Consider the following 57671-nt stretch of genomic DNA (forward strand, 5'->3'; position numbering starts at 1 on the left):
CTGGTTTTTACTGTTTCTATAAACAGCAGCAAAGCGAGAAGGAAGTAGCGGTTAAGGCCGCTACGGATAAAATTGATCATGTCTCGATTAGGTTATTGGTGGACGACCGTTATAAACTTATCAAACCACTGGCATTTGTAGATTTTATAAAAGAAGATTCGTTATTGCTCGCCATCAAATCATCTATTGGATCATTGATTGAGGAGCAAAAAAACGAAGGGTCTATCAGTTCGGCTTCTGTTTATCTTAGAAATTTAAATCGCCATCAGGAAGTAGGTATCAACCCTTTGGAAATCTACTTCCCGGGGAGTTTGATGAAGATTCCAATTCTAATTGCCTACTTAAGACAGGTAGAAAAAGATCCCGGCATTTTTGACAAGCAACTTGCCTTTATTAATGTTTACGGCAACCTACCGACACAGAATATAAAGACGAAATCAATAAAACAGGGTAACTCCTATTCTGTGAGAGAGTTGTTAGTATATATGATCGAATATTCTGACAACAATGCAACAGCCGTTCTGAGTGAAAACATTGAATTTAAGGAAATTCAAAAAATTTTTTCCGACTTACAGTTGCCCATCCCAGATGCCAATCAGCCGGAATATGGTATATCCCTCAAAGAATACTCTCGGCTTTTTAGAGTATTATATAACTCAACCTATCTCGGTCGCCCAATGTCCGAATTTGCTCTTGATCTACTTTCAAAGTGTGACTTTAAGGATGGCCTGATGAAATATTTAGATACTGATCTTGTAGTAGCCCATAAATTTGGTGAAAGAAACTCTGATGGAGTACAACAACTACATGAAATCGGTATCGTCTATCTTAAAAATAAGGCATACTTATTGGGGGTAATGACCAAGGGAAACAATATTTCTAAACAGAAAGAAACCATTAGCCAGATTTCTAAGTTGGTTTACGACTCCATGAATTCTCACCCAGAAGATTAGACCTCGAGGTTTAGAACGCGCCATCTGGCTGGTCCTCTTATAAACAGTTCTTGTTTTATGACCTCCAATGGATTTAATAGCTACAGACCCTATCTCCGCGTAACAATTCATAAGTACAGAGCGCATAGCAGTTATTATTCTCTATATTTCTGAAAATTATCTTCTTTTAGCCCCTGTTTTAAAACATACTACACAAATCAAATGATTTCAATCGGCGATCAAGACTTACAACTTCAGGATATTTTCAGAATACTTTATCAAAACGAGCAGGTAAAGGTATCCGAAAAAACCCTCAAACAGGCTAACGATAACTTCTATTTCCTTCGTGACTTTGCGGCGGACAAAGTAATATATGGAATCAATACAGGCTTTGGCCCTATGGCTCAGTTTAAAATTCCTTATGCTGATAGGTTGATGTTGCAATACAATCTGATTCGTAGCCATGCTTCCGGTTCAGGCGAAGTTATGGAGATCATTAGTTCCAAAGCAATGCTGGTAGATCGTTTAAATACTCTGGCGAAATGCAAAAGTGGCGTACATCCAGATCTACTCGTCCTTATTTCTGAACTTATCAATCGCAACTTAATACCTGTGATTTACAAACACGGCGGCGTAGGAGCCAGTGGAGATTTAGTGCAGCTAGCCCACATGGGTTTGGCAATAATTGGAGAAGGAGAACTCCATGACAATGGAGAAATACTTTCAGCACACGATGTTTTTATTAAACACAAGCTTACTCCGTTTGCTATTCGCTTACGCGAAGGTCTAGCCCTGATGAACGGCACCTCCTGTATGACGGGGATTGGCCTGGTCAACTTGATTGAAGCAAAAAAACTTTTGAATTGGGCAATCCTTATTTCAGCAACCATTAACGAAATATTTGAAGCATTTAACGACCATATCTCAGCGCCGCTTAATGAAGCAAAACTTCATATTGGTCAGAGGAAGGTAGCGGAAGCCTTCCGTGGTATTTTATCGAAAACTACTTTGATGAAAAATAGGCATGAACACCTTTATGTTTCAAACGATGAAATCCACTTCAAAGAGAAAGTTCAGGAATATTATTCCCTGCGTTGCACTCCACAAATTCTGGGGCCGGTATATGATACCATTGCCTATTCTGAAAAAATAGTAGTGGATGAGCTAAACTCTGTCAGTGATAACCCGGTAGTAGATGCTGCGGCCAATGAAATTTTCCACGGGAGGAAATTTCCATGGCGACTATGTAGCCCTTGAAATGGATAAACTCAAGATGGCTATCACCAAACTGTCTATGCTCGCCGAGCGCCAATTAAATTACTTGCTCAATGATAAATTGAACGGCAAACTTCCTCCCTTTATCAACACCGCGACCGTCGGCTTGAATTTTGGTATGCAGGGCATTCAATACACCGCCACCTCTACCGTGGCTGAAAATCAGGTCTTGTCAAACTCGGTCTATGTTCATAGCATTCCCAGCAATAACGACAATCAGGACATCGTCAGCATGGGGAGCAATGCAGCATTGATGGCGGCACGGGTGATTGAGAATACCTTTGAAGTGCTATCGGTACACGTGCTTGCAGTTGTCGAAGCGGTGGACGCACTGAACATGAGCGGACGCATTTCTGAAATACCCCAACAATTTTACCGCGACATCAGAAAGCTGAGCGCACCGATTGGACAGGCACATGATGATCCTCGATTTAAGCAACTGAAAAAAATCAAGGACTATTTGAAGTCTAACAACCCGGAAGTCATCTCTTAATCCGTGTCATCAATTTAAAAAATGAAATACGCTTTAGTCACCGGAGGCTCCCGAGGAATCGGCAGAGCAGTCAGCCTGAAATTAGCCACACAGGGCTATACCATTTTGGTCAACTACCAGAGCAATGAAGCCGCAGCCAATGAAACCGTTTCTCTCATCGAGCAAGCTGGCGGAAAGGCGGAACTCCTGCGATTCAACGTAGCCGACAAAAACGAGATAGAAAGAATCCTGGGCGGATGGATTGATACGAACAAAGACAAAGTCATCGAAGTACTCGTCAACAATGCCGGCATCCGCAAAGACAACCTGATGATGATGATGCCTGCGGAAGATTGGCACTCGGTTCTTCAAATCAACCTCGACTCTTTTTACTACATCACGAAACTAATTCTATCCGGAATGATGTATCAACGATATGGACGCATTGTCAATATCGTTTCACTTTCCGGCATCAAAGGATTGCCGGGCCAAGTCAATTATGCCGCTTCTAAAGCCGGTGTCATTGCCGCTTCAAAATCATTAGCACAAGAAGTTGGACGAAAGGGGATTACCGTCAACTGTGTGGCTCCCGGCTTTATCAAAACCGAAATGACCGAAGGCATTGAAGAAAAGCAATTCCGCACCATCATCCCGGTTCAACGATTTGGCGAAGCAGAAGAAGTAGCCGACACAGTTCTCTTTCTCGCTTCCAAAGGCGCTTCCTACATCACTGGCGAAGTCATCAACGTGAATGGCGGCCTTTATACCTAAAGACTTTCCAAGTTTCTAAAACTTGGAAAGTCAACACCTCGGTGCCGACATCGCTGCCCCCGCCACCACACGCGCTACACCGCCAAAAGGAGAAACGCATTGAACAATTTCAAAGGCAAGGATTCCTATTGTTTATTGTTAGTTGAATCAGGTGATTCGCTTTTACTTATGTCACTAACAATTTGATCTTTCAAATAGTCATAAAAGGAATGTCTGCTTACTAACGTCGCGATTAAGTTGGAGAATAACGCGGTGAGCATGATGTGAAAAATCACGTTATGACTGTTGGTCATTTCCAAAACAAGAATAGACGATGTGAAGGGGCTGCGTGTCACACTGGTCAAAAAACCTGTCATGCTACATAAAATAATAAGGTTGGTTTCCGTATCCGACAAATAGAACCAACCAGAAAAAACAGCCCCGATACTTGCACCTGCACTTAATGAGGGTGCGAAAATACCTCCTGCCGCTCCGGTTGAAAAAGATAGAATTGAACCGACTATTCTTAAAATGGGTATATACCATTCTAGATGTTTTTGCTCCGTGAATAATGTAGTAACCATTTATGCCTTTGCCAGAGCCCAATGCTCTGACATCAATAAAATAGGCAAGAGAGGCAATAAGTAATCCGCAAAATGCTACATAGATTATACTCTGAAAATTATTTTTGAAAGCCTGCTTCTTTCTGAAAATATAAAGAATTGCTTGCGACATCATACTTCCGGAAATGCCTGTGATAGCTGATAAAGGGATCACCAACAAAATTGTCCAGGTAGAAATATCCGTTAGCGTTGGATAGCCTAAATATAAATATGGTCCTAAAAAATTCAATGCCGTAAGTCCTGAGATGATGACACCGGTGAGCAATGCTGATCTGAAAAAGCTGAAATGTGTTTTTGTCAATTCTTCAATGGCAAAGACAATTCCACCCAAAGGTGTGTTGAAGGCCGCTGCAAGACCGGCTGCCGCCCCGGTAACAATCATGTTCTGTTTAGAGATTTTAGGATACCAGGCAGGTAGCAGATCATTGATTTTTTTGAAGATAGCAGCAGAAATTTGAATGGTGGGGCCTTCTCTTCCAATTACACCACCACCAAAAACCATGATAAGGCTTGAAAATATTTTTACGATAATCACCCTAAAACTGAGCAACATATTTACATGATGAGTATGTCTTGGATTTGATAGTTCAATCGCCGCAGTTACTTGTGGAATGCCGCTTCCTTTTGCATAGGGTGCATATTTTGAAACAACCCACCACGCCAAAACAAAACAGACCGGAGTAATGATGAAAAATGCCCAGTCTGTATTTTTAAAAATTAATTGTGTGCCTAATTCTGCCCAAGAAAATAATTTTGCATATAGCACTGCAAATCCACCCGAGATAAAAGCCCCTGTCCAAAATGGTAAGGCATCGAGCAAGTTCTTTTTGAGCTTTTCATTTCCTATTAATTCAAACGTTGTTTCTAATAGATTTCTTAGCCTATTTAAAAATTTCACGTGCAAATAGAAGGGTTACAATGAGGTCCGAAATGATTTTTGTGGATTGCAGCTTGCTGCGGTTAGGTCTCCACGCCAAACTTCTGATTTCGACTCACCAACATCAGAAAAATCAACAAAACCTAAGGATCTAGCCAACCCTAAAATAAAGATTTAACCAGATAAGACTTTAATCCCTGGCATCTTGACACTTGCGCCGACATTTACGTCATAAAGACATTGGGCCCGGATATAAGGATGCTTATGGCCAGTATAAGTGTCTTTAATTAGACCTCTTTCCAAAATCAAATAGGTATTGTTAGTAGGTCAACGCGGCGATTTGTGACTTGAACCTCCCTCTTTGGTCATATTTCAGTATTCTGAATATTTTAAGGTTTCGGATGATATTCTCAATAACAACCCTGCTGGAAGATATCCGTTGGTTTCGTTGTTTATCTGTTTTGGTGAGCGGGTTTTTCTTGCTTTTCTTTGGCATTTCGGTATTGGGATGTACCTTGTAACCCTTGATATCCGCATCTACTGCGGCAATGGTGGGATGGGTGTTTGGCTTTGTGTATACAACTTTCATGCTTGCGTCCATTTCAGTGCAGACAATCTGCCGGGTATTTTGGTCTGCTACTATCTGTGAGGTGTGTCAGTTTTTTTTACCTGAGTAATACCGCGCCGTTTTTTTGGCCGCCAAGGGTCCGTCATCTATCCAGACTAGCTCAAACTATTTCGGACGGGAGCCTTTTCGTTAATGGGCGTTGAGGAGCTTATGCCCGTATCCATAATTATTTTACAAAACCGCCGATTCACTAATGTCATAGGTATGCAAATATGGAATACTGTTCTTTTCGTGTTACATCAGGAGATCAAAATGTTTCCTCTAAACTAATTTGAAGCCTCACGGGCGGGGTGCTTGCTTGCATGGGCCCCCGGGCCCGAACCATCAGATGAAACCTCGGGTGACTCTACGTTTAAACTGTGCTTTGGCTGTTTTTGTAATTGTCCATCGCAGAAGCAAAGAAAATCAAACTCTGCACACAATGAACAGGAACAATCTATGTACTTATTTTTAGAATAAACCATTTAGGAAAGAAGTCATTGAAGTAAGGAGCTTATCCTGAGACGCTTATTTTGAAAATACGAGCCCTAAACCAAAAAAATGTATGGACCCATTCTTTGAATAAATGACTTTTGGCCATTTCAAATACAACCCAACCTGGAAAAAGCACGATAGATACTGCGGCAAATCTTATAAAAAGACCCTGTCTCGCTTAAATAGAGACAGGGTCTTGGCAGATAGAGGAAGAAAAATTTATTCGGCAGCAATCATCTTGCCTTTGCCAATCACCTGATTTTGTTTCACTACTTCATATAAATAAACACCTGAAACCAGCGTACCTCTTCTTATAGTAAAGATGTTCTGTTCCGCGATTTGACGATTGACCAAGTTGCCAAGAAGGTCATACACTTTGATTTCGTAAGGAGCATCAGCGCCTTCAATCTTGATCGTAGTGAACTCGCGGAAGGGATTGGGCATGAGCGTGATGTTCACGTTGTTTGCAGCCAGTTCTTCTACGGAAGTTTTGTAGTCAATCGTGTTGAGCGTTGATTCGGTTATCACCGATTCATTATAGTCGAAGTATATGTCTGCATGATTGAAAATCTCTGTTCCTTCAGGCAAAGCAGCTTTAGCCTTCATCGAAAACATAACAAAACCGTGACTGGCCGTTTGGTTGGTGCCGCTATCGGGCAACATGATGCCGCTGAATTTCCAAACTCCTTCATTGCCTTCCATCTGGAAAGTGAAAGGATGGCTGGAAGCCAACATTTCCATCGAAGAAATATCTAGCTCATTCGTAAAGAGGTCGCGTAGAATCACGTTTACCGTCGGGGTATTACCGGTGTTTTGGAAATTGATGGTATAGGTTAATGTTTCTCCATTATTAATCAAACCTTGAGGCCCTTTGCCAATAGGATTGACCAGTTTGTTGTTTGGATCCCAACTGGTGCGAACGAGCTGCTGCACGGTATCAATGTTGTTCACAAAATTGATGTCGGAACAGTTTGGATTTACATCGGCAAGCGTGAAAACGAACTGTCCGATTTGAAGCGGAGTAATGGCCTTGAAGGTAGCCCACAAGTTTGTAAATTGTCCGGGATTGATATTGGGTAGATTCCAAGTAATGGTTCGAGTAGATGAATTATGCGATGCCGCAACCGGTGCGGTATAATCTAAACTTACTGCCGGATCATAGAAGAGGTGCACCTGTCCGCCAGCAGGTTGGGTACCGGTGTTGCTCACCTGAACACTATAGTAGGTCGGGAATCCGGGCGAAATACAAGAGTGAGCAATCAATTCAACCTTTAGGTCACAAACGCCCGGAGTTCTGTAAACCGCGAAATCATTATATCCATAATTCTGTCCCGCAACGGTAGCATCAAGATTGATAGATGCCGGAGTGATGGTCGTATTTGGGTCAGGAGAAATAATTTTGATGGAATAGTTATCAGCCGGTAGGGTGATGCAATACTCTCCGTTCTGATTGGTGAACGTGAACCACTCTCTGCCGTTGCTGTTTTTAAGTGTCACCCGGATGTGTGCCATACCGGCTTCGCCTGCATCTTTTACTCCGTTATTATTTGCGTCAAAAAATACGATGCCGCAGATATGAACGATGTTACAATTGATTCCAAAGTTATAGCCGCAATAAGTGCCACCGGTACCGTTTACATGGTAGCCATAGTAGTTGGCAGTAGAGCCTCCATTATTAGTAGCCAATGGCATGGTGGAAATGCAACCGGTGGGGGTAACTGCTTTAATATTATGAGGTCCGGGAGGTAGAATGACATGATAACGACCGGAAGAATCTGTGGTCAAGGCTGCATTGTCCACATAAACTGAAACGCCCATCAAACCATGTTCTCCGTTATCCAAAACCCCGTTGTTGTTCAAATCTTCGAACACCACTCCGCAGATAGTGTCATTGTTAGCACAAGTGGGCGGCGTGATAGTCATATAAATACTCTGCTGGCAGTAAGGTCCTGATATTTCAAGTAGCACTGTATAGACTCCAGAATTGGTGAAAGTGTGAACCGGATTAAGCGTCGTATCTGTAGTTCCGTCACCAAAAGTCCACTTGACCTGATTGAAAGTACCGGTAGATGTATTCTTGAACCGGACGTTGAGACAATTAAGCGATTCCCATAAAAATGAAGCGTGGCAATTGTTTGTATTCGGGACACCCACTTTCACAGAGTCACACTTTGTATTAGTGCATCCATGAAGTGTTTTGATGGTGTGACAAACATAATAAGTGGTATTAGTAGCGGGGAATTGATGTCCGGCGTTTTGTTGATTAATCACCGGGCTTCCATCGCCGAAATTCCAACTCCATGAAACAATAGAGTCGTTGCTCGCGGATGCATCTATGAAATAGATTGAAGCGCTTCCGCTGCCGGCGCTTTGATAGGTATAATCGGCATGGCAGGTTGAGTTACCGTTTGCTTGGATGGAACGACATACGGTATCTGCACAATTGGCTCCCGGTATAGAAACTATGTGGCAAACATTAAACAAACCACTGGCGGCATAACAATGAACCGGGTCAAAGTTTGTGGAACTGGTACCGTCACCAAAAGTCCAGAGATGTTTAAGATTAGTCGCGGTAGTAATTGGTTTGAAACTAAGGCATCCGGTACTGGTGTAAGTTTGAGTCCATGCAGCATCTAAGTTTCCACAGGGGTTTGGGTTGATTGTGATGTTAATACATACACTTGCAGAACAATTGTTTGCGCTGCTCACCGTGACGCAATATTGGCCGCCGGCTTGAACATGTATAGATTGAGTGGAGGCGTTATCAGACCAAATATATGTGACCCCGGTGGCATTCGGCCCGGTGACATTCGCCTTTAAGTAGTGGCCGGTACTTCCGTTGTTATCCGGTATATCCTGAATCGTAACACCAAAGCCGATGCAAGGCGTTGGCGCATTGACTTGAATCATAGCACAAGAAGAGTCTTTGCAATTTGTTCCAGGTAAATAAACATAATGGCAGACACGATATAAGCCCGCAGCCGCATAGCCATGAACGGGAGCAAGGTCTCCAGAGGTTGTTCCATCTCCAAAATTCCAGCCATGAACCGCAGCAACCGGATTAACAACCGGTGAAAATTTGACCGAATTATTTGGCTGGATAACAAAAGTCCAACCGGCAGACAGATTCGCACAAGGATTTGTGTTGGTTACATTTACATATTGACATAGAGAATCACAGAGGTTAAAATTGCCGGAGCCAGTATAGGTATATATAAAGAGGCAAACTTTGTGATAGCCGGGTGCTAATCCTGAATACAGATTATGGTTGTTGGCGGTGGATATATTTGTTCTAACGCTATCCAATTTCCATTGAAAGGCTGTTCCCGTGGGATAGTTGGGGCCAGCGTTCACTTCCAAATTATTGCCATTGAGCGTTTGTGTAAAGTTAGCTTGTGCTCCATTGCAAGGAGTAGTATGTTGTCCAATATATTCTTGGCGGCAAGTAGAATCGCAGAAGGTAGGATTGCCGTTGGTGTTTCCACCTACATAAATATAAAGGCAAAAGTTGTGATTCCCCGAGCGACGTTCGTAATTGTGAAGCTCGTATTTGGATTAGGATTTGTTAAGGTCTGTCCGTCCATCCACCATTGGTATAGGGTGCCCGCTGGAACTCCCGGTGTAGTACTCTGAAGAACAACTGCTCCATTTAAACCGGTTGAAGAAATGGTAAAAGTTGCATTAACATTTCCGCAGGAAGCGAAGGGGATAATTATATTATGGCAGACAGAGAAATAGCAAAAGCTACTATCGCGAGCATACACGCAAACGTTGTATGTACCGGGGTTGGCATAGACATGGGTCGGGTTGGGGCCACTAGAAGTTGCTGAACCATCTCCAAAATTCCAAAAGCACGCCATCGGTGGATAGTTAGAAGAAAAATTTTGCTGAAAAGCGACGGAAGGTCCGTTGATTATCCAAGTATAATTGCCGGATACTGAATTGCAATTAGTTGTGATGGATTTACAAATTGTGTCAGAGCAATGCGCATTAGGTATAGAGGGGTTTTCACCACTTATAATGAGGCAAACATTATAGGTTCCTGAAGTTGAATAAGCATGGATAGGATTTTGAAGCGTGGAAGATGTTCCATCACCAAATGTCCATTGATAGTGATTAATCAACCAGCCCGGAGCCACTTTGGATGAATCAATAAACTGAACCGACAAGTTGCTAGATGCAACAGATTGTTTCCCAAAATATGCATCTAATCCACAAGGCACCGAATTGGGTATAGTCACCGAAATTTGCTGGCATCTTTCCGCCCTGCAACCATTGGCATCTTCTACAGCTAAGCAAACATTATAGGTTCCACTGTGAATATAGGTATGAACCGGGTTGGGGTCCTGTGAACTTGTTCCATCTCCAAAATTCCAATTGTAACTTACCGGAGCAACTGCGTTAGTGCTGACAAAAGACGTAAAGGTCACCACGCCGCCCTGAATCAAGTTTTGAAATCCGATATAAAGTGTGTTACATGGTGTGACCGTCACCGTTCTACAGAATGTGTCCGAACAAGTTATGTTAGTGCCGGCTACAGTGGATTTGCCCGCGACAATCAGGCAAACATTATAGTTGCCGGGAGTGGAATAAAAGATACTTGGATTTTGGACAGTAGAGGTCTGACCATTTCCTAAGTCCCATTTGTAGCTAAGTATCTGCCATCCCTGAATCACGTTCGATGAATCCTTGAACTCAACAAAATTGGAGGGGTTAAATTTGTAGCCGAACATTGCGCCAACACCACATGCCGGAGGAGGAGTGGCATAACTTAAAGAAACGCATAGCGACACCACCAAGAGGAGAAAAAGTTTAATCGTTTTCATAGTGCTGTTGGTTTTAGAAATAAATAATGTTTTCATACTTTCTAATGGTTAAGTTCTTAGTACTGTGTAAATATACGTCAAGGCAAAATAAATGATCTATCAAATCATTATCAATCTTACTTACTCAAATCCGAAATATTCAACTTGACTTTGGGTGCCAACCAACTCTGATATCGCAGTACTTCACCATCGGCTACGGCCTCCTTTACTTTTGCCTTGGCAAAACGATAGATTTCCCTGAATAGCTTCTTATTCAATTCTATGGAAGGATTCACCACCAGCTGAGGAATAAGATTCAGAATGAATCGCTCCCTTTTAAAGTCAGCTATCTCTAACTGTTTATAGAACTGTTTTTTTACCTGTTCAACGCGCTTTAAAGTAGTGCTCTCCTCTCCCGATTCATACTGCATGATACATTCTGCTACCGCAATTTTCAATTTGAATGATACATCCGCATTCTTATAATGATCATTCACGTATAATTTGACCAGGTTACGAATGGCTTCGTTATACTTCTTTTGAAAAAATAAAAGAGTGGCTTTGTTAAGCAAGATGAAGAAATTGTAATAAGGATTTCTCTTCGCCTTCATTTCCGCCTCTGCCTCCTCCAGAGCCTTTAACCCTCGATTCAAATCTAACTGTGCATAGTTTATCACCAGCGCATTGTAATAGAAAAACAAATACTTGTCATACAGCAAGTTGTGATGCGCACTTAGCTCCTCTCCTAGTATCTCAGCAAAATCAAGGCTTTCGCGGTATTTTTTATTTTTAAAGGTGGCGTTGATAATGTAGATGAGCATCTGGATTTTCGTTTCATGGTTCGTTTTATCAAACCATTTTTCGCTCAAAAAGCGATGATAGGTTGCCAAAGAGAACTTTTCCAGTTCTATAAAATTATGGTTTTGAATCAAAATCTGAGTGGCCGCACGAAACATCCGAGATTGAAAAGACTTGCTGTTTCGAATGGAATCATCGCCTGCAAATTCTTTAATGGCATGATCTAGCAACTTGAGCAATCCCACGTCTCGTTTACCATAATTCTGCGATAATTTCAAACGATAGGTTACTGCCGCTAATACTTGATCCGTTTCCCGAATCCTATTCAGTTTTACTGCGTTCTCTCTGCGCTGCTCAATATATAACTCGGGATTGATTTCAGTTAGGTCGGCAGAAATACGAACATAACTGGCGTAAATCATGTCGAGCATTTCGAAATGCTCCAATTGTTGCGCTCTGCGTTCCGCTTTCTTCAAATAATAGAGGGCGATATCCGGTTGATTCCGAGCCATGAAAATATTGTGAAGGCTCATTAATAAGAACAGTCCATTCGTTTCATGTTTTCCGTAATGAAGCAGAGTAAGATTATATCCCAAGTCTTCCAGCAACCTGTTTTTGAGACGGTAGAAGGAATTTTTATTGCCTTTGCCATATAGCTTCCTGAAAATAAAATCCTCCTCATATTTTACACCCGATTTACGTATGTAATCATACAGCGTAACATCTTTTCGATCGTCGGAAGCATTCGTGCTATTGAGCCATAATTTAAAATGGCGCACTTCTTCCTTATTCATCCCCGACGCTATCTGTTGCAGTATATCCATGACATCAAAATTTTGAACAAGTAAGAATCGAAAATAAAACATTTATATTATTGCAACGAAGGGCTTATCTTAGCAGTCAAATAAAATATGCTGTATCCACGTCTTCATCTGCGTTGTTTATTTCTGTTAGCTTTTGCAATTCCCGTTTGCCTACCTGCTTATTCAGCAGATAGGGGAATTGGGGTAACCTTGGTAAATTATACCCTTCAGCATACCGCCAACAATGAGGTGACTGCCGGGTACACTTTAAGTATTAGTGCGCGCGTTAAAAATTTTGATACCCTTCCATTCTCCGGCATTTTAGATTTCGGCTTGCGCAATAGCCACTTTGACCTGACAAACCAGTCTATTTTTGGCAGACCAAACTATAGTGGTCAACAGATTCAATTAGATGGAGGAGAAGAAGTTCCGGCCATTTTCAGCATTACTATAGATCCTACCTTCTTCATTGCACCCGGCCCGGATGTGGTGGTGGTTTGGCCCATTAGTCCAGAGCCGGTGGAAGATTCTATTTTGATTCATCTCACCCTGCTAGATACCTTGACCGGGATGAGTGATGAGCAGCCCGGTAATCATATTGCATATACCACCCTTAAAGATCGAATCCAACTCTTTAACATCGGAGATCAGCAAATGAATTTTAAACAAGTAAGAATTTTCGACCTCATGGGGCGACAAATTTCTAATACTGCCCTGCTGATAAATAATGAAATACCTATCCCCGACCTTCCACGAGGTATCTATTTGTGCGAACTGATTACCCTCGAAGGGAAAAGCAGTATCATTAAGTTTGTGAAGTAGCCGTTCAGCTTCAGCCTTGAATTAAGCACCTTTATTATCTCACATTTTCCCAATTTATTGACCCTGTCCTTCAGGATTAAATAGTCAGTCCTTAAAAAGTCATTTCCATCAATTCAAAGATATTGGGTGCACTGGGAAGGTAAATAAGCGATTCAAAAAATCGAACAAAAAAGTAAGATCACCTTTCAAAACCTGATTGATGACTCGTTTGAAGTTATAAGCTGCCGCTGCTAACATCACATTTATTTGGTCTCCGACTATTCCCTTGTAAAAGTTTCTTCCTAACCGATAGTTTTGTTTCAAATGACCAATAGTGGGTTCGATGGCTGCTCTTCGTTGTAAATCTTCTTTTCGCTTTTGTTTCTGATAAGCGTTTTGTTTTATCAGCGGTGTTCTTGGCTGAACGATTTGGGTTGCGCCGACTTGTCTCACTCCCTGGTATCCTAAATCTACTATGGCCTTTCGCGGAACTTTGTTGTGTAGTTTTTGATATTGTGCTAAAGTGGGTTTCAGCGTGTGTGCGTCATACACATTCTTTTCAATGTTGAGTGCTGCTACAATCACTCCGCTGTTTCGTGTCCGGGCTATGGATACTTTGCTTCCGAACTCATATTTCTTATGTTCTTTCCCTTTGCTCATACATTGCACATGCGGCTCATGTAAACTGTAGATCTTGTGTTGGTCGCCTCGCTTTTGTGCCAATATTTTTTTGAAGAGTTCAAACAGGGATGCGTACTCCGCTAATTGTTCTGTGGTGAGTTTGCGCTCTAAGTCCCGCACTAATCGTCCCGCAATAGTTTTTATTTTCTTCGTGGCTTTACGTGCTTTCTTTTGTTGTTGTTTGCTGCGATGAAAGCGAAGCAGGTAACAAGCTTCTTCACCGTGCGACTATACGATTGGCGCAAGTCCACTTCTTCTTTGTTTGCTATGCTTTGACATTTGGCAATTATCTTCTGATGCAGTTTGCTGTCGGTGGGAAATGTGATGTTTTTCCTGCACCGTCGTGTCAATCGTCACTTCCTCTTCCGCTCCGTCTTTTCCATTCACCGGATACTTTCTTTTAAAATCAACTCTACTCCTTCTGCTCCGATGCGGTGGCGGAAGTGAACCAACTCCGATGCTTCACAGGGCGAACCGTTGGCAAAACTCTTTTCTCCGCAGAAATATTGATAATAAACATTCTCGCTCCATTGCTCCACTACGCTTTCATCACTGAGATTGCGAACGTGTTTTAGAATGAGCAAGCCCACCATCAGGCGAATCGGTTTGCCGGGACGACCCATCTTGTCGCTGTAATGTTTGAGAAATGCGTCTTCAAACTGTTTCCAGTTGATACGGTTCGAAAGAACATACAACGGATGCTGATGATTGAGTTGTTCTTCGAAGCTGCTGTAGAAACTGAGTTGGGATTCGTTCGTGGCTTTCGGCTTCATATGGAATCTGCAAGATTTTCAACAAAGTTCGTTCACTTCTTGCAATCCAACGCTCTCTTTTTTCAACTCCAAACCTTGATATGTCTATATCTCAGTGGTTTTTAAGGGCGGACTAAATAGATGTCATCTGATGTAACCTGCAAAAATTTGAATCCTTGTCTTCTGATAGGTAGGATTCAGATTAAATAGCAGGAAATGTTTCCATCATAACCTATTGCTGAATGACAAATGAATCTTGATAAAAGCAGCCAGCTACGACTGCCAAAATCAAATGTACGCTAGCCGCTTCGTCATGAATGGCGGAGTTAAAACATTAGACCTCCTCGGAAAATGAAAAGTAAAGCTCGTGGCTAAAGCTCAAATCTCATTTCTTGTCAGTAACTCCATGATTCATGGGGTTAACAATTGCCAATCAGCATGGGCTTTATCCCTAAATGGCATTTTCCGAAGAATTCTATTGTACCTCAGCGTGGTGAAAATAAGGCTCTTACTAAATGGCCTTAGCTAAGATCATTGAACAGACTCCCCATCTCCGGCTAACAGGTGCCGAGTAGCAGCTAACAGGGACCTATCTCTTACTAATAGGGACCGAATAGCTGCTAACAGGGACCTGTCTCTTGCTAACAGGGACCGAATAGCCGCTAACAGGCACCTACCTCTGGCTAACAGGGACCGAGTAGCTACGAACAGGCACCTGTCTCTCGCTAACAGGGACCGAATAGCTGCGAACAGGCACCTGTCTTTGGCTAACAGGGACCGAGTAGCTGCGAACAGGGACCTGTCTCTTACTAACAGGGACCGAATAGCTACGAACAGGTACCTGTCTCTTGCTAACCGGGACCGAATAGCTGGAGATGGGTACCGAATAGGAATAAGTCGGTCAAAAACGGAAAGAGAAGATGACAATTTGGCAAAGAACTGAGTGAAATAGCAACCTTCTATTTGTGTCTAAATCAAATGAAAGAGCATAAAAAAGGCGGCTCCATGATCTGGAGCCGCCTTTGTACTAGAATTGGTTGGTAGTTTAACTATTTCTTACTTCATCGCATTGGCGATAAAGACTTTCTTGGTAGTTACCTTGTCGTCGTTGTTCACTCGGACAATGATGTAGGCCGCTTCTATGTTCGGTATCTCCTTGCTGTAAATCGTGGAGCGCCCGAACTTCTCGCGGCTGATTAACTGGCCGATCACATTGTACAACTCTATCTCCGCTTCTACTTTCTTCTGTTTGCCGAAGTCAACATAGACACGGTTGTTGCTGCTCCAAATCGTAATCGGGTTGTTCTTCAGGTCGTTGAGCGATGTCGCTGCCTTGCCGGTTACTGTGATGCTCTGCGTCGTCGTCGAGATACAGCCTCCGTCGCTGGTCACGGTCAAGGTAACTGTGTAAACACCTTCGGTCGCATAGCTATGCGTCGGAGTTGTTGCTGTGGAGGTCGCTCCGTCGCCAAAGTTCCATTGCTGCGTTGCGGCATTGGTAGTCGTCACCTGGAAAGATATTTCTTCACCGGTAGTTACCAACTGACTGTTAGCGATAAAGTTCGCTGTGATCTGCTGGTTGCCGCCTATCTCAATGTTCTTGATCACTATATAGCCGTTGTTGTCTGTCAAGGTCAACTGATACACCCCGCTGTTGGCGCTAATCGTCATCGGGTTGCCCGAGTTCAATGTGCCGCTAGAGATGGTCGTGCTGTTGACATCGGTAACCGTGTAGTTCCAGTTGGCACTGCCCGGCTGCGTGATTTCTATCTGTCCGCTGCCGCTACAGGTAGCATCCGTTGTCAGGATGTTAGCCGGCGGAGTGAAGTGCAATACAAAACGATCTTGATTATCTGTTTTGCTTGCAGTGAACGTATAGCTGCCGTTGCGCAGGTTATGCCAGGTATTCGTCTTCTTGTCTTCTAAGAAGATATACGTCGTCGGGTCGAAGCTCTGGATGCCCTGTGGCGTGATGGTCATCGTGCCGTTCATGTCTGCTCTCAATCCCATCGGTACCGTCGTCACTTCTGTCAGGCTAGGCAAGGTGTTGATGCCATACCACATATTCGCGTTCATGTGGGTATAGAGCGTCGGTACACCCGGAGCACTGCCCGGCTTGTTGGCATCGTATAGGTCGTCAAACGTTGTACTTGCTTCTGCATTGAATTCAACTCTTGTTTCGTCTTTGCCTCCGTTGGCATAGTTCAACTCCAGTTTCAAGGCGTTTGCTGCATCTGTTCGGAAGAACTGTATGCTCGTTGAGCGAATCCGCTCACTCTGATAAAAGCGATAGGTATGGTTGCCCAGAGAACCCGGGGTAACTCGTACCATGAAGGCCTGGAACGGTGCAATGACCACTGTGCCTGATGTACCATTGATTACTGCCGGTTGCCAACTTCCAGAAAAAGGTCCTGTTGTCTTCCATACCTGTACTTGGTTACCGAACCCGTCTGCCGTGCGATCCACCGTCAAATCTAATGCTGATGGATATGGGTTACCCACTAAATTCCAACCTGACTCAATAGGCTGTGCCTGTAGGGTATTAACCGTTGGATAGCCGGAGTTGTTCAGGCCGCCAATATTGATATTGCCTGTATTGGCTGCGCCCACTAATGTCCGGGTCGCGTTACCCATCTGATAAGTCGAGTAGCCGCGGCCATTATCCATGTTGCCTGCACTCTTGATCATCCAGTTACCCAACATACAACTGCTCGCAGCCATGTGTCCGTCGTTGTACACAAACGTGGTGCCATAAGCAGATCCCCAGTTACTCTTAGTTTCATCACAGGTAGGATATGGTGTCACATAGCTGCCATCCGGGCCGCTGGCACCCAACTGGCTCAACGGAGCACTGTTTACCGGTGAACTCATGAAGTGCTGGTTAGAACCCAACGTTGGAATGTACCGTTCTGCACGGACATTGCCCGTTAAGGTTCCGTCGAAGCCAAACGTAAAGTCATCTATATATGAATTGTGGTTGCTCGCATTGGACTTGAGGGTTAAGGTTCCCGCACTCAGATCTACGCCTCCATGCTGTAAGTGTAAGCCGTTAGTAATAGCTACATCTGCACCAGCATTGAAGAGTATTCCGTCATTGTTGTTAATCTGGAGAATATTAAATACGGTATTCCCGATAACGTTCTGCGTCCACGCTGCACTGTTCAGGTAAACTGTACCGCTACCTACTATCGCAGCATCATTACCGGCACCACCAGCCCAATGTTGACCACACACATTCAGATTCTTACCCTGAAGGGTCAGAACAGCGCCGGCTGCGATATCCATACTTCCAATATCAATATCAGTTACACTAATGATTGGCGAGAACGGCGTTCCCGCAGGAATCACCGCATTTTCTCCACAGGCATCCGGGAAAGCCTGAGGATTCCAGTTTAATGGATTCTCCCATTCCGTACTGGCGGTTCCTGTCCAAGTAGCTGTACAGATACCCACAGATAGTGCTCCGGTCATGTTTGAAATACATCCAGTAACCGGATTAGTAGCTACTACGGTATAGACACCAGTATCTACCCGGAATCCTAAATTCAAAGGAGATCCGTTACCAGCAATTGGCGCACCAATATTAAATCCATCCTTCTGCACCTGATATTGTACCCCCACCTGAGATCCTGTCAAGGTCATCAGCGCCGGCACACAAAGTCCACCGCTGACGAAGAAGGTGTCAACCGAAGGATGTGCCTTCAGTATATTGGACGTAGCAGTCGGTGTCGTTGAACACAAGGCATTGGAAGTTAATATTACCTGCACTTGGTCATTAACCGCCAAACCGGTATTCTCATAAGTAGCTGAATTATAAGGGTTGTTCATCACATTGACCCCGTTCAGTTTCCATTGATACATTGGTACACAACCGGTATTGGTTGCGGCCGCTGTAAACACCGCACTAGTAACACCACATAACGGCGCCGGATTAGAACTGATAGACACGGTTGGTGTAACCGTCGGATTGTTCGTTACTTCCATTACATAAGAAGGGATGCCGCATCCACTTGCATTCGTAGTACGTGCTACATAGCTTCCCGCAGTATTCACGTTCGTCAGTGTTTGAGTAGTCACTGTCGGTGACCCATTCAAATACCACTGATATGAGGCACCCGCAGTGGCGGTCAAATTGACGCTGCCGCTAGGGCACAAGTTTGTCGTTCCTGATGCAGCGATTGTAGTTCTCGAAGCTATGCAGCCGGGGGTAAAGGTGATTCTGTTATTGTCCTTAATATAAGAAGCAAAGAACCCTCCAACGAAATTTAATCCATCAGTGTTAGCGGCTCCGGCACTTGCATCGCTCGGATGCCAGCCAAATCCGCCACCACCTCCACCTGTCCTATTGATAAAGTCCGCATTGGTCGCACCTCTCAGTCCTATCTGGACATTCCCCACCTGTCCAGTAATAAGCTGTGCATATTGGTCAGAGTATATAAAGTCAATCCTGTTGCTATTTGCTCCACCGCTCTCATATAGCTGTATCTGCATATTAAACCACTCTCCACCGTTAGACACGAACTGAGCGTGATCCCAGTGAATAACAAGCTTTCTATTTGGCGATGTTCCTGAAACGATATAGCTCAAAGTTCCAGAACCATTCCCTTTAAGTGGCACTCCCCATCCAGAGATAACACCATCTACTGCGGCCGAAGACGCAATTGGCTGAGTGGTATTTGCCGGTGGTGCCGTATTGCCTAACCAAACAAAGCCGTTGGTATTCACTCCAAATTTATTGTAGCTGCCTCCCGGAAAATCAAAATTAAAGGCCGGAGAAAGCGCACTTAAATCAACCGTGTAATTGGCATTGGACATTCCACTATTATTCGCTAAAGACGTAGCTCCAGTCATAGATTGGAAACTTCCACCACCATCTGATCCAGAATAACTATAGGCAGCGCTTACAGTAGTTGCCCCACTACTAGGGATACTTGGATCCGTTACATTGGTTGTAGCACTAGCGGTAGCAATACATCCGGTCGTATCTATTGCCGTTACCGTATAAATAGTACTCGCAGTAGGTGTAGCCGTAGGATTCTTCACAAAACTATTATTCAAGGTGGCACATGGAGTCCAAGCCCACTGAACGGCACCCTGTGCGCCAACCTGACTGGCAGTCAGATTAACACTGGCACCAAGAGCCACCGAAGTAGTGGAAGGTGTGATAGAAACAGAGAATACATCAGCAGTTACAGCGGCACTAAAGGTACAGCCCGCTGTAGAGCCATCCACTGTATAGGTCGTGGTGACCACCGGCATCGCTACGTCGCTGGCATTTGAAGATGTATAACCAGCCGGATTCGATGTCCATGAATAGGTGGTCATTCCTGACGCACTCAGATTAACTACATCGCCGGCACAAACCTTTACCGGGCCTGCACCACCATTGATGGTAGCCACTAAGTTATTCGGTACTACCGTTACCTCAGTCACACTAGAAGGAGTAGTAAAACCTGAATTGACACAGGTTACAGCTACATAATACCAAGTGGTGGTGTTAATGGTAGGCGTATTAAAATAACCAAGATAGATTGATACCACGGCAGGAACCCACGGCCCTGTGTTGGATACAGCAGACTCATACCAAGCGAAAGTATAGCCGCCGCCCGGAGTCAAACCGCCAATGCTCAACTGGCTAGTACCCGACAAGCAAAGTGCCGCAGGAGTCGCTACCGGAGTAGTTACTGAAGGTGCTCCGGCACATGTCGGAATTTCATGAATACCCATAGTAGAACCTGCAGGCGCTGCAGCTACCGAGCGAGCCGCTCCGTCATAATCATCCGTCACGCTAACCGGAGTTCCCAATCCGGCAACAAAAGCATAAGGATAAGGTGGTAACGGAGGAGCTTGATTAATATGCAAATCATTAGCAGCATTAATAAACAACTCAGTAGAATTTACTACTGTGTTACTTGAATTACCGGAAGTCACCGTCTGAGCTGTTGTACTTGCCCCATCACCAGAGCTATTAGTCTGCCAGGTAACAAAATCAGTATTTGCAGCCCCCCAATTTGCTATGGAACTAGTGATCCTTGCTGCCAAGAAGTTATTATTTGAATTCCAATTCACATTGTATTCAGTACCCTCACTCGATATCGCGTTGTGAATACCGGACCCACCAACTCTGTCATTAATGAAGATATTGTCGCGCAAAGTCAAGTTGCAGGCTGTAGGACTTGCTAACCTTCTGAAAGCTGAACTGTTATATGTAGAAACTTCCGTTCCGTCTATCCTGATTGAATTGTAGAATACATTCAGCGTACTTCCTGCACTCATTCTTTCTTCAATACCTGTTTTCACTCCCCGTTCACCTCCTCTGCTGCCAAAAGAAATCTGGTTGTTGCTAACCGTCCAGGTACCCACATTATTGCTGAGTAATTCAATTCCGATGGTTCCATACACCCGCGAATTCGTGTACATATCAAAGATTCTGTTTTTGGAAATCACCCCACCAAACTTGCCGGATACCGAAATACCCCGATTTCGAAGCCCTCCTGTGTTAGCAGTAGTTACTCTTTGTATCCAAGGGCCATAAATAAGATTATTGGAAATAATGTTTCCGGTTACCTCACCAAGTAAACTGTTGTTAATAACACGAATAGCATAAGAGGACTCTGTGGTAGCAGCAATGGCCATATTTTGGGCCCCGAGAACCGTATTTCCTGTGATAATGAAATTGCCACTACCGGTGTGGCTCACCATACGTACATAGGAGCCATTACCAAGAGAGCTTGCTCCTAAACAAGATAAGTAACCAAAGTAATTATTCGTAACGGTCAATGTTGAACTAGTAGAACTTCTAACACCAAAAATATATCCCATTTGTCCCAAGTTGCCATCCACCCGAATGGCATCCATTGTATTACTATCAATAACAGCCTGTGTACTTCCTGTAATATCCATACACACAAAAGCACTGTTGGATGTATTAGCGAAACTGATTCTTTTTATGGTGTTATTAGAAATAGTAGCTGTTCCAGCATTAAGGAAGATTCCATAGGATTCGGTGCTATTTAAAGTATTGTTTGAGTACCTGTTATCAAAGCGGGTCCTACTTCCACCTATATAATTACCCGTAATGTTCAAATTATTGATTGGACACATCTACCTGTGGGAAATATATAGCCACCAAAAGACCTCGGGTTACCTGTATTATAGATACTGTTGCCCGTTACACTCCAGTTATCCCCTGAATTTCCAGTATTTGCAATTGCTTGAGAGTATGAAGCACTTCCGTAATTGAAAATATTATTGTCCTTGATAAACACATCATGGTTAGGAGAAACAGCCGAGCCACTTGCGAGAATACAATTTCTAGAGTATCCCGTACCACCGATATTATTGTTTTCAAGAAGCACGTAACTATTACCGGTACCGGCAGCAATCGCACCTGCAATATGGACAATGCCAGAAGTGTTGCTGGTATTGGTTGTACTCAAGGTTGCATTTCTTACGGTATCGTAAGCTGAGTTATTGCTGTAATAGACCACAGCAGATGTCGAATTTGTATTCGAGAAGGTTAGATAATTACCAGAACCAGCAAAGCTGCCATCTATAATGAAGCGATTGACTCCATTGAGACTTAACATACCCGGGCCATCCACATTGCCAGAAACGGTATAAGTAGTGGCTGATGCCGGACGGACATAAATTTTACGATCCACTCCACAATCAGAAATTGGATTCAGAATGGTTGGTGGGCCGGTAGGCTCCGTAATAGATGTCTGCTGAACAATAACCGTAAGGTCAGATATGAGTGTTGTACTGTTGAGCATTTCAAACAAACCACCAGCACCGTTGAAAGTAGGATACTGAGGTGTTCCAAGGCCGGTACCCACATACACTGTACTAACCGCTAAAGGTGTGGTCAAGTCGAATGTCAATGGCGTAGGCATAGCTGAAGTCTGTGTCAGTACGCTGTTATTAGCATGAACTGCATTGTTGTTCCAGTATTCTGTATTAAATCCGATGTTCGGATTTACCGGATTCAAAGCCTGATCCTGTGCTACTACATAATACTCGTACCGGTCGCCCGCAGCCGGAGTTATTGCAGGGGCAATAAGCGAATAATCCAATGGGAAATCCCATGTTCCGTTATTTCCGCTCCCCGAAGTCAGTGTACCGGAATTGTTAGCCCAGCTACTAACAGCAGGAAGGATCCTTCTGAACCAAATTTGCGGCACATTCGCTCCGGCAATAGGCACTCCGGAAACATCATCCGTAATAGTGGCTGTTAATACAGGAACTGTAATTCCGCCGCAAGCCGGTTGATTAGCAAGCGGGGTATAGTTCACCCGAGGAGGATAAACATCATGAGCAGCTACGATAGGGGTGTTGAAGTTTCCTGCATCCGCACCAATATCCGTAGGTGTACTAGAAGCTCTTACATCGCCATCGAAATCATCCGTTACGCTAGCACTTACCACACCCTTGCCTTCAGCAGGGGTTGCATTATTGAGGTGGAGGTTTGGAATGGCCGCTGTTGGGTTCACAAAATTAGGATCTCCAATTCCAGAGTTATTATCTGCCCCCCATACATTTGGCGAAATGAACCAAAGCGGCAAACGATCTCTGACCGGATTCCCGTTGAAAAGAGAAATATGGGCATCGGTACCATTGGCACCCAGACCTGAATTGTAATTACTGTAAATATTATAGTCAGCAGCGATACGGTTAGTACTTCCCGACATCTCCACCGCATAATGCGCATTAGCTCCGCTTGAGGTATTTGAACGAGCATTTACAAAAATATTGTTGTTGATAATATCAGTACCTGCGGTCGTATTCAGCGTCAATTTAAAAGCATGTGTAGTTGAAGCGCTGGCGCCTACACCTGTTCCTCCTATATAAACACTATTATTCAAAACACTGATAGCGTGGTCCAGATTCTTTTCAATACCCCTGATCTTTATATCCCTGGGTGAGCGATGCACCGGCATTATCAATGCCGAGACGTATCATGTTGTTGCGGAGAATGGCATCTGTACCCACGGTGCTTGTAACGCTTCCGATAGCGATACCGGTCATCAAACCATTAGCATCTGTAGTGTTGAGATTGAAAGAATGAATAAAGTTCTTTTCAAGTACGCTGTTGATAGTGGTAGGTCTCCAGAAGATACCTGTTACTGCAGTACCAGTTGCCCCGCCATTTGGAACGGCGGACAAATTAGAAATGGTATTGCCTGATGCATTCTGATTTCCTTCCAGCCACATACCAATTACGGATGCACTACGAGGGTTATTAGACGCAACATAGGGCAGGGTAGAACTAAGCGCCGAAATTGTGTTGTTATTGACCGTGCCTATACCAAGAATAGATTTGATACCCACTGCTGCACCGGTTGAGCCGGTAAAGTTATAGTTGCTTGAAATATTAGAGATGGTATTGTTATTAACGTTCAAGGTTCCAGTTCCGGTAGTGTTATCAATACCATAGACCGTGATACCTCCCACTCCGTTTATATCAGAAATCGTATTGCCCGTTCCAGGCCCGTTGCCGATATTGACCGTGCCGGAGCCGACATAGCTTATACCCGTAGCAGCAGTTGACGATGTAGCCGCAGTACTGATGCGAATCGTGTTATTGGTCACATTAGTTGTTCCCGCACCAACATTCAGTGTAATACCCGTCCAAGCTCCTAAGCCTGAGTTGTTGTTATTCGGCCAATTGCCCGTGGCGCCCGGAGCAGTTCCTCCAATAAAGTTTCCACTGATCGTGCTACCGGTAGATGCCGCAGCCGGTGCAAAGTTAATCCCGGTAACCGCACCCAAAGAATTTCCACCCGTAGATGAACGATAAATATTATTGTTGGTGATATTCCAGTTATTTCCGGTTCCGGTCAAGAGTTTGATACCCGTAACACCTCCGGAACCTGCATTACCCCAGTCGAAATTGTAAATGTTACTATTGGTAATGGTATTGTTATTGTTTGGATAGGTCGCACTGCCCGAGGCGTAAAAGCCATTGACCGGTGCAGCAGAACCCGAAGCGGTGTTGCTGCGAATATCCAAATAGCTGAAGGTATTGTTATCGTTGGCCGTGAGCGGTAATGGAGCAAATTTATACCGGATACCCACATCTCCGGCTATATGATCTCCGGCGTTGAAGTTGATATTATCGGTATTCAGCGCACCGGCTGAATGTGAGCCGGAAGTCAGGTTGCCGCTGGCTTGTGTACGATTGTTAAAGTCGCTAGAGCTAAGACCTCTGATTCCTACATTAAAAGCGTAGGCAGCCGAGTTGGTCCAAGCACTTTGATCGCGGTATATAAATTCGATGTTATTGCTGTTTGTTCCTCCATTTTCGTATAACCTCGCCTGAAAGTCTAAACGGTTTTCATCATCCGCTGCACCGGCTACCTTGGCATAAAAACCACTCCACTGAACGGTAAGATACCTGTTGGGTGCCGAACCATCCACTCTCCAGAACATTCTCGCTCCGTTAGTACTTATACCAGTACTAATCACTTTTTTATCCAAATCCGCATTTAGAGGTGCCATCACACCAAAGACATTTGCTCCAAGACTCGGCACTGCCAAAACATCGGTTCCACCCGACGCAGGTGGACTGGCACTTCCGTTATGAACGTAAATATATCCATTAGTGTTTACTCCAAATGTGCTGTAGTTATTTCCACCAAAATTAAAGTTGAATCCCATATTCAAGCCATTATAATCAGTCTCGTCGTAAAGTCCCCAACCAAAAATATTCAGATTGGTCGTTCCCGCCACCCCATCAATCGGGGTGTAGGTAGGCGAGAAACTTTCGTAAGAATAGCTTGGTGCTACCGGTACCGTACTGATACCTCCCATGTATATCACTCCATCCGTTCCGGCAAGACCCAGACCCAAGAACGGTGTTCCACCCTCCAGTATGCAACGGGTAACTAAATTGTTTTTTGCCCCGTTTACCAAAGAAAGCGTAGCGCTCCAAGTACTTGTATAATTATTTCTAAATAATAGATATTGACCTGATCCCGCTATGCTGCCGTCAATCGTTACTCGGTCAGCACCGTTCAAACGAATCATTCCGGTGTTGGCACCGCTTGTGCCATTGTAGCCTCCTTCTACTGTTCTTAAAACAGCAGCACTGGATTGCATTTTGAAGGTGTAGTTGCTTCCCGAAGGAGATTCTGCCCATTCATTCAACCCTACCGAACCGGTTTCAATATTGATATCGCTGATGATATTGGCGGTTAAGTTGCCTGCCACGGTGGCGGCATTAATGACATCAAACAAGCCACCCGCATTGGTAATAGAGGTAAAGTCTCCACCGGTACCTACTGTATAGGTTCCGCTCAAAGTACCTGTTGAGGTACTAAGCACCAAGAAACCTAAACTGGTAGGTCCATATCCATTTGTTGTAATCAAAGGATTTGCCACCGCGCTTGACATCAAGTTATAAGTGCCTGTTTTGGTTGCACTAAAGGTGATATGATCTCCATTCGATACCGAAGTCTCTGTCAACTGAATGTTTCCTGCCTGAATCAGGTTACCCGCATTGGCAGTCACCGAAGTTTCCCAATAGCGATTGGTAGCCAGAGAACCCAAACCAATACCCGGCGTACCGCCTGCATTCGCATCAAAGGCTTCTGCCTTAATCTCTACCAATCCACCCGCCATAGTGCGTGCATTGATAAGTGAAAAAGGATTATAGCTACCCTTTCCAATCGGCCATGTATAAGTAGATCCCGATGCCAAGCTGGCAGGGAAAGTCCGCTCTAATGGCCCATTAACATAGGCCGTGGCCGAACCACCTGCCACACTAAGGACAGCGGTTCCAACTACCGTAGGTAAATTGACCGCACTGGTATTCAGCAAGCCATTTGTCAAGGTAAGTGTGGTGATATTTGTCGGTGCACCCAAGGTAACACCAGCCGCATTATTGATTGTTAAGCCCGTCAGGATGGAAGCCGTATAGTTTCCAATGTTAAATGACTGAGCAGATGTTCCGGTAAAGGCAAGAATAGAACTTGCTGCATTACCTATCAAGTTGCCATTATTGGTGTAAGAACCAGTGATGTTTAATGTCCGTCCATTAAGGCTCAAAGTTCCGCCGGTGTTAATCTTCAGATTGTTCACCGTAAATTGTACTGGTGTCGCTTGTAAGATAGCTCCGTTAGGGTGGGCCGTGGATATTTCCATATTCTGGATTAATCCATTTTCAATGGTTCCAGAAATCAATATATTTTGTACCGGACTGGCACTATTGAAATGCAAGGTTGAACCCGAAGCATCAGCAATAATCTTTGCTCCTGCCGCTACTGTAATCGGTGTTAAACTCGCCAGATATAATATATTTCCATTCAGGTCAAGTATCGTGTTATTAGTTGTGCCGTTCACGGTCAGGGTTCCTTGAACATAAGTATCTCCTGTAAGAGATTTTATGCCGGCGTTATTGATAATATTCACGAATCCATATCCTGGAGCACTAAGGTTGCGGATATTTTGATTCGTCGTTAACGTATTGTAATTAACTGTAGAACTAGACGAAATCTGATTGTATTTGAATTCGGGGAAAGGGTTAGCATTTGTATTGGTCAATGTGAGTACCGAAGAAACATTGATTACGATAGTACCCATACCACTACCCGGACCGGTTATTAAGTTGCCTCCATCACTCAGAATACAAGCATTAGTAGTGCCGTTAAGCTGTAATCCCTTGACCGATAACGGTATCGCCAATGTCTTAAGAACATTATTTTCTATAGCCAAAACGCCATAAGAAGCCAAGACACCAGTGTTGGTCGGGTTATTCGGTATAATATGAGTAGCACCGCCGTACAAAATGATACTGCTATCTGCTAACACCATGTTGGCCGCATCAAAAGTGGGCAGGAATGGAGCCACCGATCTGGTCGTTTTATAAGTAGCGCCATTACCAATGGTAAATGTTCCAGTAGCATTGCCTAAAAGATACTGGGTGGTTGCGTTATCTCCCCAAAGTCTTCCGGCAGACACCGTTAAATCACCATTCACCGTAATGAGGACTGTTGACACCTGACCAGTGGCCGTCGTTTGACCAGCATTATTCCATACAACATTACTGTAGTTACCTGTAGGCCAAGTAGGGTTGGTAGTAGTAGTTCCGGTGATGTTAACCGTAGATGTAGTGATAGCAGGATTGCTGTAATAGGTTGCGATCGGTATAGCTCCTCCATTCATATTATGATTGTAAGATGAACCGTTGGCAAAGAATAAAGTAGTTGCTGTTCCAGTAACAATACCTCCATTATTAGTGATAGCACCGGTCACTGTTGCTACAGTAGTAGCAACATAGCTTGTTGCAAATGTATTACTGTTCGCTCCGTTATTGTTCAGCACTAAAGTACCTGCAATGCTTGCTGTCTGGTTAGCATTGGTGAGCATGTTCAATGTCAATTGAACTGTTCCACCCATTTGCAAAGTAGAGCCGCTTTCGATTTCCATATTTGATGTTGCCGCCGGACCGACTATAGAAAATATCTTAGCTCCGGCAGGCACAGTTGCTGCCTCAAACGTCACATCTGTATTATTCTTTACAAATAATTGCGCAATAACCTGTGCAGGCACATTGATAGCTGTAGAAGTACCCCCTTTAGTAAACTGCAAAATATCATTAGGTGCAGCGGTCAGCCTGTTAGGCAACCAATTCGCAGCATCCTGAAAATCATAACTACCCGCAACATTAGGTTGCCATACATACGGCACCGCAGCGTTGACTCTACCGGTATATGCATTACCCCCAAGAGGAGCATTAGTTTCATTAACAGCAGCAGTAGGTGTAATAGTAGGTGAAGATCCCGTAGTGTTAAATATCTGATTCCAAGCACCATTCCAACGATTAATTTTCAAGCTTGCATGAGTGCCGGGGACAGAAAGGTCTGAAGGAGCGGTAGTAGAATACTGGAATGTAGGCAGATAATTATAAGTACCTGTACCGGTCTGGCTATCGGTAAAAGTCCAATAACGACTGATGTAATCCTGAGCAGTTCCGTCGCTCGGATGTTGATCATCCGTTACCCGAATACCAACAATTCTTTGATCGCTATTAGAATTTATGTTCAGGGTGACTGGTGAATAATCTGCCCCCGGATTATTGGTCGCCCCTGTTCCTGATAAATCACCAATTGGGAATATATAGTTGTTGGTACCTGATGCAATGACAGGTATGGTTCTTTTTAGTTGGCCTGCACCATCAGCCACTACCATAGCTGTAACACTACCGCCAGAAATGGCAGCCGTACTAGAAGAGGTAAGTATTAAATCCTTACTACCCAACACCAAACGTCCTGATGTAAGTGTCAAACCAGTCGTTGCAGAATTAAGGGTGATATTGCTTTTTTGGGTAACGGTATTGGTTCCTGCCACATTTATCGACAGGGAATTCAAATCGCTAATACTGGATGGAATGTAAAGATCAGTATTAACATTGCCTGCTCCCGGTCCATAAGTCAAATTAGAATATGCGGTGGACAATAAACCGGTTGTTGCCAAAGGAGTGATTGCTTTACCATTCAGTACTAAGGTATTCAGAATGGCAGCAGATGCACCGCCTATTTGGTAAGTACCGGCTAAAAATATCAGAGAATCGGTTACGGTAACGCTTTGTGCCGTACCGGCAAAATTCTGCTGCGTAACATTTGCGGCGTTGTTAATGGTAAGTTTATTAGCTCCAACCAAGCCACTGCCTGTTACCTGCGCCACCGTTCCGTTATAGATATAGTTAGCGGCAGTACCATAAGAACGGGTGGTTCCGGTTTGGATGTTACCCAAAGCTCCGTCACCCACCGCAGTAATCCCGTCGGCAGAACCAATATTCAGGGTTGTGGTGATAGCACTTGTATTAGTGAAAGAAGTTCCCACAACACCAGAGATTACCTTATCACTCATGACGAGTGTACCACTATTGGTAAAGGTTCTACCAGTTAAATCTAAGCTGATACTATCGTTTAGAGTGAGGCTGGCTCCTGGTTGAACTATGAAATTTATATAGGAAGTATTAATAGTACCGACCACCTGAGTATAGGTACTACTCGGACCGGCAATAAAGCTGAGGGTTTGCACTCCAGTCGCTGTTCCGCGGGTGCCCGAAAACACGCCTCCGGTCTGGTTAAAATTACCCATCAGATTAAGTGTGGAAGCACTGGTTCCGGAGAAACCGGAAATACCAAGCGTACCATTTTGGATATTCAGATTACCGTTTATAATAATAGTGTTGGTGCTATTTTGCAGGGTAAGTTCACCACTGCCTGAAGATTGCATCGTGAAATTTCCTTTGATAGTGGCGGCACCAAGTCCCAAAGTCAGATTTCCTGTTTGCGCTGTATTATTAACCACTATATGGCCATAACCAGGGCCTACTCCAAAAGTATTCACTCCAGGTGCACCCATAGACAAACTCACGGCATCCAGACCTGTGATTAAGCAGGTAGCCGTCGTGTCCCAAGCGGCGAGGGGTACTGCAGCACCCGCACCTTTATATATTTGTTCATACTGCGAACCGGCAGAGAAGAAGGTGTTTGCCACCGTGTTGGTGACCATAATGCCTTCATTATTAAAAATACCATTCACCATTAAACGAGAGTTATCACCAACCATGCTCAAATCATTCCCCGTTCCATCTTTTAGGGTAAAGGTGATTCCGGAGTTGATTTTCAGCGTGGAGTTTGCCACATTATCAAATGAAATCTGATCCGCCCATACATTAGACGTTACCGTTACTACATGACCATTGCGGATATAAATTCCTAAAGAATTTGAATCATTAGGTGAAGTTACTGCATCAATCCACGGATTAGCGTTTATAGTGGAAGTCTGCCAGGTAGTAGCATTGTTCCAGTTGCCACTTTGCTTGGTGCGATAATATAAAGTAGTAGTAGTTTCTCTTCCTGTCCATTGAGACAAAGCCAAAGGCGCGCTGACATTGGTAAGCGGACCATCGGTCACGGTCAATGTATTGCCCCCATTGGTGGCGGCATATCCGTACCAAGTAGAACTTCTGTATTGACCGGCATTGATATTGGCCAGAGTGCCTTGTACATCAGAAGCTGCAAAGCCGAAGGAAGCAGCGTAAGTATAGTTGGCAATCACAGCGGTGGTGAAATCCCAATAGCGATGCAAGTAACTAGCGGAAGGTGACACACTAGCGTGTTCATCATTAATCACACGAACTCCGACGGTTCCCGCTGTTCCCACTGCAGAGAAGGTGAGTGTTGCAGGACTATAATCTCTAGTGCCATTATCGCCGCCTATCTCTCCTACCGGGTAAGTAAAGGCTGGCTGTGCTCCGGTAGCATAGTACTTAATCAGTTGCCCGGTTCCTGCGCCATCAATAACGATCATGTTATTGTTGCTTGGCGCATTTCCAAGGACGGCCGTTGTATTACTGCTGTTGTTCAGTGTTAAATTGTTATTAGCCAATTTCAATAAACCCTGATTTAATGTCAATGTAGTAGATACAATCAAATTATTAGTTAAGTCCACCGTATTATTTCCACCGGCGGAATTATCCATAATCAGATTTCCTACCGTAGGAGGCAAACCAGTTCCGGTTACCTGAGCAGCCGAGCCATTATAAATATAAGTTCCTGTTGTAGAGAAAGTACGGGCGGCGGTTTGAACATTTCCCGCATTGGTACCCGCTAAAACAATTCCATCTACATGACCGATGCCCAATGTAGCTGTAGTAAGGGTTTGAAAAGACGTGCCTGCTACACCCGATATAACCTTAGCCCCCATGTATAAGGTACCAAGCGCTGATACTATAAATGTGCGAGCAGTAAACTGAAGGTTAATATCACTATTTAGGGTTAAAACCGAGCCTGTACCCAGAGCATTGACATAATAGTTGATTTTGGTATTGTCCACTGTACCAGCAGATTGGGTATAGGTTTTCCCACCTCCGCTGCCATTATTAGCAAAGTCAATGTATGGCATTGTAGTGAAAGTACCCGTTGCGGTAATACTGCTATTGGCACCGGTTTGAGAATAGTTTCCTGCTAAACGCAATATCAATCCAGCACTTACCGACCCGGTATTCAGGTTTAAGGTTCCTTTATTCAAAATCAAATCACCATTCATAAAGGCAGTAATACCCGTAGTGGTACATAACACCAAAGCGTTGGTTGTTGCTGCGCCCGTACTTTCTAAGGTAAAGTTTCCTTTAAACCGTGTAACTGAACCAGTTAAACCTACCGTTGGTGTTGCGTAGGTTTGACCGGGATTATTCCATATAAAATGACCGAAAGAGACGCCTAAAACACCCGTTAAAGTGGTCGCTGTTGTCATTCCGGTTACCTTACAGGTAGAAAGAGTATCCCAAAGAGTTGCAGCAGGAATAGCACCTCCATTTATATTATGCTCATACACCGAGCCATTATAATGGTATATAGCTGCATTAAGACTAATAGTGCCCTGATTAAAAATGGTGCCATAATTGCGAATGACCGTACCTGCTGAGGGAGTAAGTAATGTCGGAGTACCATTATTTTGCAAACGTAGTTCTCCACCCGCATTAATGGTTAGATCATCTCCTATACCGTTCACTAAGGTTAGAGTTCTGTTGCTGCCTAGGCCTCTTAAAATTCCTTCAATCACCAAATTATCTACAGTGGTGTTTGCATCTAAAGTAATATCATCACCACTCGAAATCAAAATGCCTTCAGAATTGGTCGAATTAGGAGCAGCCGCAGGAGTAACTGGTGCAGGTGACACAAAGGTAGGGTCACTACTCACTTCCCACTTAGCTACATCCGTCCAGTTACCAGAACTAACCGTGCGGTAATAGACATTCACATTTTTTCTTCCCTCTACATCAAAACTATATGGGGCAATAGCATTAAAAAATCCTGAGCCTGTAGCCTGTGTAATGCCCGTCATAGACAGAACAGGAGAATTCACCGTGGTTGGAAATTCTGCCCAATCGAGATTTCCTACGTTGTTAAAACGATTTATGCTCAAATTGGCTTCTGTTCCAAATACATCTCCTGCACCGGCAGAATAAGTAAAGTCAGCATTTAATGTATAATTTCCAGGTACGGCGCTATTAGTAAACAACCAGTGACGTGTCAGATAATCAGGCGCAGTCAAATCATTTGGATGGCGGCTATCGACCACTCTGACTCCCAGTGTGCGAGCCGTATTGGTGGCAGTAAATTCTAAAGTAACAGGGCTGTATTCGGTAGTTCCCGTTGTTTCCCCCACAGGGAAAATAAACGGAGCCTGAGCATTCGTCGTAAATGACTTTTTGAATTGACCTGTTCCGTTGGTAATAATCATCTTAGAAACTGAAAACGGAGCACCTGTCATTGCCGTAGCATTATTTGTATTAGAAAGGGTCAGGTCGAAGTTTCCTAAAATCAGTTGACCTTGGTTCAAGTTGAATGTAGTGGAAACGGCTGTACTTTGACTCAGCGTTACCGTAGTAGGATTATCAATAGTAAGTCCTGTAGTGGTACTGGTCAAACTAGCCGGTAATCCATTTCCCGTTACCTGCGGTGACACTAAATTATTATATACGTAGTTACAGGCAGGACCGTAAGTCTTAGTTGTCGTTTGCACGTTACCGGTGCTCGCTACAGTTGAAATACCCTGCGTATGTCCAATCCCCAAAGTAGTTAAAGCTCCAGTGCTCAAAGTGAATGTCCCTGCACCAGAAATAACATTGTCCTTCATGTATAGAGCACCTCCGATGGCAATTACAAAAGAGTTACCCGTATTAATCACCATACCGCTATTTAAGGTTAGTGTTGCCAGACTGTTAACGGTGTAATTAATGCCCGCCGGGTTGATGGTTCCACCTGATTGAGTATAAGTACGATTGGAACCGGCCATAAAGTTTACGGCCTGTACAGCAGTAGCTGAGCCTCGCTGGAAAGTTCCGCCGCTTTGGTTATAGTTACCATACAGGTTAAGGGTGGTAGTAACCGCTGCGCCGCTATTCATACTAAGTGTTCCTCCGTTAATGATTAAATCTCCACGCAGGTTAACTGAACTCGATGCATTTAGAAAAGATATTGCATTTCCTCCTGTGCTTTCAACTGTAAAATCACCATAACAACTCGTATTGGTCATTATCAGGTTTACGTTTGCTACTGTTTGCCCGCTAGAGTTGTAGGTAAATTTTCCAAAGTTAACACCAGCAATACCGCTCAATGCAGCGCCTGTTGTATTCGAGGTGATGCCTGTGATATTACACAAGGACGTTGGATCCCAAGTTGCTGTAGGAACGGAACCTCCATCGCGGCTATGTCTGTATTCAGAACCGGCATTGAAGTAGGTACCACCGGTGGTGGTAATCGTAGTTACACCCGTAGTTTTGTTTTCCAATACACCATCCACGTTTAGCAACTGGGCAATATTGGCACCGGTAGCTCCATTTAGTGTTACGATATGTGCACTCTGAACTTGAACCGTTACGCTATTAGCGCTGGTAGGAGGCGCGGCTGCGGGATTCACCACACTCGCAGTGAAACCGGGATCTGTAGCTGTTTCCCAAGTGGTATTCGTATTGTAATCACCGCTTGCAATCGAGCGATAATACAACTGACTGCTTTCGCGACCGGTATAAATAGTTGTAAGTGGAGTAGTCAGGTTCGTTAAAATGGAAGAAGATGACAATACATTCGATGTTGCCGAACTTGCTGAAGATAACCAGCCACCGCTATAGCGAGAAATCCGGAGATTGGCCTCGGTGCCAACAATATCAGCACTTGGATATTGCAAACTCATATTATAGGTATAAGTACCTGTTCCACCGGTAAATACCCAGTGACGGGTTAAATAATCGGTGGGAGATCCTAAAGATGGAGCAGAGGCATTTACCACTCTGACACCAATACTCATTGCTGGATTGACAGTATAGGTCAAGGTCACAGGGCTATATTCAATGGTAGAAGAAGGACCGGAGGCGTCCCCAATCGGATATATAAAAGGCGTGGTGTAACTGGCAGGGAATGTCTTTATAACCTGCCCTGCTCCATCGGCCACAATCATCGTTGAAGCGTCATAAGTACCCGTAAACAAAGCGGCGGCGGCCAAGAACAATGTATTGCCCCCAATATATAAGCGCCCATTCAATAAGTTCACATTGCCGTTTGAGGTAGTAGTTCCTGCACGGGTCAGCGTAACTCCCAATGCATCGCTATTGTCAATAGTCAAACTATTAACCGTAACTGGCAAGCCCGTTCCGGTTACCTGAGCCACCGAACCATTGTATATATAATTGGAAATACCAAAATTTCTGGTGCTGCTCACTTGAATATTTCCCACGGCTCCTCCCCCGGTTTGGGTAATACCAGCTGCACTTCCTATGCCCAACGTACCGGTAGTAGCAGCCAAGGTAAACGTAGTAGCTCCTGTAGTGTTTTTAATCAGCGCCGTACCACAATAAAGAGAACCGCTAACGGACATACTTCCGGCGTTTGCGAAAGTGATGTCATTGCCATTCAAACGGAGGATTCCTCCGGCTATCACGTTAAAGGTACGCGTAGCAGCCAATGTAATGGGGGAATTTAAAGTAACATCTGCAGTGGCCGAATTCACGTTGTAATTGATTAAAGTATTCGTTACCGTACCTCCCGATTGTGTATAGGTTTTGCCCGCTCCGTTTAGATTAAGCGTGCTGACCCCAGTGCCTGTTGAATGTGTAAAAGTACCGCCCGTTTGATTATAATTACCAGCGATACTCAATGTGCTCAATCCCGTAGTCCCTGCTGACCGCATATCTACAATTGCCGTTCCACTCAAATTAAAGTTTCCTGCCACATTCATCGTAGTAGTACTTGTTGTTGTCTGGGTATTTAAAGTGATTCTAGCTGTGCCGCTAGCAGAAAAATTACCGCCTACATTAATCGTAAGATTAGAGGTATTTGCAAGAGATAATATCTGCGCCGTAGCTCCGGTATTCAAAATATCCAAATTTCCATTTACTGTTGTGAGCGCCTGTGCCAACCCAATCGTGGCTGTTTGGCCATTGCAATTCCAAGAAAAGTTTCCGAATGCCTGAGTTAATTGCGCAGGTGCTGCGGTCGTGCTACCGGTAATCAAACAAGTGGATGCTGGATCCCAACTTGCAGCGGGAATGGTGCCAGTTATTCCGGCATGCTCATAAATACCTCCCGATTCAAAGCGCACTACTCCGGTTGGGGTAATTATTCCACAGGCTACACCGGCAGTGCTATTCACTACAGTTCCGGTTACCACCATGTCGTAAGCGGCTACACCGTTTGCAACAGTCAAGGTAGTAGTAGAACTTAATGTCAGGGTTCCCACCACTTTAATATCATCGGCAGTGGTATTCACATTCACGGTGATATTTGTCCCGGTCTTAATTTCAATTCCTTCAGAGTTCAAATTGTTTGGAATCATTATAGCCGGTACCGGTGCAGGTGATATAAAAAGAGGGTCACTGCTCACCTCCCATTTCGAAACATCATTCCAATTGCCGTCGCCGGTGCTGCGATAATAGACGTTGACATTGTTTCTTCCCTCCACATCAAAACTAAAAGGAGAAGCAGGCAGGAAGCCATCTACGTTGGTGATGCCAGTCATAGATAGTACCGGTGCGCTGACCGTAGAATTAAACTGAGTCCAGTTCAAATCAGTGGCAACATTGCTGTATCGGTTAATTCGCAAATTGCTTTGGGTGCCAACTACATCGGCCGGCAGATAGGTGAAGTCTGCATTCAGTGTATAGGTACTGCTGTTGCTGTTATTAGTGAACAACCAATAGCGAGTCAAATAATCCGATGCAAATAAATCCTTAGGATCGCGATCATCCACCACTCTTACACCAATACTACGAGCTTGACTGTTAGCAACAAATTCTAGCATCACCGGAGAATATTCGGTCACACCGGTGTTTTCTCCTACCGGAAAGGTAAATGGAGCAAATGCCGTAGCCGGGAATTGCTTGATCACTTGGCCTGCACCATCCGTAATCACCATATTGCTGGCTGAGAATCCTGAGTTTGTTCCATAAGAGAATGCAGCCGCTGCGCTCAGTGTCAGGTTATTTGCTCCCAAGGTAAAATTACCATTTTGCAGTACCAAAGTTCCGTTAGATAAAGTCAAAGACTGAGTCAAGGTAACACCGGAAGCATTATTTATTACAATATTTGTACCGGCAGCTCCCCCCCATGCTGCTGCCAAGCCATTTCCTGTCACCTGAGCCACAGTACCATTATATATAAGAGTAGCAGATGCACCATATGTTTTTGTACCCGTCACCTGAACGTTCCCTGTTCCAGCCGTTGTGCTGATACCCTGCGCGTGACCAATTTCCAAAACGGCCGTAACCGCATTACCCAGTGTAAAGGCTCCTCCTGTCCCGGAAAGAATCCAGTCACTCATTCTTAAAGTTCCATTTACTGTAAAGGTAGATGACGTAGAAAGACCGGTTATGTCATTGGTCATTTTGAGAATAGCACCAGCATTAACAATAATACTGATACCGGTACCTACAAAAGAGGAACCCGGGTTATTGAAATCCTTTTCTACTCCGGGGTTATTAAAGTAAATCAATTGAATACCAGTAGCCGTTCCTCGTTGGAAAGTAGCCCCGGCGGCAATATTCAAATCACCCGGTATAGTTAAAGTAGTTACTATCGCAGCCCCGGTATTTAAACTTACCGTGCTGGTACCATTAATATTAAGATCTGAATTCAAGTTAAGCGTTTGGGTCAAAGTGGAAAAGGACATAATTCCCGAACCGGTCGAAGTAATATCAAAGGTACCGGCAGAGTTGGTACCAGTTAATCCTAAACTCATAGTTCCGGTCAAGCCGGGAGTATTCCAAGTAAATTTTCCGAAATTCTGTCCTCCGCCTTGTGTAATAGGTGCACCGACACCAGCCGCACCGGTTACTTTGGCTTCTGAGTTTGCATCCCAAGTAGCCCATAAAAATGTCCCTCCAATTCGCTGGTGGTCATACACCGCGCCGGATGTAAACAAGATATTAGAAACAGCGGCGACACTTATAGTAGATGAAGTAGGCAGGTTGTTCACCGTTCCATTCACCGTCATTAAAGCTCCACTGCCAATAGTGAATAGTCCACCTATATTAAGAGTCCCATCCACAGTCATTGTATTATCAATCGTTGCGGCAATAGAAAAGGTGCGTCCTGAATTGATAGTTAACGAAGCTCCTGAAGCAACATTGGCATTAGAAGCATTGTTCATCGTAATATTATTATTGGTTCCAATCGTCAAAGCAGAACCACTTGTTATGTCCAGGTCGTTGGCAGCCGTACCATTCGCTATAGTTAATGTATAATTCGCCAAAGACTGAAGCGTGAGATCCGTATTATTGGTTACTTGCAACTTCCCGATTGTTTGAGTAGGAACCGCAGTAATAACCATACTACCCCCGGTGTTCACTACTATAATATCGGTCGGATCAAGTAATGTCCGCGTAGGAGTCCAATTGGCGGCAACTGCCCAACTATCGCCAGTGCTGCCTGCCCAAGTATAAGTAGTTTGCGCCTGAGCAACAGACATTAAACATGTCAGAATCAAAAAGGCTGCTGCCGTACGGAATTTGAAGGAAAAGTGCTTCATGTATATTACTGTTTAAAAATTTTAGAAACTATTTTGTTTGATGGTTTATTTATTGATGGTTGATGATAACCAGTGGTATTTTTTTCTGTGGCTTCTTTCCTAACCGAGTACAACTCCGCTAAAAATGAACCGGTCTCTAACTTTAACAAACTATTCTTCAAATTGTTCAACCTCTTTCTTCTTAACTTCTATATATGGCAAATACTGTGCCAAAAAATATTTGCCTAATACCAAACTAAAAATAGACCCGTCAAATTCATTCCACTTTAATCCTCTTTAATCCCACTCAAAGAGAATGTGAAGTTAATTTCTATTTTCTGATAAATCAAGTATTTGGAAAGATTCTTTTGTTAAATTTTTGTTTGGAACAAATTGAATGATTTAAGATTTACCCCTATAAACGAGTTTGAAAGCTAAATTGTTCCACTTTCAGATTGATTTGATGCATAAATTATTCCCCTAACCGGCTGCCAAGTACCATATTTTGCTAAGGTTGGACCGAATAGCTACTAACAGGGACCTGTCTTTAGCTAACAGGAACCGAATAGCTGCTAACAGGGACCTGTCTTCAGCTAACAGGGACCTGTCTTCAGCTAACAGGGACCGAGTAGCTGCTAACAGGGACCTATCTCTTACTAACAGGTACCGAGTAGCAACGAACAGGGACCTGTCTCTTACTAACAGGCACCGAATAGCTGCTAACAGGGACCTGTCTTTGGCTAACAGGGACCGAATAGCTACTAACAGGCACCGAATAGCTGGAGATGGGTACCGAATAGCAATAAGTTGGCCAAGAACGGAAAGAGACGAGGACAATTTGGCAAAGAATCGGGTGAAATATTTATGACAAACGAACTACAAAAGTTTTAGAAACTTTTGTAGTTTAGAACACGATATGCAAATCCCTGCGGGCAATGCCATTAAGTACTACCAGTACCATAACCATAATTGACCTGCTAGTTTTGATTTCAAAAACTACTGTTTTAGGTACAGAAACAAGAGTTATCGGAGCGAAAACAACTGTTTTTGCGCTAGAAACAACTGTTTTTGATGCGATAACAACTGTTTTTGGAGCAAAAACTCCAGTTTTTACTCCAAAAACAGTTGTTACCAAACAAACTACAAAAGTTTTTGAAACTTTTGTAGTTTAAACTTTTGTAGTTTAAATTATGGACTAAGTAAGACTACACACATCATCAAAAATATATGACACTCTGCGATATGGAAAACAGATATTTAATGCCCTTATGGGTCGTACCTTTTTACCCTTTCATTTGCTATAACCACAGCACACCTTTGGTGCGCTCCCGTTGAACAACTAATCACCCCAAAAAGGCAAACGGCAAACTACAAAAGTTTTTGAAACTTTTGTAGTTTAAATTATGGACTAAGTAAGACTACACACATCATCGAAAATATACGACACTCTGCGATATGGAACACAGATATTTAATGCCCTTATGGGTCGTACCTTTTTTACCCTTTCATTTGCTATAACCACAGCACACCTTTGGTGCGCTCCCGTTGAATAACTAACCACCCCAAAGAATCAAACTACAAAAGAAAGGCAAACTACAAAAGTTTTTGAAACTTTTGTAGTTTAAATTATGGACTAATTAAGACTACACACATCGTCAAAAATATACTACACTTTGCAATATTAAACACATACTGTCCTAAACATCATTCTCTCACATTTCCCTATTTATAAGTGCAAGGGAAAGAGTGGGCTTTCGCATTTTCTTTGCTTCAAATAAATCTGTTTTGTCCTCTACGGTTATTTTACTGGTGGTGCTGTTATACTTTGCCTGTTGCTGGGCATTGCCTTCTACACTTCACGAGGTGCCAGCAATGAATCATTTTTTATAGGCAAGAAAAGTTCCAAATGGTATTTGGTTGCCTACGGCATGATTGGCACCTCGCTGAGCGGCGTGACTTTTATGAGTGTTCCCGGTCGAGTGGATGCTAATCATTTCCGGTATTTGCAGATTGTCATTGGCTATGTTCTGGGTTATATCGTAGTAGCTAAAGTCTTGTTGCCACTATATTATCGTTTAAACCTGACCTCAATTTATACCTACCTAGATGAGCGATTTGGCAAAACCACCCACAAAACCGGTGCTGCATTTTTTCTGCTTTCGCGCACACTCGGCGCTTCGCTCAGAATATATCTGGTGCTGTATGTGCTACAGAAGTTTATGATGGACGAAATAAATGTTCCATTTTTCTTCACCACGTTCATTATTCTTTTGATGATTTTGCTCTACACCTTTAAAGGTGGTGTAAAAACCATTGTCTGGACCGATACCTTGCAAACTACATTTATGGTCTTGGCTTTGGTGATGACCATTTACCTGATCAACAGCGAATTGAAATTTTCTTTCGGCAGTTTGATGAGCACCTTGCAGGATAAAGATTATACTGAAATGTTCAGTTTCGACTGGAAATCAAAAAGTTTCTTCTTGAAGCAGATCATCGGTGGGGCTTTTATCACCATCGCCATGACCGGTTTGGATCAGGAAATGATGCAGAAAAATATCAGCATCCGCACACTGGGTGAAGCACAAAAAAACATGTATAGTTTTAGCGCCGTGTTGTTTCTAGTCAATATTCTATTCCTGATTCTCGGTGGGGCTTTATATGTATTTGCTTCGGCTAAGAATATTTCATTACCCGCGCAAACCGATGATATTTTTCCCATCGTTGCTTTGAATTATTTGCCTCCGGTGGCCGGTTTGGTTTTTATTATCGGTTTGATTTCAGCGCTTTTCCCAAGTGCCGATGGTGCAATGACCGCACTCACCTCTTCCTTTTGTATTGATGTCCTAGGCTTTAACGAACGCAAAGACTGGAGCGAAGAACAAAAACAACAGCGACGCAAACTGGTACATATTTCTGTCGCATTTATTTTCTTAGTGATTATCCTGATTTGCAAGGCGATCAACAATAAAGCCATTATTGATTTAGTGCTTGATCTGGCCTCCTATACTTATGGCCCTTTATTGGGACTCTTCATGTTTGGCGTGCTAACCAAAAGAAAAGTTACCGATAAACTGGTACCGGTGGTCTGTGTCCTTTCACCGGTTCTGAGTTTTGTATTAAACCTTGTTTCCGATAAAATCATTCCGGGATATTATATCGGATTAGAATTACTGCTCATCAATGGGCTGATTACTTTTTCGGGTTTGTACTTTATTTCTCACAAAGACTTCCAAACAAATATCTAAACACTAAATACTTCTAAAAATGAAAAAAAAGGATTGGTCAGAACTGAAAGCAGACTCCAGTTGGAGAATGTTTAAAATTATGAGTGAGTTTGTGGATGGATTTGAAAAGATGGAGCGCTTCGGTCCCTGTGTGTCCATTTTTGGCTCTGCCCGAACAAAACCGGATAACCCCTATTACCAAATGGCGGTAAAAATAGGCGAAGGGTTGGCAAAGGAAGGCTTTGGCATTATCACCGGTGGCGGTCCCGGCATTATGGAAGCGGGAAACAAGGGAGCAAAAAATGTGAACGGAAAATCGGTAGGCCTTCACATCGAACTGGAACACGAACAGGATTGGAATCATTATATTGACGCAGACAAGTTGCTGATGTTCAAATATTTCTTTGCCCGCAAGGTGATGTTCATCCGCTATGCGCAAGCCTTTGTTTTTATGCCCGGCGGTTTTGGAACAATGGATGAAATGTTTGAAGCCCTGACACTGATTCAAACAAAAAAAGTGGACTCGGTGCCCGTAGTTTTTGTCGGTGTAAAATATTGGAGTGGCTTGCTGACTTGGATGAAAGAAAAGATGTTGCAAGAGGAAAATAATATTCATGCCAAAGACCTCAAACTCTTCAGCATCACCGATGACCCAAAGGAAGTAGTTAAAACCATCAATAGTTATTATAAGAAGAAGGGGTTAAAGCCCAACTTGCGCCTCTAGGTAATGAACGCGTTGATTCTCTACATTTTTTTTCTCTGGCATTCTTTTGCAAAAGTAGAACCGGAACCGGTTTCCTATCCTCAAAACTATTTTGCCTCTCCGACTGATTTGCCCCTATCACTTTCCGGCAACTTCGGCGAGCCTCGCCGTTTGCATTTTCATACGGGGATGGATATTCGCACCAACGGCGAGGAAGGACACAAAGTGCTGGCTGCCGCCGGGGGATATGTTTCGAGAATTAATGTTTCCGGCTCCGGTTATGGAAATGCGCTTTACATTACACATCCTAATGGGTTCAACACAGTTTATGGTCATTTGCAGCGCTTCTCTCCAATCATTATGGACAGGTTGCGCAAGGAACAATACAAAAAAGAATCTTTTTCGGTAGATATAAATCTAAGCCCTAAAGATATAACCGTAAAGCAAGGTGACCTGATTGCCTGGAGCGGAAATACCGGTGGTTCCGGTGGCCCGCACTTGCATTTTGAAATCAGGGATTCATTGGAGCAAATTATAAATCCGGCCTTATTCGGCTATCATCTGAAGGATGAAATGAAACCGGTGGTTCAATATCTGAAGTTTTATCCCCTAGGCGATTTAAAATATAAAAGTGACGGCTATCGAAGCAAGGTGTTTAGTAGCGAAGGTGTTTATCGGATAACCGGTGATGTCATCTCTCTTAATTCAGCAGAAGTAGGAATTTCGGTCAATACTTATGACCGGATGAACAACACCGAAAACCACGTCGGCATTTATTCCATGAAATTGTATGACGGAAAGTCGCTCCTCTATGAATTTCGAATGGATAAATTTTCCTTTGATGAAAAGAGATACGTTCTAAGCCATACAGATTATCCCATTTTTATGAATGAGGGACGCAAGACATTTCATAAATGTTTTGTGGAGCCCGGCAATCAATGCAAGATTTATTCATCGTTAGTGAAAGGAGGAGTGCTGAACCTTTCAGATAAAAAGGTTCATCCTATCAAGATAGAAGTAAGCGATGTGGCAGGGAATATTTCTATTATTGAAATGAACGTGAAGTATGATGAATCTAGCACACTGTTTAAAGAAAAGAACTTCTCCTACACCACCCGATTTGATTACGATCACGAAAACGAATTTTCAAATCAAGATATCCAACTAAAGATTCCAGCTCATTGTCTTTTTGATCAGGTATATTTCAACTATACGGTTTCTACATCTACCGACACTAATATCTTTTCAAAAATACATCAAGTGGATAAGAGCACTACTCAAGTTTTCAACTGGTTCAATATTTCCATTAAAACCGAAAATCTAAATCCAGCCTTAGCAGATAAGGCACTCATTGTTTATAAAGACGGAGCCAATCCGGTGGCTCCACGCGGAGGGAAGTATGCGAACGGATATATCAGCTCAAAAAGTCGAGAGTTTGGCACCTATTTTATTCGTATAGATAATACCCCTCCACGCATCACCCCATTGAACGTGAGCACAGGAAAAAATATGCGAGTGTATAAGAAGCTCCTATTCCGATTGACCGACAATTTATCCGGTGTCGAAGATTTCGATACCTATCTGGACGAGAAATGGACGCTGACAGAATATGATGCCAAATCTTCTACACTGACACACACTTTAAATCAAAACTTATCTGTCGGAAATCATACTTTTAAAGTCGTTGCGACGGACGAACGAAAGAACAAAACGGAATTCAGTATAAAATTCAAAATGTAAAATGATTACATTAAAAGAAGGAGATCAGGCACCGGCCATTAAGGCTTTGGATCATAACGGCGACGTTGTAACGCTCAAGCAATTTCTAGGCAAAAAAATTATTCTCTATTTTTATCCGGCAGACGACACCCCTGCTTGTACCAACGAAGCCTGCAACTTTCGCGACCATTTTCCCCTCTTGAGAAAGAAGGGCTATGAGGTTATCGGTGTCAGTCCTGACTCAGCGATATCACATCAGAAGTTTATACAGAAATATAAACTGCCCTTTATTTTGATTGCCGACGAGCATAAGAAAGTGATTAACGACTACGGGGTTTGGGGATTAAAGAAATTATATGGACGAGAATACATGGGTATTCATCGCACCACCTTTGTGATTGATGAAAAAGGAAGAATTGAAAAAATAGTCAGGAGAGTGCTTTCAAAAATTGCCACTGAACAAGTTTTGAAACCCAAGTAACCTTTTGCGCATATTTCAATCTATAGCATTTGATAGTTTTGTTTTGCTAATTCAATATGAAACCAAAAACCATATTCAGCATCCTCCTATTGACGATCACATCCGCCTTCATCAATTCCAATTATCTTTATTCTGAAAAATCTTCTCCTCCCGCTGGAAGTTCGGGGGAACCTCCTGATTTTGAAACATGCGTTCAGGAGGAATGTCACTCCGGACCGGCACAGGCTTCCTCCTTAGATAATTTATTGCTTCTAATCGGAACGGGGTTCACTCCTACCGATACTATTAATTTGCCTAGCCCCACATTTCAATATGTTCCCAACACGGCTTATAACATTTCTTTTCTTCTGAGTTCCTTCACCGGTAGATATGGCTTTCAAATAGTAGCGCTGGACTCGATGCAAAATCGAGCTGGCATCTTTACTGCTACCGACAATATCAATACTGAAATAAGTAGCATCGGCACCCGACAGTACATGGGACATAAAGATGCCAATACTTATAAAAACTGGAAATTCCGTTGGACCTCACCGGGGCTTGCGACCGGGCCGGTAACGTTTTATTTTGCATACAACACTGCTAACGCCAATGATAGTTCTACAGGAGATTTTATTTACACCGGTAAGACCACGATTGTTCCAGACGTTCAAAATAGTGTCGAACATATCTCAGACAATTTTTCATCCCTTGATTTATTTCCGAATCCTTTCTCTGATCAATTGCATGTATCCTTTTCATCAAAGAATAAAAACAATACCGTTTCAATGTATGTATATACATTGGATGGACGCTTAGTAAATCAAATGACCGATGCAAGTATAAATTCAGAAGCCTATCATTGCATTTGGAATCTTAGCAACTTGGCGCCAGGAATATATTTTCTTAAAATAGTGTCTGGTGGATCTGCGAAAGTTGAAAAAATATTAAAGACCTGATTGAATGAAATACTTTCTTGCTGTTATTACTGCTCTCGTTCTAGCATTCTGGGCACCGTCCTGTACTAAAGATAAAACCGGAATCCCTCCACTCCCTTACAATTGTGATTCCATTAGTTATAGTCTGAACATCAAAGTGATTTTAGATGTACATTGCAACCAGCCACAGGGATCCTGTCATGATATTACCGGCGCGGAATCTGCGGTTATCATGGATAATTATGGAGACGCAAAATCAGGATTTGAAACACGGGGTGCCCTTTGCACCATTAAACAAATCTCCGGCTGCCTTCCGATGCCGGATAATGAACCTAAACTCGAAGACTCTGTCATCAATATCATTCAATGTTGGGTGAATAACGGATATCCCGAATAGCCTGCTTAAACCAATCCGCATGAGGTACCTTCTACTAACGTTTCTTTACTTTTTCTCTCTACATGTATTTGCCCAAATGGATTTATTAGACAGCTTAGAAACTGCTGAAAAGCCCCAACGACAATATGTTTCTTACACTTTTAAAACTACCCGAATTATCACCGGTCACTCTATTGAGACCACTAAAAAGAAAACCATTGATTTTCGGGTGTCGCACCGGTTCGGTGATATCGCTACTAAAAACCGAAATTATCATACCCTTTTTGGTTTCGATGAAGCCTCGGATATAGGAATCGTAGTGGATTATGGTGTTACAGAAAATTTAACTCTCGGCATCGGGCGAATGAAAGGAGCAGGGCCTCACCGTGAGTTATGGAATACAGGAATTAAGTACCGAGCGCTGAGACAGACTAAAGACTTTAAAATACCTTTCACTATTACGCTCTTTGGAAATGTTGTTTTGAGCAGTATGCTGCCTTCGACAGATACTACCGCCCTTAATTATTTTCCAAAAAGCTATGAGGGATTTTCACATCGGTTGAGCTATACGGTTCAAGCACTCTTAGGTATTAAAGCTACAGAATGGTTGTCTCTTCAATTATCCCCAACTTTTATCTGGAGAAACCTGGTTCCTTATAATGACCAAAATGGTTTGTTTCTGATTGGCTTATCCGGTCGAGCACGTTTCAGCAAGCGCACCGCATTTGTCTTTGAATATTTTCAACCGATTATGAAGCCAGGTGTTGGTGGAAGAGAATATTTCCCAATGTTGCGCAACATTAAAAATGCGGCTTATTATCCGCCAATACAAATCGGAGTTGAATTTGAAACCGGCGGACATGTGTTTCATGTCAACCTCTCTAACAGTGCCGGGCTGCTAGAAAGCGATTTCCTTCCTTATAACAATCGAAACTGGCTACAAGGACAGTTCCGTTTCGGATTCACTATCGCTCGCTATTTTCAGGTAGGCAGCGAGGCTAAAGGCAAAAAGTACTGGAAGAAAGGAAGCGTGGAAGACTCTTCGAAATAGCTCTTAATACTTTGCCGTTCTCTATACTTGTCTGGAAATTATTTTCTCAAAACAAGAAGAGCGCGCCATGCTGGCGCGCTCTTCTTGTTTTCACTATAATGGGATTATCAATTACTCAACCACCAATTTTTTCATTCCAGATTTCCCTGAACGATCAGTCAATCGGATGAAATACATCCCGCGCATAATCTCTCCGGTATTAAATGTAACCATCGTGCTGTTCTGGTTTTCGGCTAAGACTTTCAACATCTGCCCCTGTACATTATAAAGCGCTGCACTCCATGTCTCCATAGCTATATCACCGGTATATAGGGTGCAAACACCACGGGCAGGATTCGGCTTTAAGATAAATCCTAGACTGTTGGATTCATGAATACCAACATTACCCACCGCAACACAAGCTGAAACAGTGGTACATCCACCTTTCGTAATTAAGACCTTGTATTGACCATCTTGAGGGACAATGAAGGTACGGAAAGTTTCGCCGGCGATTGCTGAATTATCTGTACAGTTTATCCACTGGTAAATAGCCCCGGTTTGATTGGCGTTGAGCGTATCTCCCATCGCTTCTATGGTTTTGTCCAAGGCCGGAGCCACCGTTAGTTGGAGTGTAACAATGGTATCATAATTGCTCAGCGGTGCAGCACTAAATGTATCAACGTATGTGCCCTGAACAGCAACTAAATTGCCGTTAAAATTAAATGAATCTCCACTGCAAATGGTGGCTACATCATCTCGGTACTGATTTGGATCCACAATCGGGAAAATGGCTAAATCCACATTGGCACCCCATCCGCCATAATCCAAGGTGTCTTTGAATGAATTGAACAGTGTATTTCCTAAAAACCGAACCAGAGAACGCTCCGGAATCACCGGACCATTTATAGTCGAAGTAAACAAACCCAAAGTATCCAAAGGAGACAATTGTGAAATGTCAAACCCGATAACGTATCCTGAATCAGCCGTGGCCGGGTCAATGGTTAACGGAGTAGGGAATATAATGTTTTGTGCCCCACTGAAAAGCGTTTCTTGCCCCGAAATTAATTGCTTCACATCGCGTATCGGCATTTCAACTGCACTGACTACCGTGCTTGGTCCGGGAACCACTTCGGCATTATAATTGATAAAATTCCCATCCAGCTTGAATAGCTTAAATACCACTTTGGAGTTAGTATCATTAGAAACATACTTTACGGAACCAAAGGTAAATTTGGCACCCAACACCTTTATCTTGTTTTTACTCATAAAAATTTGCGCATCCTCAACAGTGATACTTCCTTGATCTGGGGGAAATACGGAAGCCAAATTATCGGTACCTGCCACATAACCTATCCCCTGCGTGGGATTTAGTGGATTAGGCAGCAGGTACAATTGAGGCGGGCCATTCACATTCCACAATAAGGTATCAGCAACGGCTCTCGAAGCAATCTGGCTTAAAACGTGTACGTCCGCAGGGCGGACTTGATATTTTTGGGCGGAAACACCCAACATCAATATCATTGCGAAAAGGGTCAAAACTTTTTTCATTTAAATAAATTTTAGCGCACAAGATACAATTTAATAAAAAAGAAGGTCATTTCCATTTACCCATCGCCTCTTGTAGTAGGTGTTTCTGCCACCTTCCTGTTGCCATTATTTTCATACTTTCTTCACAAGTATTGCTACTTCGGTTTGAGAGTTTGCGGGAATTGATATTTTTGGCGTCCTTTTGAAAGAAAGGGTTCTGTTCTGAGTACGACATGGTGAGGTGGATGAGTGGCTGAAATCAACAGTTTGCTAAACTGTCGTACTGGTTAAACGGTACCGAGGGTTCGAATCCCTCCCTCACCGCTCAACAGAGAAAGTTCGGGGTGTAGCGCAGCCCGGTAGCGCACCTGCTTTGGGAGCAGGGGGTCCCAGGTTCGAATCCTGGTACCCCGACAAAATTAAAAGCGATGTCTCCGGACATCGCTTTTTTTATTTTTCAATCATCCTTTCTTTGCAGCATGTTGAACAAACTCTATTTTGCGGCAGGCATTTTCTCACTCTTTGTCGTGCTATCCGTTTTTTCTTCCTGTAAACAATGCAATCAAACTCAGCAGCCCGTAGAAATTAAAAAAGATTTAAGCTCTAACCCTCCATTGGAAATGCTCAACCAACAAATCCAATTAGATTCTTTAAATCCTTTGCTCTACTTCAAGCGGGCAAAGTTGCATGAAGCCAATAATGATTTGAAAAGCTCAGCTACCGATATGTATCTGGCTTTAATGCTTGATTCGCTCCGTCCCGAATATTATTTATACGCCTCGGATATCTTCAAAAAGATGGGCGAACCTCAAAAGGGAATAGCGCTGATGGAAAAAGCAATCGCAACCGATTCATTCAATATCCACTTTTATGTAAAGGCGGCAGAACTGGCATATATTGATACCACCATGCAAGGAAATTATCAAACAGCTATGTCCTATCTAAATACAGCCATTGACAAAGACCCGCAGAATGCCGACATCTACTTTTATAAAGGAAATGTTTACAAGGAAGCAGGCGATACCCTCAAAGCGCTTTCGTCTTTCCAAACCGCCACTGAGTTGAACCCCAAGCACTACGATGCCTTTGTTCAAATTGGTCTATTACTTGAAAAAAGAAAAGATAAAAATGCCTCCAAGTATTTAGACAATGCTATCAGGGTAGGTGAAAAGCCCGAAGATGCTCTGTATGCCAAAGCGAATATGTACAAAGAGGATGCTGTGGATTTACAAGAGGAGGGCAAAGATGCCAAAGCTATCGAAAAGTATATGATCGCTATTGAAAATTTCAAAAAAGTGATTGAAGTAAATCACCGAAATGTAGAGGCTTATATGGGAGCAGCCTTCAGTTATTACCAAATGGATTCATTGGATGAAGCCCACCGATATTATGGATTGGCATATAAGTTAGATCCTACTTATGCCGGCGCCTACTTCAGTCAGGGATTGGTGTCAGAGGAGATGGGAAGAAAGCAGGAAGCGATTTCACTCTATCAAAACTGCCTAAACATTGACCCGAATTTCAAACGGGCATCAGAACATTTAAAGAAATTACAAGTTCCATAGTTTTGAATTAGGACACCGGGGGACGGTATATTTAAAACTCGAAATACTTACCCCCTCTAATCACCACTACTAACTTCTCTTCATTCTTATATTCGCGTTTCTGAATAATCAAGCAATATGATAAACATTACTCTACCCGATGGCTCCGTTCGGCAATATGAAGCAGGCGTTTCTGCTTATGATGTAGCGATGAGCATTAGCCCCGGTTTGGCAAAGGCGGTATTAAGTGCAGAAGTGAATGGTGAGGTCTGGGATTTAACCCGCCCCATTCAAAAAGACTCTTCCGTCAAATTATTGAAATGGGAAGACGAATGGGGGAAGAAAACTTTCTGGCATTCGTCGGCACACTTGATGGCAGAAGCAATTGAAACTCTTCACCCCGGTGTGAAGTTCTGGGTAGGACCACCCTTAGACCACGGGTACTATTATGACCTTGACCTCGGCGGACAAACTCTCTCGGAGGAAGATTTAGCCAAGGTGGAAAAATTGATGGCCGAGTTGGCTAAGAAAGATAACAAGTTCGTAAGAAGTGAAATGCCCAAAGCAGAAGCTGTAAAGTATTTCACCGGAAAGGGCGATGAGTATAAACTAGATTTGCTCAGCAATTTGAATGACGGTGAAATCACTTTCTATCAGCAGGGCAACTTCACTGATTTATGTCGCGGCCCACACATTCCCAGCACCGGCTATATCAAAGCGATTAAGCTGCTAAGCATTGCCGGTGCATATTGGAAAGGCGATTCAAACAACAAGCAATTGACGCGTGTTTACGGCATTACTTTCCCAAAGCAAAACCAACTGGATGAATACCTCACCATGTTGGAAGAAGCGAAGAAGCGCGACCATCGAATCTTAGGCAAAGAGTTAGAGATTTTCACTTTTGATGATGAGGTAGGCCCCGGTCTTCCTTTGTGGTTGCCAAAGGGTGGTGCGTTGATTGAGAAACTCGAAGCCCTCGCCAAAAAGAATGAAACCGAGCAAGGCTATGAGCGTGTCAAGAGCCCGCATATTGCGAAAGAGTCTTTATATTTAAAAAGCGGACACCTCCCCTATTATGCCGACTCCATGTTTCCCCCGATGGAATTAGACGGAGTAAAATATTACCTGAAGGCGATGAACTGTCCGCATCATCACAAAATATTTGGAGCCACGCCAAAATCTTACCGCGACATGCCCTTGCGATTTGCGGAGTATGGGACTTGCTATCGGTATGAACAAAGCGGCGAGCTGTTCGGCCTGATGCGCGTGCGATCGCTACAGATGAATGATGCGCATATCTATTGCACCCGCGAACAATTTGAAGAAGAATTCATGAAGGTGAATGATCTATATGTGAAGTATTTTAAAATCTTCGGTATTGATAAATATCAGATGCGCTTCTCTACACATTCTGCTGCCAAGTTGGGACAAAAATACATTGACAACGCACCGATGTGGATAGAAACCGAAGATATGGTACGCAAAGTATTGGTGAAATCCGGATTGCCGTTTGTGGAAGTGGCAGATGAAGCTGCTTTCTACGGACCGAAGATTGACATTCAAATCTGGAGCACCATCGGAAAGGAATTTACACTCGCGACAAATCAAGTGGACTTTGCGCAAGCAGAACGTTTTGATTTGTGGTTCACCAATGAAAAAAACGAAAAGGAAAGACCTTTGATTATTCACCGCGCACCGCTTTCTACGCACGAACGCTTTATTGGTTTCTTGTTCGAACACTATGCCGGAAAGTTCCCCGTTTGGCTCGCGCCGGAGCAAGTGGCTATACTTCCTATCTCTGATAAATTCCTTGACTACGGAAAAATGATTTTAGCAGAATTGAAAAAGAAAGGCCTCGCTGCTACCATGGACTCGCGTCCCGAAAAAATCGGAAGAAAGATTCGCGACACAGAAATCCGAAAAGTGCCTTACATGCTGGTGGTCGGCGAAAAGGAAATGAACGACAACACCGTTTCCATCCGCCGCCAAGGTCAGGGCGACCAAGGCTCCAAACCGCTAGCCGACTTCATCGCACAGGTAATGCAGGAGGTGGAAGAGTATAAGTAGCTAGGCACAGTTCTCGAAGTCTTACAAGGCTTTTGTAAAGCATCCTCAAGAGCATGAAAACCTAATAGCAGATTGCTACGGTCAAAAAAAATCCCTTCTAACTTAATAGAGGGGATTTTTCAAAAAGAAGCACTTGAAGATTTATTTCTTCATATAAACCTTGTTACCTCCTTTATCAAGGTAATAATTGCCCCCTTTGGGTCCGGCATAAACTGTTTGACCATCAGGGCCTTTCATGCTATGGTTCACCTTGTCGCCCGTTATGGTTCTGGCGTCGGCAGGTTTTTTTTCAGCCTTTGGTTTTGCTTCAGCTGCCCTTTTCGGTTCAGCTTTACTGTCCGCAGTCTTTGCCTGTGTTTTTGTTTCAGAGGTCTTGGTTACCTCTTTTTTGGTGGTCTTGGTTTCCGCTTTTGTTCCTTGAGCCTGTGCACCAAAAGCAATAAGTACAGCTACCAGCAGTAGCGAGAAATTTCTAATCGTTTTCATTTTGTTTTGTTTTTTTATTATTCCAAAATCGAAATAATCATTCAAAAGTAAATCGTGTCTTTTATTAAATATCATCTTTAACTTTCGTTAACTCATAAAGGCATTTGAAAAGCTACAAAATCTCCTTCCCGTTTTTAAAGAAGACCCGGCTTTCGAAGTCTCAAATTCTCTCCTGACTTAACCGCCAAACAAAGATTTTTCACTTTTCGGAAAATTATTTTGAGAGTTTTTTACCCATTGCCTATTTGCACAAGCCTATAACAAAGTTTTAGGAGCTGCCTCTCGGTTTTGAAAGATCCATAACAAATAACAAAAAAAGAGGCTGCCTCCAAGCGAGACAACCTCCTAAACTTTAATTTGTGGTTGGTTGATTACTTTTGGGTGCAGACGCCCGACTTGATAACGCCGTCTTTCCAAGTGACCCAACTTACACCGCCAACAGCATTATAATTGCTTTTGCATATTTCCGTGCCTGAACAATCAACGCAATCTGCGCTACTACAAGATGACATTCCTGCTGTCAAAAAACAAAAGGCAATAGCTGTAAAGAGAAACTTTTTCATGGAGGATAGGTTTGGTTGATTAATGCTACAAATATATTCAGGTAAATTATATTTCACTCTTTCAGGACGGGTATTTTTTATCCAAACAAAGTACACAAGGGTTTTACCTGTTAGTGATCCAAAACAAGGAAATCTCCTGCTCTTTTTGACCAATATTGATAAAAACGTTGGCCTTCTGCCATAAAAAAAACCCGTTGACCAGAATAGACCAACAGGTTTTCACCAAACCATTTCTAGAATGATATTAAGACTTCTTTCGCGCAGGTGCTTTTGCCTTTTTAGGTTTTGGCGCAGCGGTTGTCTTTGTCTTTAGCTGTTTTTCCATCTGCATGACCTTTTTTTGCAACTTGCCTACCTCAGCAGAAGTCATTTTTACAAAATCGTGAACCGCCTTATTGTATTTTGCTTCAATTCCGGGCCGATTTTCCTCCACCTTCTTTACGGCACTGGCCACAAGCCTTCTGCCTTCTGCCTCACTCATTTTACCATTTTTTATCATTTCGTTCACCGATTTCTGCATCGCATCTGCAGCATGGGAAGCTAATCCTACACCTGAGTAAAAATATTTTTTCAGTGTTTCTTTGATGTCATTATTGTTTGCCATGATTTTTTAGTTTTTATTGGTTTAAAAATACAAATTTATTGCACAACAAAAAAGCCGAAGCATTTTATCCAAAAATGATCTTTCTGATGCCCTCATACCAAGATTTCTACCCGATGCACCGGAAGAAAGTACAATATAAGGCGAGGCCGTACGTCTGGTTTATGTGCTAAAAGCGGGCAGAAATGGCTGATTATGTAAAAAACAAAAATAAATATGCGGTCTGCTCTTGATTTTAGTGGCACATTGGACGTATATTGCAGTGGGTTTGGGAAAAATTCTATTTTCGCGCACTCTTTTTGGGGTGCCCGTTTATCATATCGGATTGAAAAAGTTATAATCAAATAATACATGAGACAGTTAAAAATATCTAAATCAATCACCAACCGGGAGAGTCAATCTATTGAGAAGTATCTTCAGGAAATCGGGAAAGAAGACCTATTGACACCTGAAGAGGAAGTGGATCTGGCCAGAAGAATTCGTGCCGGAGACCAGACCGCTCTGGAGAAGTTGACCCGCGCCAACCTGCGTTTCGTAGTTTCGGTTGCCAAGCAGTATCAGAACAACTCTCTGTCACTCAATGACTTGATTAATGAAGGGAACTTGGGTTTGGTGAAAGCAGCTCAGAAGTTTGATGAAACGCGCGGGTTTAAATTCATTTCTTATGCCGTTTGGTGGATTCGCCAATCTATTCTACAGGCATTGGCAGAACATTCTCGTATGGTGCGCCTTCCTTTAAATAAGGTGGGATCTCTAACTAAAATCAATAAGATATTCTCTGAATTAGAGCAAAAGTTTCAACGGGAACCAACACCCGAAGAGGTAGCTATTGTCCTCGATATCACGGTGGAAGAAGTTGAAGCGACTCTGGGCATTTCTGCCCGCCACGTTTCAATGGATGCCCCTTTCACCGATGGAGAGTCGAATGCGTTGATTGATGTATTGGAAAACTTCAATGCAGAGAAGACGGACTTGCACATGGATTATAAGGATTCTTTACGAATAGAAACCGAACGCACCCTTGCTTCACTCACAGATCGTGAAAAGGAAGTGATTAAACTGTTCTTTGGAATCGGGGTAGAACACCCGATGACTTTGGAAGATATCGGCGAGCAGTTGGGCATCACTCGGGAGCGAATCCGTCAGATTAAAGATAAGGCAATCACCAAACTTCGTTCTCAATCGCGCAGCAAATCGCTGAAGGCTTATCTGGGACAATAAAAAATTAGGTTAATTATTGACGATACCCTGCCAAATGGCGGGGTATTTTTTTAGGATTTATTGCTCGTCCCAAATACCGCCGGCCTCCTCGCATATCTTTTTCGATTCTCGATAGGTACGGCTATCGTCCTTTTTGCACATTTTATTGCTTTCCATTCCTGCAATCTTGCAAACAGCACATTTGCTACACGATGAAAGGAACGTATTGATACTGATAAAGATGAGGATCGCGATAAGAATTCGTTTCATCATGGTTTAATTGCTGCGCAAGAATAATCAGACGGCTGGAAACATCTGCATGTTCAATTCATGAATTCTTGTGGATTATGGGGAAACTGTCTGCTAACTGGGTTCTACCTTTTCAGTTTGGGCAGCAAATTGCATGTCGTACAGCCTACGGTAATATCCGTTTTGGGTGAGTAATTCATCATGGGTGCCAAACTCTTTTAGTTCCCCCTTATCCATTACCGCAATTTTATGTGCCTTGCGGATAGTAGATAGACGATGGGCAATCACGATAGATGTTCGTCCTTTCACTAGGGTTTCGATAGCATGTTGAATCAGTTCTTCGCTTTCTGAATCAATTGAAGAGGTGGCCTCGTCCAGAATTAGGATGCGCGGATTGAAAACCAGCGCACGTACAAATGAAATCAATTGCCTTTGTCCCATCGAGAGGGTGGCTCCGCGCTCTCTCACCATATAATCATAGCCGCCCGGAAGCCGGGAAACAAAACCATGCGCCCCGACCAATTTAGCCGCATGTTCCACCGTTTCTTTGCTGATGTTCTCGTGCCGCAGGGTAATATTATCATACACCGTGCCCGCAAAGAGAAACACATCCTGCAAGACCACACTCATCTGCGAACGTAGGGCGGATAGCTTATACTCCGTAATGTCCACATCGTCTATTTTAATTTGCCCTCGGTTGATGTCATAAAATCGTCCCAAGATGCTGATGGTGGAGGTCTTGCCAGAGCCGGTAGCGCCGACAATCGCCAAGGTCTCTCCCGCCTTTACTTCAAATGAAATATTCTTGAGTACATAATCCTCGGCGCTGTATGCAAACCATACCTTTTCAAAGGATATTTTGCCGCTGATAGAAGTCGGATCAAAGATTCCATTATCGGGAATAGTTTCCTCCTGATCCATCAACCTGAAAACCCGATCAGAGGCTACGATGCCTCGTTGAATCACGTTTACCTTATCTGCAATAAAGCGCAGTGGACGGAACAACATATTGATGAGTAAAAGAAATCCGGAAATAATTCCCACCCCCTTTATATCCAATGGATTTTCATGGAATATTCCACCGCTCAACACTTCATTAGATGCCATCCATACCATGCAGCCAATAGCTATTGCCAAGCAGATTTCTACCGCCGGGAAAAATAGCGAGTAGTACCAAATGCCCCGGATAGTGGCATCTCTTAAAGACTGATTAATAGCTTCAAACTTTGCCTTTTCCTTTTCCTCTACTCCGAAAATCTGGATAATCCGCATACCGGTGATACGCTCTTGTAAAAATGCATTCAGCCGAGCTATTTCTATGCGCTCCTCGTGAAAAGATCGCTTCACCCCTTCCTGAAACCAGCGCGCGAACCACAGCAACAGAGGCAACACCGCCATACTTGCCAGCGCCACTTTCCAGTTCACAAAAAGCATCGCAACTACCACCGTCACAATCGTTAATATATCGGCCACAATACTAATTAGCCCCTCGCTGAATGTATCGTTCACCGCCTCGATGTCGGTGATCGTGCGCGTAGTCGAGGTACCGATGGGCGTATTGTCAAAATACTTCAGTCGCGAATGAATGATATGTTCATACACCCGCAGGCGCATATCCTTCACAATACTCTGCCCCAACCAAGCCGTGATGTAATTGAAAAAATAACGAAGGATAGATTCCGTGATTAACAATACCACCATCCATATCGTTGCGAGTTTCAGCATTTCAAAATCAAAATGCTCGCTGGTGATAAAATGATCCGTCGCATAAATGATAATCAACGGCCGTCCGATGGCAATCAGCGCAAGCAACACCGACATAACCATCGCAGTGTAAAACACCAGCCGATAGGGGTCCGCCAAGCGAATAATCCTGTATAGCAGGCTGAAATCAATAAGGGGTTGGGATTTATTTTCTGTCACGGGCGGCGAAGGTAATGGACAATTGGAAATTATCAATGAACAATTTACAATTACCAATGAATAATTTTCAATGAACAATGAACTATTTACTTGGAGATTAAATTGCTCTTTAATTTAAGTCAAAACAATCTTCCATTGATTTATGATTGTTCCTTTAGACAATCTATTAGATTAGTTAAGCTGGTTCGAGTACTTGCCCGGACCTTGCGCCAAAGGGTAAATCTCTCCCCTATTTCATAATTCAAAAATCTTTTCTGAAATTTGAATTGGCTCATTTAATTGGGCTAACCACAGACAAAACAAAAGATGACACGGTATGAAGCCCCGACCGCCCGATTTTATTGAGCGTCTTGAAGTGTTTGCTATCGAGCGCCTCTCCGAACCGGAACATTACAACAGTTCCGCCGTCGCAGGTTTGTTTTCCGCTGACCCGAGAACCGTCCGCAAGTGGATGAAAGAACTGGTGGCGATGTGTCCGAATGATTATCTGCGCCGGTTTCGCATGGAGGTAGCGGCGGTGCTGTTGCGCGGGGCACTCGATGTAGCACTGCGCGATGTGTGCCACGCAGTAGGCTTGCAAGAAACCGATAAGTTTTGTCACCGGTTCAAATCCTATTTCGGAATGATGCCTCTGGCCTATCGGAATCTCTATCGCGAAGAAAATTTCTCGAGGGTTTATGTCCTTCGCGGCGGTTTATGCTTCACTTTATCTCGTAATAATTTTAAAATTCGTGTATTGCGTGGCGGCGGCAACTGACTGTATTTTTGATTTCTAAATTCTAAAAACTATGGCAAGCAATACAGAAACCGGACATGCACTCAACATCTCTAACTTCAAACTTATTTATGACAAATGCCTGGGCCTGGGCGGCA

Annotated in this window: 32 protein-coding genes, 2 tRNA genes and 2 pseudogenes (1 of these 36 running past the window's edge); 19 read left to right on the forward strand and 17 right to left on the reverse strand. The window is 43.3% G+C overall.

Annotated elements, in window-relative coordinates:
- The 3 genes and pseudogenes from IPP77_10995 to fabG all read left to right on the forward strand — a co-directional run.
- Window positions 1-953, forward strand: a 953-nt coding sequence (locus tag IPP77_10995) for a serine hydrolase (GenBank protein ID MBL0310174.1), incomplete at its 5' end; no start/stop codon positions are given.
- Between the two features lie 201 nt (window positions 954-1154).
- Window positions 1155-2700, forward strand: a pseudogene (locus tag IPP77_11000) (aromatic amino acid lyase).
- 21 nt (window positions 2701-2721) lie between these two features.
- Complete coding sequence (fabG, locus tag IPP77_11005) at window positions 2722-3450, forward strand: 3-oxoacyl-ACP reductase FabG (GenBank protein MBL0310175.1); 729 nt, start codon at window positions 2722-2724, stop codon at window positions 3448-3450.
- A 125-nt stretch (window positions 3451-3575) separates the two neighbouring features.
- Here fabG and IPP77_11010 read toward each other — a convergent pair.
- The 5 genes and pseudogenes from IPP77_11010 to IPP77_11030 form a co-directional block, all read right to left on the reverse strand.
- Window positions 3576-4950 (reverse strand): annotated as a pseudogene (locus tag IPP77_11010) (chloride channel protein).
- A gap of 298 nt (window positions 4951-5248) precedes the next feature.
- The gene (locus tag IPP77_11015; GenBank protein ID MBL0310176.1) at window positions 5249-5518 is read right to left on the reverse strand and encodes a transposase; all 270 of its coding nucleotides are present in this window, start codon (window positions 5516-5518) and stop codon (window positions 5249-5251) included.
- 732 nt (window positions 5519-6250) lie between these two features.
- Window positions 6251-9385 carry a T9SS type A sorting domain-containing protein gene (locus IPP77_11020; protein ID MBL0310177.1) on the reverse strand — a complete coding sequence of 1045 codons (3135 nt, stop codon included), beginning with the start codon at window positions 9383-9385 and terminating at the stop codon, window positions 6251-6253.
- 131 nt (window positions 9386-9516) lie between these two features.
- Entirely contained in the window at window positions 9517-10893 is a 1377-nt protein-coding gene (locus tag IPP77_11025) for a PKD domain-containing protein (protein ID MBL0310178.1), read from the reverse strand.
- Window positions 10894-10973: 80 nt separating this feature from the next.
- Complete coding sequence (locus IPP77_11030; GenBank protein ID MBL0310179.1) at window positions 10974-12458, reverse strand: hypothetical protein; 1485 nt, start codon at window positions 12456-12458, stop codon at window positions 10974-10976.
- Window positions 12459-12545: 87 nt separating this feature from the next.
- On the opposite strand from IPP77_11030, the gene IPP77_11035 reads away from it, so the two are divergent.
- Complete coding sequence (locus IPP77_11035; protein ID MBL0310180.1) at window positions 12546-13259, forward strand: T9SS type A sorting domain-containing protein; 714 nt, start codon at window positions 12546-12548, stop codon at window positions 13257-13259.
- A 108-nt stretch (window positions 13260-13367) separates the two neighbouring features.
- Here IPP77_11035 and IPP77_11040 read toward each other — a convergent pair whose 3' ends face one another.
- The 6 genes from IPP77_11040 to IPP77_11065 form a co-directional block, all read right to left on the reverse strand.
- A complete protein-coding gene (locus tag IPP77_11040; GenBank protein ID MBL0310181.1) occupies window positions 13368-14039 on the reverse strand; it encodes a transposase in 672 nt (223 codons plus the stop codon).
- 108 nt (window positions 14040-14147) lie between these two features.
- Window positions 14148-14306, reverse strand: a complete 159-nt coding sequence (locus IPP77_11045; GenBank protein ID MBL0310182.1) for a hypothetical protein — start codon at window positions 14304-14306, stop codon at window positions 14148-14150.
- Window positions 14303-14692: a transposase gene (locus IPP77_11050; GenBank protein MBL0310183.1), complete on the reverse strand. Its 390-nt coding sequence runs from the start codon at window positions 14690-14692 to the stop codon at window positions 14303-14305. Before IPP77_11050 ends, IPP77_11045 begins: the two co-directional genes overlap by 4 nt.
- A 1035-nt stretch (window positions 14693-15727) precedes the next feature.
- Window positions 15728-18499, reverse strand: a complete 2772-nt coding sequence (locus IPP77_11055) for a PKD domain-containing protein (GenBank protein ID MBL0310184.1) — start codon at window positions 18497-18499, stop codon at window positions 15728-15730.
- Window positions 18500-21753: 3254 nt separating this feature from the next.
- A complete protein-coding gene (locus tag IPP77_11060) occupies window positions 21754-23610 on the reverse strand; it encodes a hypothetical protein (GenBank protein MBL0310185.1) in 1857 nt (618 codons plus the stop codon).
- A complete protein-coding gene (locus IPP77_11065; GenBank protein MBL0310186.1) occupies window positions 23564-38209 on the reverse strand; it encodes a hypothetical protein in 14646 nt (4881 codons plus the stop codon). The genes IPP77_11060 and IPP77_11065 overlap by 47 nt, the downstream gene beginning before the upstream one ends.
- A gap of 962 nt (window positions 38210-39171) precedes the next feature.
- Between IPP77_11065 and IPP77_11070 the strand changes: the two genes are divergently transcribed.
- From IPP77_11070 to IPP77_11105, 8 genes are all read left to right on the forward strand, one after another.
- Window positions 39172-39360: a hypothetical protein gene (locus IPP77_11070; protein ID MBL0310187.1), complete on the forward strand. Its 189-nt coding sequence runs from the start codon at window positions 39172-39174 to the stop codon at window positions 39358-39360.
- Between the two features lie 660 nt (window positions 39361-40020).
- Window positions 40021-41436 carry a sodium:solute symporter gene (locus IPP77_11075; GenBank protein ID MBL0310188.1) on the forward strand — a complete coding sequence of 472 codons (1416 nt, stop codon included), beginning with the start codon at window positions 40021-40023 and terminating at the stop codon, window positions 41434-41436.
- Between the two features lie 19 nt (window positions 41437-41455).
- Window positions 41456-42139 (forward strand): TIGR00730 family Rossman fold protein, encoded by a 684-nt coding sequence (locus tag IPP77_11080; protein ID MBL0310189.1) that lies wholly within the window; start codon window positions 41456-41458, stop codon window positions 42137-42139.
- A 3-nt stretch (window positions 42140-42142) separates the two neighbouring features.
- Window positions 42143-43858: a M23 family metallopeptidase gene (locus IPP77_11085; protein MBL0310190.1), complete on the forward strand. Its 1716-nt coding sequence runs from the start codon at window positions 42143-42145 to the stop codon at window positions 43856-43858.
- A gap of 1 nt (window position 43859) precedes the next feature.
- Window positions 43860-44318: a thioredoxin-dependent thiol peroxidase gene (gene bcp, locus IPP77_11090; protein MBL0310191.1), complete on the forward strand. Its 459-nt coding sequence runs from the start codon at window positions 43860-43862 to the stop codon at window positions 44316-44318.
- A 56-nt stretch (window positions 44319-44374) separates the two neighbouring features.
- Window positions 44375-45253, forward strand: coding sequence for a T9SS type A sorting domain-containing protein (locus IPP77_11095; GenBank protein MBL0310192.1), 879 nt, complete (start codon window positions 44375-44377; stop codon window positions 45251-45253).
- A gap of 4 nt (window positions 45254-45257) precedes the next feature.
- Entirely contained in the window at window positions 45258-45629 is a 372-nt protein-coding gene (locus tag IPP77_11100) for a hypothetical protein (GenBank protein MBL0310193.1), read from the forward strand.
- Between the two features lie 19 nt (window positions 45630-45648).
- Window positions 45649-46659, forward strand: a complete 1011-nt coding sequence (locus IPP77_11105; GenBank protein ID MBL0310194.1) for a hypothetical protein — start codon at window positions 45649-45651, stop codon at window positions 46657-46659.
- Between the two features lie 111 nt (window positions 46660-46770).
- On the opposite strand, the gene IPP77_11110 is transcribed toward IPP77_11105, so the two are convergent.
- Window positions 46771-48186: a T9SS type A sorting domain-containing protein gene (locus tag IPP77_11110; GenBank protein MBL0310195.1), complete on the reverse strand. Its 1416-nt coding sequence runs from the start codon at window positions 48184-48186 to the stop codon at window positions 46771-46773.
- 214 nt (window positions 48187-48400) lie between these two features.
- On the opposite strand from IPP77_11110, the gene IPP77_11115 reads away from it, so the two are divergent.
- From IPP77_11115 to thrS, 4 genes are all read left to right on the forward strand, one after another.
- A tRNA-Ser gene (locus tag IPP77_11115) sits at window positions 48401-48489 on the forward strand.
- Between the two features lie 16 nt (window positions 48490-48505).
- Window positions 48506-48579, forward strand: a tRNA-Pro gene (locus tag IPP77_11120).
- A gap of 14 nt (window positions 48580-48593) precedes the next feature.
- The gene (locus tag IPP77_11125) at window positions 48594-49730 is read left to right on the forward strand and encodes a tetratricopeptide repeat protein (protein ID MBL0310196.1); all 1137 of its coding nucleotides are present in this window, start codon (window positions 48594-48596) and stop codon (window positions 49728-49730) included.
- A gap of 117 nt (window positions 49731-49847) precedes the next feature.
- Entirely contained in the window at window positions 49848-51776 is a 1929-nt protein-coding gene (thrS, locus tag IPP77_11130) for a threonine--tRNA ligase (protein ID MBL0310197.1), read from the forward strand.
- Window positions 51777-51917: 141 nt separating this feature from the next.
- Here thrS and IPP77_11135 read toward each other — a convergent pair whose 3' ends face one another.
- The 3 genes from IPP77_11135 to IPP77_11145 all read right to left on the reverse strand — a co-directional run bounded on the left by IPP77_11135 (window position 51918) and on the right by IPP77_11145 (window position 53429).
- Window positions 51918-52262, reverse strand: a complete 345-nt coding sequence (locus IPP77_11135; GenBank protein MBL0310198.1) for a hypothetical protein — start codon at window positions 52260-52262, stop codon at window positions 51918-51920.
- Window positions 52263-52633: 371 nt separating this feature from the next.
- Window positions 52634-52825 carry a hypothetical protein gene (locus tag IPP77_11140; protein MBL0310199.1) on the reverse strand — a complete coding sequence of 64 codons (192 nt, stop codon included), beginning with the start codon at window positions 52823-52825 and terminating at the stop codon, window positions 52634-52636.
- A gap of 244 nt (window positions 52826-53069) precedes the next feature.
- On the reverse strand, window positions 53070-53429 hold the full coding sequence (locus tag IPP77_11145; GenBank protein MBL0310200.1) for a hypothetical protein: 360 nt from the start codon (window positions 53427-53429) through the stop codon (window positions 53070-53072).
- 348 nt (window positions 53430-53777) lie between these two features.
- Between IPP77_11145 and IPP77_11150 the strand changes: the two genes are divergently transcribed.
- Window positions 53778-54647: a sigma-70 family RNA polymerase sigma factor gene (locus tag IPP77_11150; GenBank protein MBL0310201.1), complete on the forward strand. Its 870-nt coding sequence runs from the start codon at window positions 53778-53780 to the stop codon at window positions 54645-54647.
- Window positions 54648-54704: 57 nt separating this feature from the next.
- Here IPP77_11150 and IPP77_11155 read toward each other — a convergent pair whose 3' ends face one another.
- Window positions 54705-54899 (reverse strand): hypothetical protein, encoded by a 195-nt coding sequence (locus IPP77_11155; GenBank protein MBL0310202.1) that lies wholly within the window; start codon window positions 54897-54899, stop codon window positions 54705-54707.
- 90 nt (window positions 54900-54989) lie between these two features.
- Window positions 54990-56702, reverse strand: a complete 1713-nt coding sequence (locus IPP77_11160; GenBank protein ID MBL0310203.1) for an ABC transporter ATP-binding protein — start codon at window positions 56700-56702, stop codon at window positions 54990-54992.
- A gap of 412 nt (window positions 56703-57114) precedes the next feature.
- On the opposite strand from IPP77_11160, the gene IPP77_11165 reads away from it, so the two are divergent.
- A complete protein-coding gene (locus IPP77_11165) occupies window positions 57115-57555 on the forward strand; it encodes a helix-turn-helix domain-containing protein (protein MBL0310204.1) in 441 nt (146 codons plus the stop codon).
- Between the two features lie 31 nt (window positions 57556-57586).
- Window positions 57587-57671 carry the beginning of a hypothetical protein gene (locus tag IPP77_11170; GenBank protein MBL0310205.1) on the forward strand. 665 nt of this gene lie beyond the right edge of the window, so 85 of the gene's 750 nt are visible here — the first part of the coding sequence; it begins with the start codon at window positions 57587-57589; its stop codon lies beyond the right edge, outside the window.

This window comes from Bacteroidota bacterium, assembly GCA_016722375.1.
Taxonomy (GTDB): domain Bacteria; phylum Bacteroidota; class Bacteroidia; order Chitinophagales; family LD1; genus Bog-950.

Coding starts and splice junctions, on each gene's coding strand:
- fabG (MBL0310175.1), top strand. CDS start 2,722: ATGAAATACGCTTTAGTCACCGGAGGCTCCCGAGGAATCGGCAGAGCA.
- IPP77_11015 (MBL0310176.1), bottom strand. CDS start 5,518: ATGAAAGTTGTATACACAAAGCCAAACACCCATCCCACCATTGCCGCA.
- IPP77_11025 (MBL0310178.1), bottom strand. CDS start 10,893: ATGAAAACATTATTTATTTCTAAAACCAACAGCACTATGAAAACGATT.
- IPP77_11030 (MBL0310179.1), bottom strand. CDS start 12,458: ATGGATATACTGCAACAGATAGCGTCGGGGATGAATAAGGAAGAAGTG.
- IPP77_11035 (MBL0310180.1), top strand. CDS start 12,546: ATGCTGTATCCACGTCTTCATCTGCGTTGTTTATTTCTGTTAGCTTTT.
- IPP77_11050 (MBL0310183.1), bottom strand. CDS start 14,692: ATGAAGCCGAAAGCCACGAACGAATCCCAACTCAGTTTCTACAGCAGC.
- IPP77_11055 (MBL0310184.1), bottom strand. CDS start 18,499: ATGAACAACCCTTATAATTCAGCTACTTATGAGAATACCGGTTTGGCG.
- IPP77_11060 (MBL0310185.1), bottom strand. CDS start 23,610: ATGCCGGTGCATCGCTCACCCAGGGATATAAAGATCAGGGGTATTGAA.
- IPP77_11065 (MBL0310186.1), bottom strand. CDS start 38,209: ATGAAGCACTTTTCCTTCAAATTCCGTACGGCAGCAGCCTTTTTGATT.
- IPP77_11080 (MBL0310189.1), top strand. CDS start 41,456: ATGAAAAAAAAGGATTGGTCAGAACTGAAAGCAGACTCCAGTTGGAGA.
- IPP77_11085 (MBL0310190.1), top strand. CDS start 42,143: ATGAACGCGTTGATTCTCTACATTTTTTTTCTCTGGCATTCTTTTGCA.
- bcp (MBL0310191.1), top strand. CDS start 43,860: ATGATTACATTAAAAGAAGGAGATCAGGCACCGGCCATTAAGGCTTTG.
- IPP77_11095 (MBL0310192.1), top strand. CDS start 44,375: ATGAAACCAAAAACCATATTCAGCATCCTCCTATTGACGATCACATCC.
- IPP77_11100 (MBL0310193.1), top strand. CDS start 45,258: ATGAAATACTTTCTTGCTGTTATTACTGCTCTCGTTCTAGCATTCTGG.
- IPP77_11105 (MBL0310194.1), top strand. CDS start 45,649: ATGAGGTACCTTCTACTAACGTTTCTTTACTTTTTCTCTCTACATGTA.
- IPP77_11110 (MBL0310195.1), bottom strand. CDS start 48,186: ATGAAAAAAGTTTTGACCCTTTTCGCAATGATATTGATGTTGGGTGTT.
- IPP77_11125 (MBL0310196.1), top strand. CDS start 48,594: ATGTCTCCGGACATCGCTTTTTTTATTTTTCAATCATCCTTTCTTTGC.
- thrS (MBL0310197.1), top strand. CDS start 49,848: ATGATAAACATTACTCTACCCGATGGCTCCGTTCGGCAATATGAAGCA.
- IPP77_11135 (MBL0310198.1), bottom strand. CDS start 52,262: ATGAAAACGATTAGAAATTTCTCGCTACTGCTGGTAGCTGTACTTATT.
- IPP77_11140 (MBL0310199.1), bottom strand. CDS start 52,825: ATGAAAAAGTTTCTCTTTACAGCTATTGCCTTTTGTTTTTTGACAGCA.
- IPP77_11145 (MBL0310200.1), bottom strand. CDS start 53,429: ATGGCAAACAATAATGACATCAAAGAAACACTGAAAAAATATTTTTAC.
- IPP77_11150 (MBL0310201.1), top strand. CDS start 53,778: ATGAGACAGTTAAAAATATCTAAATCAATCACCAACCGGGAGAGTCAA.
- IPP77_11155 (MBL0310202.1), bottom strand. CDS start 54,899: ATGATGAAACGAATTCTTATCGCGATCCTCATCTTTATCAGTATCAAT.
- IPP77_11160 (MBL0310203.1), bottom strand. CDS start 56,702: ATGGTTATGTCGGTGTTGCTTGCGCTGATTGCCATCGGACGGCCGTTG.
- IPP77_11165 (MBL0310204.1), top strand. CDS start 57,115: ATGAAGCCCCGACCGCCCGATTTTATTGAGCGTCTTGAAGTGTTTGCT.